Origin of the sequence: Sphingomicrobium sp. XHP0239, from assembly GCF_039555325.1 — a bacterium.
In the GTDB taxonomy this organism is placed as follows: Bacteria; Pseudomonadota; Alphaproteobacteria; order Sphingomonadales; family Sphingomonadaceae; genus Sphingomicrobium; species Sphingomicrobium maritimum.
In genome coordinates, this window is record NZ_CP154608.1 from 1454846 (window position 1) to 1510584 (window position 55739).

Sequence of the window (55739 nt, forward strand, 5' to 3'; positions counted from 1 at the left end):
TCGCCGACGTCTCCGCCTCGTCGATTTCGGATGCCCCCTTTTCGGGCGGCGGGGGGACCGGCTCCTCGCAGGCCGCCAAAACGAGCGGAAGGGTCAGAACAATCGCGCGCATCGCCGCATCTCCTCGATCGAGTTCGCGGCCTTGATAGCATGAATCGAAAGGGCGTCACCGCGCATCCGCGGCAACGCCCTTTCGACTAGCTTCTTGTCGGATCAGCCGCGCAGCTTGGCGAGGACGCCCTGGAGCTGCATGGCATTGGACATGTCGCCCTCGACCTTCAGCTTGCCCGTCATGAAGGCGGTCATGCCGTCGAGCTGCCCGTCGGCCATGGCCTGCCAATCTTCCCACTTTACCTTGATCGTGGTGTCGGCTTCGCCGTCCTCTTCGGTCACCTTGTGGTCGACGCCGTCGAGCATGATCACGCCCTTGTCGTCATAATCGATCTTGACCTTCTTGCCTTCGACCCAGGCTTCGTTTTCCTGCATCTTGGCGGCGAGTTCGGCTTTATCCATGTGCTGGCTCCTGACATTGTTGTTCGTTCAACGTCTGACCTAGGGCCAGGCTCCGACCCTTTCAACCGCGAAACGGTCGGCCTATGAGCGAGCCCATGACCTATCAAACCGATCTCAAGCTCTTCATCGACGGTGCGTGGAAGGCTGGCGAAGGCCGCGACGTCATGCCCGTCACCAACCCCGCAACCGGCGAAACGCTCGCGGAGGTGCCGCTCGCCAGCAAAGACGATCTCGACGCTGCATTGCTGGCTGCCGACCGCGCCTTTCCCGTCTGGCGCGCAACGCCGGTCGAGAAGCGCGCTGCCATCCTTCACAAGGCGGCGCGCTATCTGAAGGACAATGCGAAGGACATCGGCGCCTCGATGACGCAGGAGCAGGGCAAACCACTCGCCGAGGCGGTCGGCGAAGTCCACGGCGCGGCGAGCATGTTCGAATGGTATGCGGAGGAAGCCAAGCGCGACTATGGCCGTACACTCGTGCGCCCCGTCGGGCAGCGCAGCATCGTGCAGCGTCAGCCGGTGGGCGTGGTCGCGACCTTCACCCCGTGGAACTTCCCCATCTACCTTCTCTCCAAGAAAGTCGCCGCAGCGTTGGCGGCGGGGTGCAGCGTCATTTCGAAGCCGCCCGAAGAAACTCCCGCCTGCGTCAACGCGGTCGCGAAGGCGCTCGATCACGCAGGCTTGCCGCAAGGCGTGTTCCAGCTAGTGCACGGCGAGCCCGACATGGTGAGCCGCCACCTGATGGCCTCGCCGATCGTGCGGAAGGTCAGCTTCACCGGCTCGGTCGCGATCGGGAGACATTTGATGAGCCTCGCCGCCGATGGGCTGAAGCGTCTCACGCTCGAACTGGGCGGTCACGCCCCGGTGCTGGTTTTCGACGATGTCGATCTCGACGCGACGCTCGACAAGCTGGTCCCCCAGAAATTCCGCAACGCCGGGCAGGTGTGCGTCTCCCCCACCCGCTTCTACGTGCAGGAAGGCATCTACGATCGCTTCGTCGAAGGGTTCGCCGAGCGGACGCAGCGAGTGAAGGTCGGCAACGGGATGGACGACGGTGTCCAGATGGGTCCCCTCGCCCACGAACGACGCCTCCCTGCCGTCGGGGATCTGGTCGCCGACGCCAAGGCAAAGGGAGCGCGCGTGCTCGCGGGAGGCGAGCCGACGGGTAATGCCAACTTCTTCGCCCCAACCCTGCTTGCCGATGTCCCGCTCGAAGCGAATATCATGAACGACGAGCCGTTCGGCCCGGTCGCCGTGACCCGGCCCTTCAAGGATCTCGACGAAGCGCTGCATCAGGCCAATCGCCTCCCGTACGGCCTCGCGGCCTTCGCCTTCACCAACGATCTGCACCGCGCCAACGTGCTCGGCGACATGATCGAGGCGGGAATGGTCGGCATCAACAGTTTCGCCATTTCCAGCGCGGACGCCCCCTTCGGTGGAGTGAAGGATTCGGGCTTCGGCAGCGAGGGCGGCAAGGAGGGTCTGGAGACCTATCAGGTCGTGAAGGCGATCCACATGGCGTGACCCGGGACGGGACGTTGTGGAACCGTCACGACCGGTCGGCATTGATGATCATAATTCTCTCAAGGAGCCTTCCATATGGCCGATATGAACGACCCCAATCCGAACAACCCCGACCCCAATCTCAATAACCCCAATACCGCCGAGACCAATCCGCCCCGCTCCACCGGCGGTGGTGGCGGATCGACCGCCATCATCGCGCTGGTCGCGATCGTCGCGGTGATCGCGATCCTCTTCTTCACCGGTGTCATCGGCGGCGGCGCGGAAGCGGTCGGCGACGAGACCAGCGTCGATGTCGACGTCGAAGCGCCGGAAATCCCGGACGTCGACGTCGATGTTCCCGAAATCGACACCAGCGACCTGGAAGTCGGCGACGGCGAGTAGGCTTTCCGTCCGGCATCGTCGGATGAATGATAGAGGCGGCGTCCCGGGAACGGGGCGCCGCTTTTTCTTTGGGACGAGCTACCCCGGTTCGGAGTGCTTTCGGCTCAGCCTCCGCGACCCCGCTCTTCACTCGACGAGACGCGAATTCGAGTGACCTCGGCGGCAGAATGGCCGAATGGTGTCCTCTATCGACGGGAACACCGCGCAGCGTCGTTCCGTTGGTGGAATATCTGGGGATAAAAAGGAACATCCATGGCTGAAAAATCGGGCAACAAGACCCTCATCATCATCGTCGTGATCGTCGTCATTCTGGCGATTCTGGCGTACGCGCTCGACCTGTTCGGTCTTCGCGTTTCCGGCGGCGACGCCCCCGAGGTCCAGGTCGAGGGCGGCGAACTGCCGGACGTCGATGCCGAGGCCGCGGATATCGACGTCGGTACCGAGGAGGTCACCGTCGAGACGCCGACGATCGAAGTGGACGGCGTCGAGGACGGCGAAGCCGACACTGCCGAATAAGCCGAAAGATCGGGTCGGGAGGCGGCGAACCTCCCGGCCCCTTTTTGGCCTTCTCCGGCACATCGCCGGGCGATAGGAGCGCGTCATGACCCAACGTCCGACGCCGCGCACCGGCGGCCGCATTCTCGTCGATCAATTGCTCGCACAGGGCGTCGACCGCCTCTTCACCGTTCCGGGCGAGAGCTTTCTCGCCGTGCTCGACGCACTCCACGACAGCCCCCAAATCGATGTGGTCGTCTGCCGCCAGGAAGGCGGCGTCGCCTACATGGCGGATGCCGATGGCAAGATGACCGGGCGCCCCGGCATCGCGTTCGTCACGCGCGGTCCAGGTGCGACCAACGCCAGCGCGGGCGTCCACGTTGCGATGCAGGATTCGACTCCGATGATCCTGTTCATCGGCGATCTCGACCGCGGCGATCGCGACCGCGAGGGTTTTCAGGAAATCGACTTTCCTGCCTTCTTCGCGCCGATCGCGAAGTGGGCTGCGCGGATCGACGATGCGCGGCGGATCCCCGAATATGTGGCGCGCGCCTTTCGCGTCGCGACTGCCGGTCGGCCCGGTCCGGTCGTGCTGGCGCTGCCCGAAGACATGCTGCGCGACGAGGTCGAGGCGCTCGACCGCCCCGCCATCACCCCCGCCGCCATCGCCCCCGACCCGGGCGCGATCGGTGCTTTGCACGACCTGCTGAAAGATGCCGCCAGCCCGATCGCGATCGTTGGCGGCGCCAACTGGGACCCATGCGCCGCGCATTATTTCGCGAGTTGGGCCGAGCGTGTGGGGATTCCCGTCGCCGCGGCCTTCCGGCGGCAGGACGCGGTAGCGAACGATTGCACCGTCTACGCCGGACAACTTGGTTACGGCCCCAATCCGAAGTTGCAGCAGCGGGTGCGCGAGGCGGATCTCGTCCTCGCCGTCGGCGCGCGGTTGGGCGAAGCGACCACCGACGGCTATACTCTTCTTACCCCCGATCACCCCGAGCAGACCCTGGTTCACGTTCACCCTGATCCGAACGAGTTGAGCCGTGTCTATCGCACCGATCTCCCGATCGTCGCCGACATGGCCGAATTCGCCGAGACGCTCGACGCGTGGCATGACGATGATCTCGCGCGTTTCGGTGCGGGCGAGGAAGCGCACCGCGAATGGCTCGACTGGTCGACCGTCCGACCCCGCGAAGGCGTACGGCTGGACCTCGGCCCGTGCGTCGCGGCGATGCGCGAAAAGCTCCCCGCCGACACGATCATCTGCAACGGAGCAGGCAACTTCTCGGGCTGGTGGCATCGGTATTGGCATTACGCCGCTACCTCGTCCCAACTTGCGCCGACCAGCGGAACTATGGGTTATGGCCTGCCCGCAAGCGTCGCTGCGAGCCGTAGGTTCGCCGACCGCACTGTCGTGTGCGTGGCGGGAGACGGCGATTTCCTTATGAACGGGCAGGAACTGGCGACAGCCGCGGCGCTCGATCTCGACCTTCTGATCCTCGTCGTCGACAATGGATCCTATGGCACGATCCGCATGCATCAGGAGCGGGAGTATCCTGGGCGGGTCAGCGCGACCGGCCTAGCAGCGGGGAATCCCGATTTCGTCGCGCTTGTACAGGCGTTCGGTGGCTGGGGCGAGCGGGTGGAGGCCACCGCAGACTTCGCCCCTGCGCTCGATCGGGCGATGGAACGCGGCGGGATTCGCCTGCTTCACCTCGTCACCGACGTGGACGTGATTTCGACCGCCGCCACGCTGGGAGAGATGCGTGGTCGCGCGGAAGGCCGTTCGACCTAGCAGCACGTCCGTCCCAAGCGTGGCCTCGGACGACGAACGTACGGCTGGAAACGATTACCGTTGAAGGCTTGGGGCGCTCGTCATGACCGAATCGAACGCCAGCTCCTCGCACCGTTCGAGATCGAACATTTGCGACCATCGCCGCGTGCCGCGAGCATCTGGATCGATGAACAACGACGGAAGGGCCTCGGTCGCGTCGCTCCGCCGTTGAAAATGGGCATTCTTGCGGGATGGGCCATACGCGGATCGATCTCGCACGGGTGCAACATGATCGATGTCCATCGGCATTTCCTCCCAGTCGATACGGACATCCTCGCGGGACTATCCCTTTGCGAACAGTAAAATGCGATCGGTCCGGATCGCTCAGGTTCGCCTCTCGCGAAGATGGCGCCCGAAGGTAAAGGAATTGCAAAGCAACGCAGCGCCGCGCACGACGAGGCATCTTACCGTCCAAGACGGCAACCGGATCCTCTAGCGGACACGCAAAAAGGGCCGGTCCGCAAGGACCAGCCCTTCTACCGGGGATAAACCCCGTTCAAGCGCTGAACGCTTAAATATCGTTGCCAAGCTTGCCCTTGACTTCGCCCTTGGCCTGCTGGGCTTTACCCTTCACTTCTTGATTGCGGCCTTCAGCGCGGGTCTCGGGGTTATTCGATTCCTGCTTGATTTCGCCAGCGGCTTCGTTGGCATTGCCTTTGATTTTGTCGGTCAGTTCACCCATCGGATTTACTCCTTCTTTTTCCGTATGTTACCTGACCAACGAGTGGTGACACCGTTGGTGCCTCCATACGGCGCAAGAAGCCATCGCTTGGGCGGAGAGTGTCGGATGGGCAGCTCTTCTACCCGGTCGCAAACACCAGTAAGGTCCGCCCTATGACCGACCTAGTTCCAGCTCGACGTCAATCCGGCCTACGATGGCGCGTGGCACTGTGTGCGTTCGGGGGTCTGATGATCGCATACGTGATCGCTTTCGCAGCAACAGGTCAGTACGAGGCCGGACGCACGATCGAGGCAGCCTTTCGCAATAGCCTTCCCGCAGTCCTGTTGGGAATGCTCGCGGACATAGTTCTGCGTCCGTTATGGAATGGTGGGCGAGCGTGGCGGCTGATCCTGTTGGTGCCGGGGGCTCTCCTCTACACCTTCGGCTGGTACGCTGCGGTTGTCGTGTTCATCGCTGCGCGCGAAGGGGGGTGGTTTGCAGGCGGCTTCACCGTCGAACCCTTCACACAGCCGGTCAATTCCTGGTTTCTTTTCCAGGGGATCAGCTATTTCGCCGTCGCCGCCGCCCTGAGCTACGCAGGTCACCTGCATCGGATGCTGGTCACCGCGCTGGCCGAGCGGGGCGCCACACCTTCCGCCGGGAACGCCCCTATCCTCGTTCGGGTCGATGGCGATCTGCGCGCGTTCGATCCTTCCGACATCCTGATCGCTTCGGGCGCCGGCGACTATGTCGAGTTGGTCACTCGCAACGAACGGCTGCTGACGGGCGGGTCGCTGGGCGAATATGAGCGGCGCCTGCCGGAGCAGGAGTTCGTTCGGCTTCATCGGTCGCACCTCGTCGCCCTGGCCGCGATCGCGCGAGCCGAACCGGCGGGCAATGGTCGAACCACCGTCCACCTCGTCAACGGCGATAGCATCATCTCCTCGCGCGCCGGCAGCGCCCGCTTGCGCGAACGAAGCTTCTGAACTCGATGTCGATTGACCGATAGCAGGTGTCGGTTGGCGGATAAATGAGCGGTAGGGGATGTGCGCTCCCTAGGTCAGATCGAACCACGCGCTATCGCAAAGGACCCCGACATGTTCCGAACCGCTCTCGCTTACATCGCGCTCTTCGTCGGCGCGCCCGCTGCAGCGCAGGAGGCGCGACTCTTTACCGACGTTCGCATCCTGACGATGGACGAGGATGTCGGGGTGATCGAGCGCGGCTGGGTTCACGTCGAAAACGGGCGCATCGCGGCCATGGGCAGCGGCACGCCGTCCCCTGATCAAGCCGCGGGTATACAGCGGATCGAAGGCAGTGGCACAACGCTGATGCCAGGACTTCATGACATGCATGTCCATTACTGGCGCGGGAGCCAAGGGTTGAGCTACCTCCTCAACGGCATCACCAGCGTACGCAATATGACCGGTAGCACCAGCGATGCGTTACTCTCCCAAGGCGCGGCGGATGGAGCTATTCTCGGTCCGCGCGTCACCGGGCCGGGACCGCTCATGGACGGCGATCCACCGGTCCGCTCGGGGATCTCGCTGGTCCTGACAAGCCCCGAACAGGCCGTGGGCGCCGTCCGCGCCCAGGCCACCGCATATTTTCCCGCGATCAAGCTCTACGAACGGCTCGACGCCGAGACGTTCCGCGCCGCAGTTGCCGAAGCCAAACGCCTTGATCTGAAAATCTACGCTCACACGCCCGACAGCCTGACGGTCGAAGAAATGCTCGATCTCGGCATCGACAGCCTCGAACATCTCGACGGGCTCTCCGAGGTCCTCGTCGACAAGGAGCGGCTCGGAGATCGATCGGGGTCGGTCGCCGAGTGGGCAGAGGCAGAGCCGGCGCGATTTCCGGAATGGGTCGGTCGGGTGAAGGATTCGGGCGTCACCGGTGTCCCTACACTGGCTCTGTCGTACGGTCGCCGCGATGCGCGCGATGAGGGCGATGCCTGGTACGACCGACCCGAATTGGCGATCTTCAGCGAAAATGACGTCGCATGGTGGCGCTCGAGCATCGCCGAGGGGGGCTTTGTCTCCAGGAGTTTTCCCGATCTCGACGCAGCTATCGCCAACAAGGTCTCCTTTGTCAGCGCATTGCGCGAGGCAGGCGTGCCGTTGCTGATCGGCACCGATCCGCCCAACCCCTTCGTCCTGTCAGGCTATGCCATCCATGACGAGTTTCGCGGGTTTCTCGACGCCGGATACACCGCGGAAGAGGTGATGCGAATCGCGACGCGCGACGCGGCTTTGTTCTCGGGGCGCGAGGATCTGGGAATCGTGAGGAGCGAGGCGCGCGCCGACCTCCTTTTGGTCGACGGCGATCCGCGCTCGGATATCACTGTCCTGCGCCGACCGCGCGGCGTCATGGTCGCGGGTCATTGGTACGATCGCACGGCCCTCGATACAGCCTTCGCGGACCGCGCTGCGCAAATCGCCTCACCGGCGACGGCGATCGCGTCGGACGACTAGATCAGCCCCGACAGCGGGCTCGATGGGTCGGCGTAGCGGCGCTGGCCCATCCGCCCGGCCAGATAGGCATCGCGACCCGCCTCGACCGCCAGCCGCATGGCACGGGCCATGCGCACCGGGTCCTTCGCCTCGGCAATCGCAGTGTTCATCAGGACGCCGTCACAGCCCAGTTCCATCGCCACCGCGGCATCGCTAGCCGTGCCGACGCCTGCATCGACCAGCACCGGAACGCTCGCACCCTCGACGATCAGCCGGATCGTGACACGGTTCTGGATGCCGAGGCCCGATCCGATCGGCGCACCCAGCGGCATGATCGCCACCGCGCCCGCGTCCTCGAGTTGTTTCGCGGCGATCGGATCGTCGACGCAATAGACCATCGGATGAAAACCTTCGTTCGCCAGTATTTCGGTCGCCTTCAGCGTCTCACGCATATCGGGATAAAGCGTCTTCGCCTCGCCCAGCACTTCCAGTTTCACGAGGTCCCAGCCCCCCGCCTCGCGCGCCAGTCGCAGGGTGCGGATCGCCTCGTCGGCGGTAAAACAGCCGGCGGTATTGGGAAGGTAGGTGATCTTCTTCGGGTCGATATGATCCTGCAGCGTCGGCTGTCCCGGATCGCTGACGTTCACGCGCCGTACCGCGACCGTGACGATTTCCGCCCCGGAAGCCTCCACGGCGGCGGCATTCTCCGCGAAATCCTTGTACTTGCCCGTGCCGACGATCAACCGCGAGGTGAAGGTCCGGCCCGCGACCGACCACGTATCATTCTGTTTTTCCGTCATGCCGGCGTCCCTAGCGATCAACCGCCGCCGACGAAATGGACGATCTCATATTCGTCCCCATCCTCGACGCAGACTTCGTCCAGCGTGCCCCGGGGCACGACTTCCAGATTGCGTTCGACCGCGACACGATGCGGATCGAGGCCGATGTCGCGGACCAGTTGGGCGATGCTGGTCTCGGGTTTGACGCGACGGTGATCGCCGTTGACGCGGACCGCGAGGGTGGGATCGAGAGACATGCTGCTGATTGCCGCCCGTGCGGACGGCCCTTCCGTTACGTTGCTGTGGCTCATATAGGGACGATCCATGACTTCGCCAGCACAGATCCTCGTCCTCAACGGGCCGAACCTCAACATGCTCGGGCAGCGCCAGACGCAGCTCTACGGCCCCGACACGCTCGACGACATCACCGTCGCGATGCAGGAACGCGCCAAGCCCGCCGGGATGCAGGTGACGGTCAAGCAATCCAATCACGAAGGTCAGCTGATCGACTGGCTGCACGAAGCCCACGAGCAGAAGGTCGCGGCGGTCATCCTGAATGCGGGCGCTCTCAGCCATACGTCGGTCTCGCTGCGCGATGCGGTCGAGGCGATCGACCCGCCCGTTCTCGAAGTGCACATTACCAATATCTACGCGCGCGAAGGCTTCCGTCGCCAGAGCCTGATCAGTCATGTCGCGCGCGGCGGGCTGCAGGGGTTCGGCGCTCACGGTTATCTCATGGCGCTGGACGCCGCGCATCGCATCGTCCTAGGAAAAGGCCGGAAAAGCGGGAGCAAGAAGACGCCCGCGCAACAACAGCAGGGAATATCGGATGAGCAAAAGCAACGGCACTGAGCCGATGCGCGTCGACAGCGCCTTGGTCCGCGAACTGGCGGAATTGTTGAGCGACAATTCGCTGACCGAAATCGAGGTCGAGGACGGTGATCGCAAGATCAAGGTACGCCGCGAGGCCGCGCCGGTGCACGCCGCGCCTGCCTACGCGCCGCAGCCCGCCGCTCCGCAGCCGGCGGCTTCCCCCGCGGCCGACAACGCGCCCGTCGAGAATGCGACGGAGGCTCCTTCCGGAACGCCCGTCAAGGCGCCGATGGTCGGCACCGCCTATCTTTCGCCCGAACCCGGCTCCGACCCGTTCGTCCGCGAGGGCGACACGGTGAAGGAAGGCGACACGTTGCTGATCGTCGAGGCGATGAAGGTCATGAACCCCATCACCGCGCCCGTGTCCGGCACCGTCAAGGCGATTAACGTCGCCGACGCCCAACCGGTCGAGTTCGACCAGCCGCTCGTGATCATCGACTAGGCACGACATGGCCCAGATTCAGAAATTGTTGATCGCCAACCGCGGCGAAATCGCGCTGCGCATCCACCGCGCCTGCCACGAAATGGGGATCAAGACGGTCGCGGTTCATTCGACCGCCGATGCCGACGCGATGCACGTTCGCCTCGCCGACGAGACCGTCTGCATCGGCCCGCCGCCCAGTCCCGACAGCTATCTCAATATCGCCAACATCATTTCCGCCGCCGAGGTAACGCACGCCGATGCGATCCATCCCGGCTACGGTTTCCTGTCGGAAAATGCCAAGTTCGCCGAGATCGTCGAATCGCACGGGCTGACCTGGGTCGGTCCCAAGCCCGAGCACATCCGCGTCATGGGCGACAAGGTCGCAGCGAAGAAGACTGCTGGCGAGCTCGGGCTTCCTCTCGTTCCCGGCAGCGAAGGCGCGCTGGAAAGCGTCGAACAAGCGAAGGAACTCGCCGACCAGGTGGGCTATCCCGTCCTGATCAAAGCGGCGTCCGGCGGCGGCGGTCGCGGCATGAAGGTCGTGCCCGAAGCCGACCAGCTCGAAAGCCTCATGAAGCAGGCGTCGAGCGAGGCGAAGAACGCCTTCGGCGACGCAACCGTCTACATGGAAAAATATCTCGGCAATCCTCGCCACATCGAATTTCAGGTGTTCGGCGACGGCGAGGGCCAGGCGATCCATCTGGGCGAACGCGACTGCTCGATCCAGCGCCGCCACCAGAAGGTTATCGAGGAAGCCCCCTCTCCCGTCATCAGCGCCGAGGAACGCGCCCGCATGGGCAAACGCTGCGCCGACGCGATGGCCGAAATGGGCTATCGCGGCGCCGGCACGATCGAGTTCCTCTACGAGAACGGCGAATTCTACTTCATCGAGATGAATACCCGGCTGCAGGTCGAGCATCCGGTGACCGAAATGATTTCGGGCATCGACTTGGTCCGCGAACAGATCCGCATCGCCCAGGGCGACGGGCTTTCGGTCCGCCAGGAGCAGGTCCATCTTCACGGACATGCCATCGAATGCCGCATCAATGCCGAGGATCCGCGCACCTTCGCCCCCAGCCCCGGCCGGGTGGAGAATTACGTCGCGCCGGGCGGAATGCACGTGCGCGTCGATAGCGGTCTCTACGCCGGCTATACCGTGCCGCCCTATTACGACAGCATGATCGGCAAGCTGATCGTTTATGGCACCGACCGCGAACGGTGCATCATGCGCCTGCGCCGGGCGCTCGAGGAATTCGTGCTCGGCGGCATGAAGACGACGGTGCCCTTGCATCAGCGGATCATCGACACCGAGGAATTTGCGAGCGGCGATTATACGATCAAGTGGCTGGAGGAGTGGCTCGCGGGCCAGGACGACTGATGGTCGGGGTTCGACCGCTCCTCGACGAGCGGGCCTACGGGTTCGCAACCGTCCATCCGCGCGACCCTTGGCCCGATGCGCTGCGGCCGCTCGCCACCTTCGAGGAGGCAGAAGGCACCAGCGTCATCGCGCCGCTCGAAGAACTGGAGGCGCTCGGCCTCGACCCCGCGGGAAGCTGGGCACTGGTCACGCTGGGGTTCGAAAGCCGCCTGGACGGTATCGGGCTGACCGCCAAGGTGTCGCGCGCGCTGGCCGATGCCAGCATTCCCTGCAACGTGGTCGCCGCTTTCCATCACGACCATCTGTTCGTGCCATGGAATCGGCGCGCGAAGGCGCTGTCGATCCTCAAGGAGACACAGGCCCCATGAGCAAGTCGGCACGCATGACTTTTACGCCCCGCTGCGGCACCGCACGAAAGACGAAGGCGATCCTGGAGGACGGGGGCTACGAGGTCACCACCATCGATTATCTCGCGGGCGACCTGTCGCGAGAGGAACTCGAACGGCTGTTCGACCGCGCCGGCATGACGCCGCGCGACGGTCTGCGCGCCAAGGAACCGATCGCCCGCGATCTCGGCCTGCTCGACGATGAAGTGAGCGATGAGGCGATCCTCGATGCGATGATGGAGCATCCGATCCTGATCGAACGCCCGTTGGTGGAGACCGACAAGGGCGTCGTCCTCGCACGGCCGCAGGACAAGGTACGCGACATCCTGTAAATTCGGGTCCGATGACCGAATCGCTCGACCCTCGCATGCTTCTTCGTGGCTATGCCGCGGGCATCTTTCCGATGGCCGACAGCGCGACCGCGCCCGATATCTTCTGGGTCGAACCGCGTCAGCGCGCGATCCTGCCGCTGGACGGCTTTCACCTCTCCCGAAGCCTTGCCAAGCGGGTCCGCTCCGACCGGTTCTCCGTCACGCGCGACCGCGCGTTCGAGGCGGTGCTGGCAGGGTGCGCGGACCGCGAGGAAACGTGGATCAACCCGACCATCGAACGGGCGGTCTTGGGCCTCCACGCCGCGGGGCACGCCCACTCGATCGAAACGTGGCAGGATGGCGAACTGGTCGGCGGGCTCTATGGCGTGCAGCTCGGCGGCGCCTTCTTCGGCGAAAGTATGTTCAGCCGCCGCACCGACGCCTCCAAGGTCGCGCTCGCCTGGCTGGTCGCGCGGCTATGGGCCGGCGGGTTCCGGCTGCTCGACTGTCAGTTCATTACCGATCATCTGAAAAGTTTGGGCGCGATCATCGTGCCGCGCCCGCGCTATCTGCAGCTGCTGTCAGACGCGCTGGCCGTCGATGGAGGCGCGGTCGATCGACCTCGTCCAATCCGGGCACAGCGCGACGCGCCCGACTTCTATGCGCTCGATTCGCTTGGCAGCGGTTCCGTTTCCGGCGGTGATACCGGGCCTTCGGGGAAGCTCATCGCGCAGCTTTTGACCCAGACGTCATAGACGGGGTGCTCGACCACGTTGAGCGACGGGCTTTCGCGATAGACCCAGCCTGAGAAGACGCGCTCGACCTGTTCAGATCCGCGCACGCGCACGTCGAGCTGGACGAAGGCGCCGGTCCAGGGCTGGTCCTCCCACGGAGCCGTCGTTTCGCAAGCGCGAAGTCGCACCCGTGCATCGCCGATGCGCACTTCCTGACCGGGACTGAGTTCGAGGTCGCGGGTCAGCCCGTTGCGCTTGTTGAGAAAACCGATCGTTGCGACCCGCTCCGCCATCGGCGTGACTCCGGGCAGCGCCGAATTGTCGACGACGACGTCGCTCTCCTCGATCTCCAGCTCGGGCTCCTCCTGCGCCTCGGGAGGCGCCCGGCCTTCGCACGCCGCAAGGCCGAGGGTCGCCGCGGCAAGGAGCGTGATCTTATTCAGGGGTCCAGGCTTCATAGTCGCCCGTGGCTGCCGCGCGCTGACCCGGTCGCCCAAGCGACCCGCCCGGACGATACGCCTCGGCAGTACCGGTAAGATTGGGGGTGGCATCGCGCTCGAACGATCGACGAGGCGGCAGGCTCTCGTCAGGCAGATCGTCGATGGTGCCTCGCAGCCAGGCGTTCCAGCCGGGCGGCGTGCGGCTCGCGTCGTTCGAGCCCTCATAGATCACCCAGCGACGCGCCGGATCCTTCTTGTGCCGGTAGTAGGCATTGCCGAGCGCGTCGGTGCCGACCTTTTCGCCGTGCCGAGATGTGAACAGCCCGGTGCCGAAGCTGGCACCGTTCCACCAGGTGAACATTTGCTGGAGCATACCCATGACCGCAGCGCTTACGGGATGAGGGGCATCGAGCGCAAGCGGCTAGAGCTGCACCTTGTCACCCTCGGAAATGCCCAGCTCCGCCGCACGACCGCCGGCGATCTCAAGTACATTCTGCACCGGTTCGAGACTGGAATAGGGCGCTTCCGATAGCGGCAGCGTGTTCGCGTGAATGGTCGCGATCGTGCCGTCGGCGCGGATGTAGATGATGTCCAAGGGAATATACGTGTTGCGCATCCAGAAGCCGCGCACCGCCTCGTCGTCATAGAGGAAGATCATGCCGCGGTCGGGGGCCAGCGTCTCGCGGAACATGAGGCCCCGATTTTGCTGCTCGCGCGTTTCCGCGACCTCGACAGTGAAAGGATGGGTCTGCCCGTCCGACGTGGTGACCGCGATTTCCCGTTCCGCGAGACCGGAGGGAGCGGTCACCACTTCCTCGGCGGCGGGCTGGCAAGCGGCGAGCGGCGTGGCCACCATCGCGGCGAGCAGCGCCGCAAGCGCGGTCCTCATTCCTGTCGCAGACTGACGGCGGTGAGACCCTTCTTGCCCTGCGCGATCCGTGCGTCCATCCGGTCGCCCGGTTCCAGGTCGAGGATCTGCCCCTCGCGGACCGTTTCCATATGAATGAAGATGTCCGGCTCGCTCTCCCCGACGCGGTTGACGAACCCATAGCCCTTGACGCGATTGAACCATTTGACCTCCACCGGTTCGAACGGATCGGCGGCCTCGATCAAGGCTTCCCGGTCCGCCCGTTCGGCAGAAGAAATGGACGAGCGCGGGCCCTGAGGCAAGGCCGTCGTGTCATCGATCGAGACGATCTTGCTCGCCTGCCAACCGCGCTCATGTTCGTGCGCCTCGACCTCGAGCGTCGCGCCCTCGGGCAAGGTGCGGCGATCGTGCGGCTCGAGAAGCGAGAAGTGAAGGAGAACGTCGCCGTCGACGTCGTCGCTGACGAGGAACCCGAACCCGCGCGTCGCGTCGAACCATTTGACGATGCCACTGATCTCGACACACGGCGGCGCGCCGATCTCGCCGTCCTGTTCGGTAGCGCCATCATTTCGATACACGTCACAAATTCCTACTTTACGGAGTCCGTTCTACCAGAAATTTTAGTGTCGTGGAACCGACATACGTATTCCGGTGCTACGGCAAAAGGGCGGTGGCATCAGGGTTCCGACAGTGCGTCCGGATCGACGTCCGCCCCCGGTTCGAGATCGAGGATCCTCGCGGCCAACGCGAAATCATGCCCGGCGCGGGCGAAGGCGGCCAGCGCGCGCTGGCGGTCGCGCGGATCGAGGATGGCGCCACTGTCATCACCGACCGCAAAGGGCCCCAGGCGCCGTCGCCGGGCGAACTGGAGTGCCGCCGCGACGCTCTCGGATTGCGCCGCATCGAGCGCCGCGCTCCTGTCTTCCTCTTCGATCCCGGCGGCATAGAGTGCCTGCCCGACGCGCCGTGGGCCATAGCCTCGGGAAGTCAGGTCGCGCCCTTTCATCGCCGCAAAAGCTGCGTCATCGACATAGCCTCGATCCGCGAAACGCGCGACCAGCGCCGTCACGTCGGGATCTGACTCGTCGTCCCACCCACGCTCGCGCAGCTTGCGGTTCAGGTAGGTCGCCAACTTGGCCCGGCTGGTCGCGAACCGACCCACATAATGCAGCGCCAATTCCTCCAGGCGTTGCGAATCGAGAGGTTTGCCGGGGCGTTTCATCGGGGCGAACCTGTCACATTCCGCCATGTTTGTGCCATAGTCGCGCAGCAATGGGGAACGCTCGGGACATCCGAAGGGGGTCTCGCGCGTCGGCACCGCCCGCGCATCGCGAGGAAACAGACAGGACATTTCCATTGCTCGACACTGCCACCCGTACCCAAGACGATCTCGCGCCCGAAGGCACCACGCCGACGCGCGACGATCTGCCGCGGCGGATTGCCGACTTCGCCACGTTGGGCGAGGCGCTGGACTATGCCGCCGGGGGACGGCGCGGCATGAACTTCCACGATGCGCGTGGAACGCTGACACGCTCGTATCCTTATGCGGAACTGCGCCAGGACGCGCTCGATCATGCCCGGCGCTTCATGGCGCTCGGCCTTCAGCCGGGTGATCGCGTCGCGCTGGTCGCCGAAACCAATCCGGATTTCGCCGCCGCTTTCTTCGGCGCGGTCTATGCGGGGTTGTGGCCGGTGCCGCTGCCGCTTCCGACCAGTTTCGGCGGGCGGGATGCCTACACCGAACAATTGACCGTGATGCTGACCAGCAGCGATCCGCAGCTCTTTCTGTACCCGGAGGAAATGGCAAGCTTTACGACTGACGCCGCCGACGGTCGCGGCGTACCGCATCGTAGCTGGGAATCGCTCCAGCAGGTCGAGGCCGGCGACGACGCGTTGCCGGCGGCCGACCCCGACGCCATCGCCTATCTCCAGTACAGTTCGGGCTCGACCCGTTTCCCGCACGGCGTCGCGGTCACCCATCGCCAATTGCTCGAAAATCTTCGGGCGCATGGGCTCGGCCTCAACGTCGAGGAGATCGACACCGACCGCTGTGTCAGCTGGTTGCCGTGGTATCATGACATGGGGCTGGTCGGCTGCATGCTGTCGCCGATGGCGAACCAATTGTCCGCCGACTACATGAAGACCGAGGACTTCGCGCGTCGCCCGCTGACCTGGCTCGATCTTATCAGCCGCAATCCCGGCACGACCCTCTCCTATTCGCCGACCTTCGGCTACGACATCTGCGCGCGGCGTATCTCGTCCAAGACCAAGGCCGAGGATCGTTTCGACCTCACCCGCTGGCGCATCGCAGGCAACGGCGCCGACATGATCCGCCCCGACGTGATGCAGAGTTTCGTCGACGCCTACGCCGACGCGGGCTTCGACCCGAAGGCGTTCTGCCCCAGCTATGGCCTCGCCGAAGCCACGCTCGCGGTCAGTCTGATGCCGCCGGGCGAAGGCATTCGCATGGAACTGGTCGAGGAAGAAAAGCTTGCCGGCAGCGCCCCTGCCCCGGGTGGCGAGGATCGTCCCCAGCGTTACCGCGCCATCGTCAATTGCGGCAAGGCGGTCGAGGGCATGGAGATCGCCATCCGCGATGCCGACGATCGCATTCTTGCCGATCGCCAGGTGGGTCGCGTGCTGGTTCGCGGCGGCAGCGTCATGACCGGCTATTTCCGGGACGAGGAGTCGACCAAAGCCTGTCTCTCTGAAGACGGCTGGCTCGACACCGGCGATATGGGATACCTGTCCGACGACTATATCTTCATCGTCGGGCGCGCGAAGGACATGATCATCATCAACGGGCGCAACCATTGGCCGCAGGACATCGAATGGGCGGTCGAACAGCTTCCCGGCTTCAAGTCGGGCGACATCGCCGCTTTCGCGCTGACCACCGAAACGGGCGAGGAACTGCCCGCGGTACTGGTTCATTGCCGCGTGTCCGACGTCGATGAACGCGGCAAGCTGAAGGACGACATCAAGGAACGGGTTCGATCGATTACCGGCATATCGCCGATCGTCGAACTGGTCCCGCCGCGCAGCCTGCCCCGCACCAGTTCGGGCAAGCTCAGCCGCGTGAAGGCCCGCAACATGTATGTGTCGGGCGAAATCCAGCCGGTCGACATGGCGGCCTGACAGGCTAAAACGGTTGCGCTCGCAGCGGGTTCGCCGTTAAGAGCGCCATCGGCCTTAGGGGTATAGCTCAGTTGGTAGAGCATCGGTCTCCAAAACCGAGGGTCGCGGGTTCAAGTCCTGCTGCCCCTGCCAGGCCGTCCGGGGGGACACATGACCACGACGACGCGCGCCGCGACTGACCGACGCCGCGACGCGATCGCGATGATCGGTATCGCCATCGTCGTTCTGGTTCTTCGCCTCCCCCTGCATTCCATCGCCGTCTTGAGCGTCGACGAGAGCGCCTACATGCTCGTCGCACGCGATCTGCTCGATGGCGTCTGGCCCTTTGCCGGCAATTTCGATCACAAGCCCGTCGGCATCTACTATCATTACGCTGTCGCGATGGGATTGGGAGGCGAGGACCCGTCCAGTATCCGCTGGCTCACCACGATCGCCGCGCTCGTCAGCGCACTCGTGCTTTTCTGGATGGCGAGGGCTCTGGCGCAATTGCCGCTGTTTTTCGCGGTCACGGTGGCGATTGTGTGGAGCTTCGCAAGTTTCGGGCTCGAAGGCTTCTCTGCCAATACCGAAATGATCATCGCGCCTTACCTTATCGGCTGGATCGCGACTTTTCTCGCCTTCGCCAGAGGGCACGCCGGTTTCGTGAATAGCGTGCTGTTGTCAGGCGCGTTCGCCGGCGTTGCAGTGCAGATCAACTACTTGGGAGGTCCGCTACTCGCCTGCCTCTACGTGGCAGCGTTGGTCGGCGCGCCGCGCGCCGGACTAAAGTGGGCGCTCGCGTCGGGAAGCGTGTCGATCCTCGTCGCGCTGTTGCAATGGCTCCCGCTGATCGTGGCGGGGACGCTACCGAACTACCTTCTGCTGCAAGCCGAATTCCTGTTCAATTATCAGGGCACTGCCGACCGGGTCGCGTGGGATGCCGTTCTTCCCCCGCTTCTGGGGCAGCTGCTCCCGCTGCTCGTCATCGTCCTTGTCGCCCTTGTCCTGCTTAGACCCGGCCGCGATCAACGCGACTTCGTCGTCATCGGGTCAGGAGCGACGATCGGTGGACTGGGTGCCGCACTGACATCCTTCCACCTCTACGCCCATTATTTCTATCTCGTGCTGCCCGGTCTCTTCATCCTCGCCATCGCGCTGCTCGCGGCCGCCGAAGGGACTCACCGCCGCCTCTTCGCCTATGCCTTGATCGCCGCGGGCATTCCCGGCCTTCTCATCGTACTGGGCGAGCTCGACCGCGGATACACCATGCCGACGCCAGAGCAGCTGACCGCCGATCCTGGGATCGACCGCAACCGCGCCGTCGCCGCGCATTACCGACCCGTCATTCCAGCGGGCAGCACCGGATACGTCGTTTGCGACCAGCCCGCGCTCTACCTCCTCCTCGACTTGGAGGACGTCACTGACACGCCCTTCTGGATCCTCCACCTCTATCCCTTCCTCGAGCGCATCGATGCCGCCGAGGAAGTCGCGTTCATCCGCGCGGAACAACCCGAATTCCTCCTCATCGGCACCAGCTGCACGCCCGCTGCCGAAGCCCTCGTGCGCAGCGCCTTTGCCGATTACCGAAGGGCGGACGAATATCTCAATGTGGAATTGTGGACCGCTCCCCAAGCCCGCTTGAACTGAATCGAACTTGCCGCTACATCGCCTTTCCATGCGACATGGGTAGTCAGATGCCCCGCACCGGCACCCGGCCGGCGGCGGGGGAAGCCTCCTACCCGGAACGCGCCGATAAGGAAGAGACGCAACGTGGCCAAGACCAACCCCGGACAGTTCATCCGCGAAGTGCGCAGCGAGACGCGCAAGGTCGTCTGGCCGACGCGCAAGGAAACGGTCCAAACCGCCATCATGGTGATGATCATGACCACCATCCTCGCGATCTTCTTCCTCGGCATCGACACGGTGTTTTCGAGCATCGTGGAATTTCTCATCGGCCTTCTCGGCTGACACGGGCACACAGGATCATTCACGCATGGCACGCTGGTACATCATCCACGCTTATTCGGGTTTCGAAGGCAAGGTTAAGGAAGCCGTCCTCTCCGAGGCGAAGCGCCTGAACCTCGAGGAAGCGGTCGAGCGCGTCGAAGTGCCGACCGAAACCATCACCGAGATCAAGCGCGGCAAGAAGGTCCAGTCGGAGCGCAAGTTCATGCCGGGCTACGTGCTCGCCAAGCTGACCATGACCGACGATGTCTTCCACCTCGTCAAGAACACGCCCAAGGTCACGGGCTTTCTCGGGTTGAACGGCAAGCCGCAGCCGATCCCCGACGCCCAGGCCAATCGCATGCTCGACACCAAGGAAGAAACTGCCGACGCGCCCAAGCAGAAGATCTCGGTCGACTACGAGATCGGCGACAACGTCAAGGTGCTGGACGGCCCGTTCGCCAGCTTCACCGGCATCGTCGAGGAACTCAACTTCGAGCGCAATGTGGTCAAGGTTTCGGTCTCGATCTTCGGTCGCGCTACGCCGGTCGAACTGGAATTCGACCAGGTCGAACTGGTCAAGTAACCACGAGATTTGCGGGCGGTCCTGCGGATCGCGCTTTACTTGACCCTCGTGCGGGAGCATCAGCCCGCGAATGGCCGCGCTGCGCGATCCCATTCGCCTGATTCCTGTCCTGTTCCTGACGCTGATCTTGATCGGCACGCTACTGCTCAGCCTGCCGCTTGCCTCGGCGAGCGGCGACCGCGCGCCGCTGCTTGCAGCCTTCTTCACCGCCACCTCCGCCGTCTCGGTCACCGGGCTGATCACCGTCGATACCGCCACCTACTGGTCGCCGTTCGGACAGGGAGTTGTCCTTCTCCTGTTCCAGATCGGCGGGTTCGGCATCATGACCGCCGCGACATTGTTCGGACTGATGGCGGGCCGCGGTGTCGGTCTGCGCGAGCGTATGGCCACGCAGATCGAACGCAACCGCCTTGTCGACGCCAGCACCGCCTCGGTGCTCAAGCTCGTCTTTCTGGTCACGATACTCGTAGAATGCAGCGTGGCGCTCGTCCTAGCGGCGCGCTTCGCCGGTGCCCACGACCTGTCGGCAGGCGCGGCGGTCTGGCACGGACTCTTCCATTCGGTCAGCGCGTTCAACAACGCCGGATTTTCCAGCTTCACCGATAGCGTGATGAGTTTCCAGAACGACGCCCTCATTCTCGGTCCGATCATGGTCGCGGTCGTCATCACCGCCTTGGGCTTTCCTGTGATGTACGACCTGCGCCGCCACCGCACCCGTTGGCGCCGCTGGTCGCTGCACAGCAAGATCACCGTTGCCGGTACCGTCGCACTGCTTGTCTACGGTTTCGCTTCGACGCTGGCGGGCGAATGGACCAATCCCGATACGCTCGGCCCGATGGGGTGGGGCGCCAAGGCGCTCAACGCTGCCTTCCATTCGGTGATGCCCCGCACCGCCGGGTTCAACAGCCTCGACGTTTCCGCCTTCCGCGACGAGACGCTGATGGCGAACTATCTTCTGATGTTCATCGGCGGGGGCAGTGCCGGGACCGCGGGCGGGATCAAGATCACGACCTTCGTCGTCCTCTTCTCCATCGTCCTGTCGGAAATTCTCGGGCGGCGCGATGCGGGCATCTTCGAGCGCCGCTTCGGTCGCGAGATCGAACGGCAGGCACTATCGGTCGCGGTGCTCGCCGCCGCGCTCATCTTCATCAGCGCCATCTACATCTCCTCGATCACCCGCCTCGATCTGGCCGACATCCTGTTCGAATGCATTTCCGCCTTCTCGACCGTCGGTCTGTCGACGGGCATCACCGCGGCGCTTCCCCCCAGTGCGTTGGTGGTGTTGTGCGTCCTGATGTTCGTCGGCCGGGTGGGAACCATCACCGTGGCGACCGCGCTTGCTCTCGGCACGCGCGAGCGGCCTTATCGTTATCCGGAAGAGAACCCCATTGTCGGCTAGAAACAAGCATCAGAAACCCGTTCTCGTCATCGGTCTCGGCCGCTTCGGAGGCGCCGTCGCGCTGACGCTCGAGCGCATGGGGCAGGAAGTGATGGGGGTCGACATCGACCCGGGCCCGGTCGCCGCCTTCTCGCGCGAATTGACGCAGACGGTCGAGGCCGACTGCACCACTCTTTCAACGCTCGAACGCCTCGGTGCCGCCGACTTCGAAGTCGCGGTCGTCGCCATCGGCAGCAGTATCGAAGCCAGCGTGCTGACCGTGCTCGCTTTGTCCGATCTGGGACTGACGAATATCTGGGCCAAGGCGACCAACGACAATCATGCCCGCATTCTCGAACGCACGGGCGCACAGCATGTCGTTTTTCCCGAACAGTCGATGGGCAAGCGCGTCGCGCACCTGCTCAACGAACGGCTCCTCGATTTCATTGCCTTCGACGACGAATTCGCCATCGCCCGACTGCGCGCGCCCGAACCCCTTGTCGGCCGCGCCCTCGAAGCCTCCGCTTGTCGCCAGCGCTTCTCCGTGACGGTCGTGGGAGTGAAGCGCGAAGCGGAGAATTTTATCCACGCGGTGCCCGAGACCATCATCGACGCCGACGACGAGCTCGTCGTGTCGGGTCGGATCGCGGACATCGAGGGCTTCGCCGCGATCTGACCTGCGGGCCGGAACTTGCAAAAGACGGCGTACGCCGCTATCTCGCCGCCCGTTCCATCGAAAGATGAAGCTTCGCGCGGCAGGGCTCGCCTCGGCAACCCGCTATGACCGCTTAACATGAGCGTCCCGCCTCGATGCGGTACGCGACAGTGTGAAAGGAGGCCATCATGGCCAAGAAGATCAGCGGCTATATCAAGCTGCAGGTGCCAGCCGGCGTCGCCAACCCCTCCCCGCCCATCGGGCCGGCGCTGGGTCAGCGCGGTGTCAACATCATGGAATTCTGCAAGGCCTTCAACGCCGCCACGCAGGATCTGGAAAAGAACATGCCGATCCCCACGACCATCACGGTCTATGCGGATCGCAGCTTCTCGTTCACGACTAAGACCCCGCCCGCCAGCTTCCTCTTGAAGCGTGCCGCCAAGCTGAAGAAGGGTGCGAGCGCGCCCGGTACCGACATTGCCGGCACCATCAAGCGTTCGAAAGTTCGCGAGATCGCCGAGCAGAAGATGGCCGATCTCAATGCCAACGATCTCGATCAGGCGACCAAGATCATCGAGGGCAGCGCGCGCTCGATGGGTCTCGAAGTGGTGGAGGGCTAAGGACATGGCGAAGAAACTCACCAAGAAGCAGCAGGCGCAGTACAAGCTCGTCGACAACGAGGAAATCTATGGCGTCGATCAGGCGATCAAGCTGTTGAAGGAATGCGCCACCGCCAAGTTCGACGAGACCGTCGAAGTCTCGATGAACCTGGGCGTCGATCCGCGCCACTCGGACCAGATGGTCCGCGGCGTCGTCGCCATGCCCAACGGCACCGGCAAGACGCTGAAGGTCGCGGTGTTTGCCAAGGGCGACAAGGCTGCCGAAGCCGAAGCCGCCGGCGCGGACAAGGTCGGCGCCGAAGATCTCATGGAAGACATGCAGAACGGCAACCTCGATTATGACCGCGTCATCGCAACGCCGGACATGATGGGTGTCGTCGGTCGCCTCGGTAAGGTGCTGGGTCCCAAGGGCCTGATGCCGAACCCGAAGCTCGGCACGGTCACGCCGAACCCGGCCGAAGCCGTCAAGAACGCCAAGGCCGGCGAAGTCCAGTATCGCGCCGAGAAGAACGGTATCGTTCACGCGGGCATCGGCAAGGCCAGCTTCGAGGAAGCCAAGCTGCGCGAGAATTTCGACGCCTTCGTCGGCGCGATCATGAAGGCCAAGCCTTCGGGTGCCAAGGGCCGCTACGTGCAGAAGGTCGCGATCACCTCGACCATGGGTCCGGGCCTCAAGCTCGACCTCGCAGACATCGAAGGCACGCAGGCGGCCAAGGAAGCAAGCTAGACTTCCTTCCGACACAAAGCGGACCACAAGAAAAAGGGGCCGGCGGGACAAAATCCCGTCGGCCCCTTTTCGTGGTGGGGTCGGAAAGAGGGCCGGAGCCCTTATTCGCTCCCCCCCATCGTACCGATCGCGCCGAGGTCGAGATCGGCCGCAGCAATGACTTCGACATCGTCGCGGATGGCGCGAAGGTCGTCGAGGAACAGGTCGGCATCGCCGACGATGATGATCGACACGGTGTTGGGCGTGAGGAAGCTGCCGATCTGTGCCGTGTCGGCCGCTGCGACCGCATCGAGGCGCTCCGGATAAGCGAGCACTTCGGCGGGCGTCTTGCCTTCCAGAAGTCCGCTCGCCACCGCGCCGCCGATCCCCGCGCTGCGCTCGATCCCACGCTGGAAACTGCCCTTGAGCAACGTCCGACGCTGTTCGACCACGTCGTCAACCAGCGGTTCTCTGCCGATCCGTGCAATTTCGGCCAACAGGATCTGTGCGACTTCGGCGGCGCTTTCGTTCTTGGTCTGCGCGCTGGCGGTGAACAGCCCGCTCTCGGCATAGTCCGACAGCCCCGAATAGGAGCCGTAGGAGAGCGCCCGCTTCACGCGGATTTCCTCGAACAGCCGCGCGGTGGACGACCCGCCGAGCTCCGCATTGGCAAGGATGCTCGGATAATAAGCGGGATCCTCGTCGGTCACGCCACGCGCGACCGCATAGACCGCCGCCTGTCCGGTCCCGGGCAGATCGACGACGAGCGTGCGCGCGGGCATGGGATCGCCCGCCAGGCTCGTCGGCAACGTCACCGTGCCGCTATCCTGCCAATCGCCGAACGCCGCTTCCGCGACACGCTTGGCTTCGGCGGTATCGACCCCGCCCGACACGACGATGCTCGACAAGGATGGCTGCCAGTAGGTCCGGGCGTATTGCGCAACGTCGGCGCGGGTCAGCGCGGCCACCGTCGTCGGCGTTCCGCCCGACACGTTGCCATAGGCCGCTTCGCCGAACAGCACGGGGCGAATCAGAAGCCCTGCGATATTCCCCGGGTCGTTGAATGCCACCTTGAGCCCGTCCAGCGTCTGGCTCTGAAGCAGATCGAATTCGTCCTGCGGGAAACTCGCGTCGCGCACGATCCGCGCCAGGATCGCACTCGCCTCGGCGAACGACCCGGCGGGCGCGGTGACCGAGAAGCGCGTGCCCTCGAGGCCCGCGTTGGCGGAGAAGTTGGCGCCCAGTCGCTCGAGCGAGGCCGCAACCTGGTCCGCGCTGGCATTGCTTGTCCCCTTCTCGGCCAGCGCGGTCGCCATGTCCGCCAGACCTGCCTTGTCCCGGCTGTCGACGATCGAACCGGTGCGCACGACCAGCGTCATCGTCGCGATCGGCGTGTCGCCGGTGTCGATGGTGACGAGGTCCATGCCGTTCGACAGCTCGTCCTCGACGATGTCGGGCAGCGCATAATCGGGCGCTTCGCCGGGCGCCGGCCATTCCATCCGCTCGCCTTCGGGCAGCACCGCGTCGTACTGCTGCCGGCTTGCGGTCGGAAGAGCCCGAAATTCGGGCATTGGAGCGGGATTGGTCCAGGTCGACGGATCGCCCTCGCCATTAACGTAGCGAAGCCGCAATTCACCCGATGGCGCCAGATAGGTCCGTGCGGCGGCCAGCAGGTCCGCGGTCGTCGCCGCCTTGATCCGATCGAGATAGACATCGGGGAAGGACGGATCGCCCGTCTGGACCAAGGCCTCGCCGATCGTGAAGGCGCGGCTCGAGAACAGTTCGCGCTGCGACAGCGCGGAGGCGAGAATTTCGTTCTTCGCCTCGAACAATTCTTCTTCGGTCACGCCGTCCGCGATCAGCCGCGCGATCTCGCGGTCCATCGCGGCGGTCAGTTCGGGCTCGGTCGCATCGCTCGCCTGTGTGGCGGAGATGTAGAAGGCGCCGCGTTCCTCGCTGTCGGCGGCATAGGCCGACGCACCAACCGACAGGCCGGTCTTCACCAGCGCCTTGTCGAGCCGGTTGTTCTCCCCCCGCGACAGGATCGCGGCGATCAGGTCCATGTGCGCCACCGTCGGATCGGTCACCGGCGGCAGCAGATAGGCGCGCCCGAACACCGGCAGCGGCACATTGGGCCCCGACCCCGTCACCGTGCGGGGAACGATCGGGGCCTCCTCGGCAGTGATCTCCAGCGGAATGGGGTTGGGCCGCGCGGGAATCTCGGCAAAATATTTATCGACCAGTTGCCGAAGTTCGGCCGGATCGTAATTGCCCGCCACGATCAGCGTCGCGGTATCCGGCCCATAATAGGCCGCATGGAAATTGTGCGCGTCCTCGAGGGTCGCGGAATCGAGATCCTCGATCGACCCGATGCCCGGGCGCCGCTGGGGCAGATTGGTGTAGACGTTTTCCGGCAGTACGAAGCGCTGGAAGCGACCGTAGGGCGGGGCCAGAACGCGTTGGCGCAGCTCCTCCTTCACGACGTCGCGCTCGATGTCGAACACGTCCTGGTCGATCACCGGACGGTCCATCCGTTCCGCATGCGTCCACAACAGCCGTTCTAGATATTCGGCCGGAACGATCTCGTAATAGTTGGTCCGGTCCGCCCCGTTCGACGCGTTGCGCGTGCCGCCGATGTTGGCGACCATCTTGCTGATCTCGTTGTAGGGAATATTGAGCGTCTTACGGCTGAGGAGATGCTCGAACAGATGGGCGAACCCGCTGCGCCCTTCGGGATCGAGCTTCGAACCGATGTCGTACCACATGCTCGTCATCACGTTGGGCGTGCTCTCGTCGTGCACCGCGATCACGCGCAGTCCATTGTCGAGCGTCCATTCTTCGTAATCGATGCGCGGCACGTCGAGATCGACCTGCGCGTCCTGTGCGACGGCAGTGACGGGCATGGCAACGGCCATCGTGGCGGCGGATACGGCGGCAAGCAGCGATTTCATCGGATCATTCCCCTGGGTCTTGGACAGAGGATCAGCCTAGGCGGCCTACCAGGGATGGCAACCGCTCGTTCGACGAATGACGATTTGTCCGTTGCTTCGAAGGCGACCACGTAGAAAACATGGCCGCTCTCAACGTCAGCGCAGCTGGCTGTCCTTGGAGCCCCGGCGGTTGATGGCGCTGTGCCGAATGCTCGCGTCGCGTCCGGACTGGCATTCGACACAGGTGCGTACGCCCGGCAACGCCTCGCGGCGGCGCGGCGGGATGTCCTCGCCGCATACCTCGCACTCCTTGAGGCTCTCGCCTTTCGCCAGACGCGCGCGGGCGGCGGCGACGGCATCGCTCACCGTATCGTCGATCTGATCCTGCACTGCGCCATCGCGCGTCCAGCCGCCCGCCATGCGCCTACTCCTTGTCGATCTGTTCGAGCACGCCGAGTTGCTGCGCGATGCCCAGTTCGTCGGTCGAGCCCCACCGTTCGGTGCAGCGGCCCTGATCATCGAACTTCGCCAGCTGCAAAGCGGCAACCTCGAAGCTCTTGCCGGTCGGCGCCGCGCCCTTCCATTCGCCCTTGTGCGTTCCCGACAACGTATAGCGCATGGTGACGTAGTCGTCGGTGGCGACCAGTTCCTTTCCCTCGCCCTTCAGGTTGGGGAAGCTCTCGTGCATCGAACGGAAAAAATCCTTCAGTCCCTCGATGCCGGGTCCCTGGTCGGGCGCGGGATCATGATCGACGAACGAGGGGGCGAGCAATTCGTCGAGCACCTCGTACTTCTGGTTGGTGGCGACTTCCTCGCCCCAGCGTTCGACGCACTTGCGGTTGGCTTCCTGGCCCATAATTTTTCTTCCTTTTCGATGACTTATCTTGGTCTCTCAATGGATGGGACGCGGGTTTGCTCCCTATGGTGAAGGGTTGACACCCCGAACGATATGGGTAGGAAGCGAGCCGAAGCCGCCTCCGGGCGGTTTTCTCGTCCGAGACAGTCGCTGGGCTTCGCCCTTAATTCGCGACCTAGACGGGGAAGATGAAAGACTTTTCGGCCCGCCGCTCCGATGCGTGCATCCGCCGAACCGGTCGATCCCCTCCCCCTTGGACCTTTGCCTCGTCGGCCTGGCCGCCGGGGCGACGCTCGTTCGCAATGGTGCGGACGGGCGAACGCAATGGGAGTTAAGGCATGGATCGTCAGCAGAAAGCTGATCTGGTCGCCGAGCTCAAGACCGTCTTTGCGGAGACGGGCGTTGTCGTCGTGACCCGGAACAACGGGCTCACGGTCGCGCAGTCGTCCGACCTTCGCAATCAGATGCGCGACGCCGGTGCCCAGTTCAAGGTTGCGAAGAACCGCCTCGCGCTCATCGCGCTCGAAGACTCGACGTACCAGCCGATCAGCGACCTTCTCAAGGGTCCGACCGCGCTGGCAACGTCGTCCGATCCCGTCGCGGCGGCCAAGGTGGCCGTCAATTTCGCCAAGGATAACGAACAGTTCGAGATCCTCGGCGGCGCGATGGGCGACACCGTCCTCGACGTGAACGGCATCAAGGCACTGGCCGAACTGCCCTCGCTCGACGAACTGCGCGGTACGCTGGTCGGCCTCATTCAGGCCCCGGCGACGAAGATCGCACGGATCACGAAGGAACCCGCGGGTATGCTCGCGCGCGTTCTGAGCGCGAAGGCTGCGGCCTGATCATCAGGTTTGGTTGAACACATCAATTAATTCAGGGCCGCATGAGCCCACATGGAGATACAAATGGCTGATCTGGATAAAATCGTAAAAGACCTCTCGGAACTCACCGTCATGGAAGCGGCCGAGCTCGCGAAGAAGCTGGAAGAAGAGTGGGGCGTTAGCGCCTCGGCTGCCGTCGCCGTTGCCGGCCCGGCCGCTGGTGGCGGTGGCGAAGCCGCTGCTGAAGAAAAGGACGAATTCGACGTGATCCTCACCGGCGACGGTGGCAAGAAGATCAACGTCATCAAGGAAGTCCGTGCCATCACCGGCCTGGGTCTCGGCGAAGCCAAGGCGCTGGTCGAAGGTGCGCCCAAGCCGATCAAGGAAGGCGCGTCGAAGGACGAAGCCAACGAGATCAAGGAAAAGATCGAAGCGGCCGGCGGTACCGTTGAGCTCAAGTAGTCTTTTCTTCGCATCTTGCGAAACGAGGAAGGCGGCTCCCGGCAACGGGGGCCGCCTTTTTCGTTCCAGTACTACGAACTTTTGGCGGTAAAGTGCGATTTTTGTGCGATAAAGCGTTCCTTCGGCAGGCATGAACCGCGGACCGTGACCACATGATCGACCATTGTTTCGGTGTATCCCGCGTCAACCTAAATCACCGGAGACACTGATGACCATGTTGAAGACCGCTGCCGCCGCCCTCGCCATCGCTACGATGGGGGCACCCGCTCTCGCCGCCGACACCGATCACGACCATGACCAGAACGCACAGATGAGCAACCAGACGATCGTCGAGGTCGCTGCGGGGAATGAGGACTTCTCCACGCTCGTCGCCGCCGTGCAGGCTGCCGAACTGGCCGGCGCGCTTTCGGGAGAGGGTCCCTATACGGTCTTCGCTCCCACCGACGCCGCGTTCAATGCACTTCCTGCCGGGACCGTCGATACCTTGCTGCAGCCGGCCAACCGCGAGATGTTGAGCAACATCCTGCTCTATCATGTCGTCGAGGGCGATCTGAAGGCGAGCGACATCGTCGCGACGCTTCGCCAGAACGGCGGCACCGCCAGCCTCCCCACGCTCGCCGAGAATGCCTCCATCACCGCAGCTCTCTATGACGGCAAGGTCTATCTGTCCGACTACAAGGGCCAGTCGATCGGCGTGATCGCGACCGATGTCGATGCGTCGAACGGCACCATCCACGTGCTCGACAAGGTATTGATGCCGTCGTCCTAGATCTCGAAAGCCCGAACGGCTCCAAGGGCGGCTCCCGATAAAGGGGCCGCCCTTTGTCATTCGTGGTCCGGCCGCGGGCGACGAGGCGAAGGCGGCGGGACGCGACCGTGTGGTCAGCGCCCGCGGCCCTCCGGACCTCCCCTACCGCGAGCCCGGGCGCGCGGCGTAGCTCCCTATTCCGCGGCCGCTACCACCGTCGCAGCAGGCACGAAGGGCCGGATGCCGAAGGCGGGATAGATGTCGGCCGGGAAATACACCCGCCCGTCCTTCGCCACCATGCTGATGTTCTTCAGCTGCGTCAGGTCGGCCGTCGGATCGCCCGCGACCAGGAAAAAGTCGGCGAGTTTCCCGCGCTCGATCGATCCCAGGTCCTGATCCTGTCCCATGTAGCGCGCCATATCGATGGTCGCGCGGGCCAGCACGTCCTCGCGGCTCATGCCGAGCCCTTCGAACAACTGCAGTTCGCGGTGATAGTTGAACCCGCCGCCCATATCGGTGCCGGGAACGAGCATGATCCCACGCTCGTGCATCTGCGTCAGCACGTCGACGATGAACGCGTAGGCCGCGACATATTCGGCGCGCTCTTCGGGGCCGTCGGTGCCGAACAGTTCCTGCCGCATCGAACGTTGCGTCGCGGCCGGCATATTGTCGTAGATATCGACGTAGCCCGGAGCGACCTTCCCGTTCTCGGCCGTCAGCCCGAGTTCGTGAATGACCAGCGTGGGGTCGTGCGCCACGCCCTTCGCGACCATTTCGTCTAGCGTCGCCTGCACCGCCGGCGCATCGGCCCCGAGTTCGGGAAACCGCTTCATCGCTAGGAAGCGGAACAGCGTGCGCGTATCCTCGTCCTTCTCGATGACCCAGCCCAGCATCGCCTGGTTGGCATGGGTAATCTCGTCGTATCCCATCGCGATCATCTCGTCCGCGGTCGCAAAGGCGGGAACGTGGCCATGGACTTTCAAGCCCAGCTTCTTGGCCTCGGCGATCGCGGCGCGGTTCCACTCGGGACGCATGGAATTATAGAGCTTCACGCCCCAGAATCCCATTGCGGCATAGTCGCGAACCGCCTGCACCGCGGCATCGGCACTGTCGACGAGGATGCCGGTTCGCGAGGAAAATTCGCTTTCCCCCTCGATGAAGCCGGAACGGGTGATGCGGGGCCCGGCAATCTCGCCCGCCTCGATCCGTTCGATCAGGGTGGCGAGAACCTCGTTGCGGTTGCCGACGTCGCGGATCGAGGTGATGCCGGCGAGGATGTTGGTGAGCGCGCTTTCCTGTCCGACATGGCCGTGCATCTCGTACATGCCCGGAACCAGCGTGCCGCCCGCTCCGTCGATGACCGTCTCGCCCTTCGTGGTCGGCGATCCCGCCGCCTCGATCAGCGCGATGCGGTCGCCCGCCATGACGACGTCCATCGGCCCGGTGCGACGCTTGTTGACGCTGTCGAACACATGGACATTGCGGATCCGCACCGGCCCGTCGAACGTCATCGCATGCTCGGTCTGCAAGCCCGACAGCCGCTCTGCCGACAGTTCCGCCGCGCGCTCCCGCAGGCGCGTGTCCGCTGCCTCATAACCCTTGCGTACCAGCGCGAACCCGGGGGATGCAGTCGCGAACAATTCGCCGTCGGTATCGAGTGTCACGTAGGACGGCGTCTGGTCGAGGCCCGTCAGTTCGTAGGTGATCGTCTCCAGCGCCCCGTCCGCGCCATCGTAGGTGTGCCGCTCCAGTTCGCGCAGACGCGCCGTTCCGCCGGGAAGCACCGGCAGACTCATGTCGGGCGCGTTGACGAGCAGTTCGACGAGCCCCGTCGAGCTGCCGGACTGCGACACGTAGAAAGCGAGCGCCTCGGCCTCTCCCCCGCCTGCCGCGTCCTGCCACACTGCGCGACCGTCGGTGAAGGTGAAGCGCTCGTCGATCGGGCTGCCGAAGGTCGTCGTCCCCTCGACCGTCCAGCTGACGGGGAGGCCGTCCTCGTTCAGCCGCACGACCTCGCTCGTCGTCGGACCGCGTCCGTTCTGCTTGATGTCTGTCTCGATCTCGACGGTATTCCCGTCGCGGTCGACCTTCACGTATCCGATGTCCGCGTCGTTCGTGAGAGCGCGATATTCGGTCTGCTGCGCCATCGCGGCGGCGGGCAGGACGAAGGCGGTTGCGGCAAGCAAGGCGGTCTTGAACATGGCGGGATCCCCTGTTGATCAGGGGGCGAAGAGTTGCGCCAAACCCGGGGGGATGACAAGTCAGTCCGCTCGCGCCTCTTTGGATTGGGCGATTTCGGCTCCGAACAGCAGTGCATAAGCTGCTAGATACAGCCAAAGTTGCAGCACCACGACGGCGCCCAGCGCGCCATAGGTCGCATTGTAACTTCCGAAATTGCGGACGTAGATGGCGAAACCGATCGTGCCGATGCCGAGCAGGATCGAAGCGACGACCGCCCCGGCGAAGCTGGGCTTGCGCGGCGGTCGGCCTGCTGCAGGCCCGTAGTGATAGATGATGGACAGGCTCACCGTCGCGATCACGGCGAAGGTCAGCCAGCCGACCCACTTGATCGCTCCCGTCGCCCAGCCGGGCAGCGACGGCAGGACCGTCTCGACTAGGCTCAGCGCCGCAACCGCGCCGAACCCCGCCAGCAAGGTCGCCAGCAACAACAGGATGATCAGCACCGACGCGCGTGTCTGGCCGATGAAACCTCGCTTCTGGTCGACGTTGTTCACGATGTTGAGCGCCACGATCACCGCCTTGGCACCCTTCGTCGCGCCGAAGATGGCGGTGCCGAGCGCGATCACCAGACCGAGCGCGGTCTTCCCCGTGTCGCCCGCAGCGAGCCCGCGCATCTGGTCGATGACGATCTCGGCAGCACTCTGTGGCAAGGTCCGCGCCACCGCCGCGGCCTGTTCGACCACGTCGGCAGGATCGGCGACGAGCCCATAGGTCAACACCATGGCCGCCAGCAGCGGCACCATCGCGAGAAAGGCGTAGAAAGCGACGCCGGCGGCGAGCAGTCCGAGATTGTCGGCATCGGCCCGCGCCCAGCTGTCCTTGGCAGTATCGAGAATTCGCATGGTCCACGAACGGATGGAATCACCGATGGATGCGCGAATTATCATTACGCAGGCGTATTCGTTTTTCGGGTGCTTTTAGGACCGTTCTGGCTACTCGATCTGCGGGTGCCCTGCGATCCAGGAACCGGTTTGTACCACTTGCAATCGGCGATGCGGACGTTAAATAGGAGCTATCCAACTTCATGTGGCTTCGCCGCAGCAGCCGCTGCGCCCGGGGCCCTCCTGCCTTTCCGGGCCACTTTCCAATTTGCGCATGGAAAGAACGAATGGAAAGGATTTCCAGGATCAAGCGCCGGACTTGAACAGTGGGCCCGCGAGGGATGACGCGCGCCCGTAAGCCCGAGGAACACCATGGCTACCCAATCGAAAGACGTGCCGACCACCCAGGGTCGCTCGCTGAAGTCGCGCCGAATTCGCAAGATTTTCGGTAACATTCACGAAGTATCGGAAATGCCGAACCTTATCGAGGTTCAGCGCGAATCCTACGAGGATTTCCTCCGTTCCGACAAGCAGCGCGACTATGTCTCGGGTCTCGAGAAAACGCTGCGCAGCGTCTTCCCGATCCAAGATTTCGCCGGCACGGCGCATCTCGATTTCGACGGCTATGAACTCGAAAAGCCCAAGTACGACACCGAAGAGTGCCGCCAGCGCGGGCTGACCTACGCTGCGCCGATGCGCGTCACCCTGCGCCTCACCTCGTTCGAGATCGATCCCGACACCGAAGCCAAGTCGGTCATCGATATCAAGGAACAGGATGTCTACATGGGCGACATGCCGCTCATGACCGAGAACGGCACCTTCATCATCAACGGCACCGAGCGCGTCATCGTCTCCCAGATGCACCGTTCGCCCGGCGTGCTGTTCGACCATGATCGCGGCAAGACCCATGCGTCCGGCAAGTATCTTTTCGCCGCGCGCGTCATTCCCTATCGCGGGTCGTGGCTCGATTTCGAATTCGACGCCAAGGACATCGTCAACGTCCGCATCGACCGCAAGCGCAAGCTTCCGGTCACGACGCTGCTCTATGCGCTGGGCCTCAACCACGAGGAAATCTTCGAGCATTTCTACGATCGCGTGACGTGGAAGCGCGGCAAGCAGGGTTGGGAATTGCCCTTCCGCAGCGAAGCGTGGCGCGGCCTCAAGCCGACCTACGATCTCGTCGATGCCAACACCGGTGAAGTCGTCTTCCCCGCCGGCGAGAAGATCACGCCGCGCAAGGCCAAGAAGGCCGAGAGCGACGGGCTGGAAACGCTTGTCATTCCGACCGAGGAAATCTTCGGCAAGTTCGCCGCCTACGACCTCGTCAACAGCAAGACCGGCGAGATCTACATCGAGGCGGGCGATGAGGTTTCGGAAGAAAACCTCGAGAAGCTCGACAAGGCAAAGATCAAGGAAATCGAACTCCTCGACATCGATTACGTCAACACCGGCCCCTGGATGCGCAACACGCTGCAGGCGGACAAGGCCGAGGATACGGATCAGGCGCTGGCCGACATCTATCGGGTCATGCGTCCGGGCGAACCGCCCACCCGCGAAACCGCGGACGCGCTGTTCTACGGCCTGTTCTTTGACCCCGAGCGCTACGACCTGTCGGCCGTCGGCCGCGTGAAGCTCAACATGCGTCTCGACCTCGATGCCGAGGATACGGTCACGACGCTGCGCCGCGAAGACATTCTCGCGGTCGTGAAGCAGCTCGTCGACCTCAAGGACGGCAAGGGCGAGATCGACGATATCGACAACCTCGCCAACCGCCGCGTTCGGTCGGTCGGCGAACTGCTGGAAAACCAGTATCGCGTCGGCCTTCTGCGCATGGAGCGCGCGGTCAAGGAGCGCATGAGCTCGGTCGACGTCTCGACCGTCATGCCCAACGATCTCATCAACGCGAAGCCTTCGGTGGCCGCGGTGCGCGAATTCTTCGGCTCCTCGCAGCTGTCGCAGTTCATGGATCAGACCAACCCGCTTTCCGAAGTCACGCACAAGCGTCGTGTCTCGGCGCTCGGGCCGGGCGGTCTGACGCGCGAGCGCGCGGGCTTCGAAGTTCGCGACGTTCACCCGACCCACTACGGCCGTATCTGCCCGATCGAGACGCCCGAAGGCCCGAACATCGGCCTCATCAACTCGCTCGCCAGCTTCAGCCGCGTGAACAAGTACGGCTTCATCGAGACGCCGTATCGCAAGGTCGTCGACAACAAGGTCACCGACGAGGTGGTCTATCTGTCCGCGATGGAAGAGCAGAAGCACACCATCGCACAGGCGAACGCCGACTTGAACGACGATGGCAGCTTCGTCGAGGAAATCGTCTCCAGCCGTCAGGCGGGCGAATTCCTGATGGCGCAGCGCGATCAGATCACGCTGATGGACGTCAGCCCCAAGCAGCTCGTGTCGGTCGCCGCCTCGCTTATCCCGTTCCTCGAGAACGATGACGCCAACCGCGCGCTGATGGGTTCGAACATGCAGCGTCAGGCCGTGCCGCTGGTCCAGGCCGACGCGCCGCTGGTCGGCACCGGCATGGAAGAAACCGTCGCGCGCGACAGTGGCGCCGCGATCGCGGCACGCCGTGCCGGCGTTATCGACCAGGTCGATGCTACGCGTATCGTCATCCGCGTCACCGACGACGTGAAGGCGGGCGAGAGCGGCGTCGATATCTACACGCTGCAGAAGTTCCAGCGGTCGAACCAGAACACCTGCATCAACCAGCGTCCGTTGGTGAAGGTGGGCGAGAAGATCGAGGCGGGCGAGATCATCGCCGACGGTCCCTCGACCCAGTTCGGCGAACTGGCGCTTGGCCGCAACGTGCTCGTCGCGTTCATGCCCTGGAACGGCTACAACTACGAGGATTCGATCCTCATCAGCGAACGCATCGTGAAGGACGACGTCTTTACCTCGATCCATATCGAGGAATTCGAAGTCGCCGCTCGCGATACCAAGCTGGGGCCGGAAGACATCACCCGCGACATTCCCAACGTCGGCGAGGAAGCACTCCGCAACCTCGACGAGGCGGGCATCGTCTACATCGGCGCCGAAGTGCACCCGGGCGACATCCTTTGCGGCAAGATCACGCCGAAGGGCGAAAGCCCGATGACGCCGGAAGAAAAGCTTCTCCGCGCCATCTTCGGTGAAAAGGCCAGCGACGTGCGCGACACCTCGCTGCGCCTGCCGCCGGGCGTTGCGGGCACCGTCGTCGACGTGCGCACCTTCAACCGCCACGGCATCGACATCGACGATCGTACCCGCGCCATCCAGGCCGAGGAGAAGGAGCGGCTGAAGAAGGACGCGCACGACGAGAAGACCATTCTCAACCGCGCGACCTACAACCGTCTTGCCGAACTGCTCGTCGGGCAGACGGCTACCGCGGTCCCCAAGGGCATCAAGAAGGGCGCCAAGCTCGATCCGCAGATGCTCGAGGGCGTCGAGCGCAAGCTGTGGTGGAAGATCGCCGTGAAGGACGATGCCGCCCAGGCCGATCTCGAAGCCATGAAGGGCCAGTATGACGAGGCGGTCGGTCGCATCGACGCCAAGCTCGACGACCGTGTCCAGAAGCTGGAAGCGGGCGACGAACTGCCGCCGGGCGTGCTCAAGATGGTCAAAGTCTTCGTCGCGGTGAAGCGCAAGCTGCAGCCGGGCGACAAGATGGCCGGCCGTCACGGCAACAAGGGTGTCATCAGCCGGATCCTTCCGGTCGAGGACATGCCGTTCCTCGAGGACGGGACCCACGCCGACATCGTGCTGAACCCGCTCGGCGTGCCGTCGCGGATGAACGTCGGGCAAATCTTCGAAACGCACCTCGGCTGGGCCGCTCGCGGCCTCGGCCAGCAGATCGGCAGCCTGCTCGAGGACATCCATGCCAAGGGCAAGGACATCGCCAAGAAGGACCTCGACGGCGTCAAGTCGCATCTGAAGGGCGTCTACGGCGAGAAGTATCACGCCGAGATCGACGGGCGCGACGAAGAGCGGACGATGGAGCTGGCACAGAACCTCGTCTACGGCGTCCCGATGGGCACCCCGGTCTTCGACGGTGCCCGCCAGGCCGATGTCGCCGACATGCTGGAGAAAGCCGGGCTCGACCGTTCGGGTCAGGTCACGCTGTATGACGGCCGCACCGGTGAAGCCTTCGACCGCAAGGTCACCGTCGGCTACATCTACATGCTCAAGCTGCACCACCTCGTGGACGACAAGATCCACGCGCGTTCGATCGGGCCGTACAGCCTCGTCACGCAGCAGCCGCTGGGCGGCAAGGCCCAGTTCGGCGGCCAGCGCTTCGGCGAAATGGAGGTCTGGGCACTCCAGGCCTACGGTGCCGCCTATACGCTGCAGGAAATGCTGACGGTGAAGTCGGACGACGTGGTCGGCCGCACCAAGGTCTACGAGGCGATCGTCAAGGGCGACGACACGTTCGAGGCCGGTATCCCCGAAAGCTTCAACGTGCTGGTCAAGGAAATGCGCTCGCTCGGCATGAGCGTCGATCTCAACTCCGTCGCGGACGGTGACGACGATGACGATGGCGACACCCCCGCCATCGCCGCCGAGTAAGCGAACAAGGAAAAGACAAGATGAACGAACTGACCAACTTCGCGAACCCGGCCGCCAAGCCGGAAACGTTCGACACCATCAAGATCGGCATTGCCTCGCCCGACCGCATCCGCTCGTGGAGCTTCGGCGAGATCAAGAAGCCCGAGACGATCAACTACCGCACGTTCAAGCCCGAGCGTGACGGCCTGTTCTGCGCGCGCATCTTCGGTCCGATCAAGGATTACGAATGCCTGTGCGGCAAGTACAAGCGCATGAAATACAAGGGCATCGTTTGCGAGAAGTGCGGCGTCGAGGTCACCGTCTCGAAGGTTCGCCGCGAGCGCATGGGCCATATCGAATTGGCCGCGCCGGTCGCTCACATCTGGTACCTGAAGTCGCTGCCCTCGCGCATCGGCCTCCTGATGGACATGCAGCTCAAGCAGCTCGAGCGCGTGCTGTATTTCGAGTCCTATGTCGTCATCGAACCGGGCCTGACGCCGCTGGAGAAGTTCCAGCTGCTGACCGAGGACGAACTGCTCGAAGCGCAGGACGAATATGGCGAGGACGCCTTCAGCGCCGGGATCGGTGCCGAGGCGGTCAAGCAAATGATGATGGACCTCGATCTCGAGCAGGAACTCGAGGATCTCAAGACCGAGCTGGCCGAGACCAAGTCGACGCTCAAGCCCAAGAAGATCATCAAGCGCATGAAGATCGTCGAGAGCTTCATCGAGAGCGGGAACCGCCCCGAATGGATGATCCTCGACGTCGTGCCGGTCATTCCGCCCGACCTTCGCCCGCTCGTTCCGCTGGACGGCGGCCGCTTCGCGACGTCCGATCTCAACGATCTCTATCGCCGCGTCATCAACCGCAACAACCGCCTGAAGCGCCTCATGGAGCTCCGCGCGCCCGACATCATCGTGCGGAACGAAAAGCGCATGCTGCAGGAATCGGTCGACGCCTTGTTCGACAACGGTCGCCGCGGTCGTACGATCACGGGTGCCAACAAGCGCCCGCTGAAGTCGCTGTCCGACATGCTCAAGGGCAAGCAGGGCCGCTTCCGTCAGAACCTGCTCGGCAAGCGCGTCGACTATTCGGGCCGTTCGGTCATCGTGACCGGGCCGGAACTCAAGCTGCACCAGTGCGGCCTGCCCAAGAAGATGGCGCTCGAGCTCTTCAAGCCGTTCATCTACTCGCGCCTCGACGCCAAGGGCCTCAGCATGACGCTGAAGCAGGCCAAGAAGTGGGTGGAAAAGGAGCGCAAGGAAGTCTGGGACATCCTCGACGAGGTGATCCGCGAACATCCCGTGCTCTTGAACCGCGCGCCGACGCTTCACCGTCTCGGCATCCAGGCGTTCGAACCGGTCTTGATCGAGGGCAAGGCGATCCAGCTTCACCCGCTGGTCTGTGCCGCCTTCAACGCCGACTTCGACGGTGACCAGATGGCCGTCCATGTCCCGCTGAGCCTCGAGGCGCAGCTGGAAGCGCGCGTGCTGATGATGTCGACCAACAACATCCTCTCGCCCGCCAACGGCAAGCCGATCATCGTGCCGTCGCAGGACATGATCCTCGGTCTCTACTACATCACGATGGAGAAAGAGGGCGAGCCCGGCGAAGGGTCGATCTTCACCGACATGACCGAAGTGCACCAGGCACTGAACGTCGGCGCGGTGACGCTCCACACCAAGATCACGGCGCGCATTCCGCAGACCAACGAAAAGGGCGAGACCGAGATGGTCCGCGTGGAAACCACGCCGGGCCGGATGCTGCTGGGCGAAAAACTGCCCGCCAGCCACAAGGTCCCGTTCGAGACCGTCAACCGCCTTCTCACCAAGAAGGAAATCGGCGACGTCATCGACACCGTCTATCGTCACACCGGTCAGAAGGCGACGGTCATCTTCGCCGACCAGATCATGACGCTGGGCTTCCAGAACGCTTTCAAGGCGGGGATCAGCTTCGGGATGGATGACATGATCATCCCCGACGCCAAGGAGAAGCTCGTCGACGACACGCGCGCGATGGTCGCCGATTACGAGCAGCAGTATCAGGACGGCCTGATCACCCAGCAGGAAAAGTACAACAAGGTCATCGATGCCTGGAGCCGTTGCGGCGACCAGGTCGCGAGCGCCATGATGGACGAAATCCAGGCGGTGAAGAAGAACGAGGACGGTCGTACCAGCGACGTCAACTCGATCTACATGATGGCCCATTCGGGCGCGCGTGGTAGCCCCGCGCAGATCAAGCAGCTCGCCGGGATGCGCGGACTGATGGCCAAGCCGTCGGGCGAGATCATCGAGACCCCGATCATCTCGAACTTCAAGGAAGGCCTGACCGTCCTCGAATATTTCAACTCGACCCACGGTGCCCGCAAGGGTCTCGCGGACACGGCGTTGAAGACCGCCAACTCGGGCTATCTCACGCGTCGTCTCGTCGACGTGTCGCAGGATTGCACGATCGTCGATCTCGACTGCAAGACCGACAACGTCCTTGAAATGCGCGCCATCGTGCAGGGCGGCAGCGTCATCGCGTCGCTGTCCGAACGCGTCCTTGGCCGCACCACGGGCGAAGACATCGTCGATTCCGAGACCGACAAGGTCGCGATCAAGTCCGGCACGCTCATCGACGAGGCGCTGGCGCGCCAGATCGAGGACCTGGGCGTGCAGGCGCTCAAGATCCGTTCGCCGCTGCTGTGCGAAAGCAAGCAGGGCGTCTGCGGCAAGTGCTACGGGCGCGATCTCGCTCGCGGTACGCCGGTGAACATCGGCGAAGCGGTCGGCGTCATTGCCGCCCAGTCGATCGGTGAGCCCGGCACCCAGCTGACGATGCGGACCTTCCACATCGGCGGCGCGGCGCAGCTCAACGAGCAGTCGAACCTCGAAGCGCCGGTCGACGGCAAGATCGAGTATCGCGACATGCCGACGATCGTCGATACGAAGGGCCGCACCCTGTCGCTGTCGCGCGGTGGCGAAATCGCCATCCTCGACATCGACGGGCGCGAACTGTCGACCCACAAGATTCCGTACGGCGCGACGCTGATCTACGACAACGGCCACACGGTCGAACGTGGAGACAAGCTCGCCGAATGGGATCCCTCGTTCAGCCCGGTCATCACCGAGCATGGCGGCAAGGTGAAGTACCAGGACATCATCGATCAGCGCACCCTCGAGGAGCAGACCGACGAAAGCACCGGCATTTCGCAGCGCGTCATCACCGAGGATCAGGGCAAGTCGAAGAAGGAGGATCTTCGTCCGCGTCTGACCATGACGGGCGACAAGGACGAAGAAGCGGGCGTCTACCGTCTCGTGACGGGCGCGATCATCGCGGTCGAGGACGGTGCGAGCGTCGAGGCCGGCACGGTCATCGCGCGTCTGCCGCGGGAAGCCGCCAAGACCCGCGACATCACCGGTGGTCTGCCGCGCGTCGCCGAACTGTTCGAGGCGCGCAAGCCCAAGGACAATTCGGTCATTGCCAAGATCTCGGGCAAGTTCACCTTCGTCCGCGACTATAAGGCGAAGCGCAAGGTCGCCATCGTTCCGGAGGAAGGGGATACGGTCGAGTATCTGATCCCCAAGACCAAGGTGATCGACGTCCAGGAAGGCGATTACGTCAAGAAGGGCGACAATCTCGTCGCCGGGTCGCCCGATCCGCACGACATCCTCGAGGTGATGGGCGTCGAAGCGCTGTCCGAATATCTCGTCAACGAGATCCAGGAAGTCTATCGACTTCAGGGCGTGAAGATCAACGACAAGCACATCGAGGTGATCGTTCGCCAGATGCTGCAGAAGGTCGAGATCACCGAGAGCGGCGACACTACGCTACTGGTTGGCGAACAGGTCGATCGCGACGAGATGGACGAAGCCAATGCCAAGCTGCCCCCGCGCAAGAAGAAGGCGCAGGGCAAGCCGATCCTTCTCGGAATCACCAAGGCGTCGCTGCAGACCCGCAGCTTCATCTCGGCGGCTTCGTTCCAGGAAACGACCCGCGTTCTCACCGAAGCCTCGGTGCAGGGCAAGGTCGACACGCTGAACGGGCTCAAGGAGAACGTCATCGTGGGTCGTCTCATCCCCGCCGGTACTGGCGCGGGCATGAACCGCGTCCGCATCGCCGCCAATTCGCGCGATGTGGCGCTGCGTGCTCAGCAGAAGAAGCTGGCCGACAGCATTGCTGCGGCGGCGGAAGCCGAGGAACTGCGGAAGGCCGAAGCGGCCGAGCGTGACGCCAATCCGGAGGTCGTTGCCGAGGCCACCGAGGATCCGCTCGCCGAGGTCACGCCTTCGGGCGACGGTTCGGACGCGGCCGCAGGCGATTACGCCGATGCCCCGACCGATGCCGACGCCGAAGCCGAAGCCGGTGCCGAAGCAGACGCCGACACGAGCGGCGAGGAAGAGTAAGGGCTTCAGTCCCGACTTCGCCGGCAAAATAGAAAAGGGCCCCGGAGAGACGATCTCCGGGGCCCTTTCTTCGTTCCGACTTGGCGGACGGACTAGCAATCCTGTCCGTTGATGACCTCTTCACCGCACTCGCCGGCCGACTTGATGTCCTCGCCCAGCCCCTGCACCGCGTTGCAGGCGGCCAGGGCCAGCGCGGCGACGGTAAGAGCCGAAAGTCTCGCGATCGTTCGTTTCATTGCTTCCTCGCTACTCGGTGAAACTTGTGATCGCGACGCTGCGGGGAACCGCCTTGCGCCAAGCTGAACCCGAAACGAAAAAGGCCTCGCCGCGAAGGCAAGCCCTTTCCGCTCCCGAACGAACGGGAAAGCGAGACTAGCAGTCGCGCCCGTCCAGCACGTCCTCGCCGCACTCGCCGGCCGAGGAAATATCTTCGCCGACACCCTTCACGGTGTTGCAGCCCGAAATCGCGAACGCACCGCCGAGAAGCGCGGCCAACATCATCTTGCGAAACATCACTCATTCTCCTTTTTGATGCGCGAAGAACGATACGGTGGCGTAATTGGTTTCCGCGGCGCGATAAAATGACGTCAGACCGCGACCGGCGCCTTGATGTGCGGATGCGGGTCGTAGCCTTCGAACGAGAAGTCGGCGGGCTCGTAATCGAACAGGCCCTGCCCACGGTCCTCGATCCGTAGCCGTGGCAGGTCGCGCGGTTCGCGCGTCAGCTGTTCGCGCGCCTGGTCGAGATGATTGGAGTAGAGATGCACGTCCCCCCCCGTCCACACGAAGTCGCCCACCTCCAGCCCGGTCTCGCGTGCCAGGATGTGCGTCAGCAGCGCGTAACTGGCGATGTTGAACGGGACACCGAGGAACAGGTCGGCGCTGCGTTGATAGAGCTGCAGGCTCAACTTCCCGTTCGCCACGTGCGTCTGGAACAGGCAATGGCACGGAGCCAGCGCCATCTGCGACAACTCCCCCGGGTTCCATGCGCTGACGATCTGGCGGCGGCTCGCCGGGTTCTGGCGGATCTGCTCGACCAGCCCCTCGATCTGGTCGATCGCACCGCCGACGGGTGTTTCCCAGCGTCGCCATTGCTTGCCATAGACAGGGCCGAGGTCGCCGTTCTCGTCGGCCCATTCGTCCCAGATGCTGACCTTGCGATCCTGCAGCCAGCGGACATTGGTGTCCCCGTTCAGGAACCACAGCAGCTCGACGATGATCGAACGAAGATGAAGTTTCTTGGTCGTCAGGAGCGGAAAGCCTGCGCCGAGGTCGAACCGCATCTGCGCTCCGAAAACACTCAGCGTCCCGACCCCCGTGCGGTCGTCCTGCTCGGCCCCGTCGTCGAGCACCCGTTGCATGAGATCGAGATATGCGCGCATCAGTTACACGGCTCGATCGAGCGAGGTTCGGGCAGGTCGCCGTCGATCCGGAAAGTCGCGAAATAGGCGTTGCCGCCTTCGAGCTGCGTCATGTCGACCCGTGACAGGCCGAGCGCTCCGAATTCGCAGTCGAGCAAGTCGGGCGGCATCCCGTGCCGCTTCACCGGACGGTCCGCGTCCACCACCACGATCAGCCCGTCGTCGTTCAGCGATTGGCGAAGGTTCCAGAGGAACTGATAGGGCTCGGTCACTTCGTGATACATGTGGACGAGGAAGATGCGGTCGAAACTCTTGCGCGGCAAGCGCGGATCGTCGCCCTCGCCCAATCCGACCAGCACGTTCGCTAGCCCCTCGCGCTGAACCCGCTGGGCTAGCGCGTCGCGCACCGAAGGCTGGATATCCTGCGCGACGACCCTTCCCGACGCTCCGACGCGCGGGCTCAGCCGGACGGTATAATATCCCTCGCCCGCACCGATGTCGGCGACGTTCATGCCTTCCTCGATGCCGGCCAGCTCCATGACCTGTTCCGCCTCGCCCATCCGGTCGCGTGCATCTTCGGTCGAAAAGCGATCCGACACGATCGAGGCGACGGGACGGTTCAGCGTCGGAAACCCGTCCTCGTCCACTCGCGGTCCGCGGTCGCAGGCGACGAGCGCGAGTAGCGGCAGCATCGCCGCGATCGCTCTAGGCATCGTCGTCATCCTCGACCTCGACCGTCTCGCCCGTGACGCGCTGCGACAGCGCTGCGGCCATGAACTTGTCGAGATCGCCGTCGAGAACGTCGCCCGGCGCGGTCGACACGACACCGGTACGAAGATCCTTCACCTGCTGATACGGCTGGAGAACGTAGCTGCGGATCTGATGCCCCCATCCGATGTCCGTCTTGGTCGCGTTGGCCGCGTTCGCCTCTTCCTCGCGGCGCTGCAACTCGGCTTCGTACAGGCGCGCCTTCAGCTGCTTCATCGCCTCGGCCTTGTTCTTGTGCTGCGAGCGCTGCGACTGCGATGCGACGACGATGTTGGTGGGGACGTGCGTGATCCGCACCGCGCTGTCGGTCGTATTGATATGCTGCCCGCCCGCACCCGACGCGCGATAGGTATCGATGCGCAGATCGCTTTCCACGATCTCGATGTCGATGTCGTCGTCGACCTCGGGATAGACCCAGACGCTGGAGAAACTCGTGTGGCGCCGCGCGCTGCTGTCGTAGGGACTGATGCGCACCAGCCGATGCACGCCGCTTTCCGTCTTGGCGTAGCCATAGGCATTCTCGCCCTTGAGAAGCAGCGTCGCGGACTTGATCCCCGCCTGTTCGCCGGCATGGTGATCGACCAGTTCGACCTTCATGCCGCGCCGCTCGGCCCAGCGGGTGTACATGCGCTGGAGCATCTCGGCCCAATCCTGACTCTCGGTCCCGCCAGCGCCCGCATTGACTTCGACATAGGCATTGTTGCCGTCGGCTTCGCCTGCGAGCAGCGCCTCGACCTTGTCCTTCTCGGCCCGCTCGGCAAGTTGTCCGAGAGAGGTCAGCGCCTCGCTCACCATGCCATCGTCGCCCTCGGCCTCCGCCATCTCGATCAGTTCGAGCGTGTCGCTGAGTTCGGTTTCGATCCGCCGCGTCGCGCCGATCGCGCCGTCGAGGCGCGTGCGCTCACGCATCAGCTCCTGCGCCTTTTTGGGGTCCGCCCACAGGTCAGGGTCCTCGGCGGCGGCGTTCAGTTCGTCGAGACGCTTCTGTGCCTTGTCCCAGTCGATGAATCGACGAAGGAGTTCGGTAGCGGCGTTGATCTGGTCGGCGTGGGCTTGCGCTTCGGCGCGCATGGGAAATTCCTGGAATGGGGTGCTGGGATGCAGCCCTAGTAAATCCCGCCCTCCCTTTGCAAGAAATCGCTCTCGTCGGGGGGCGGCGGTGCGGCGGGTTCGGGGGCCTGGCGAACGACCCGCGGACGGGGGGCGGGCGCCGGTGCTTCGTCTTCTTCCTGCTGCGGACGTCGCGCGCGGAACGAACGACGCGGCTCGGTCTGCGGCTGGAACGCTTCCCATATAACCGCGCTGTTCTTGACCTCTTCGGTCGGGAAGGCACCGTAGACGCGCTCGCCCGAACGACGATCAATACGAACCATACGGATGCCCTCGGGCGCAACGAACGGGGTCTTGGGCGCATCTGCGAGCGCCTTTTCCGCGAACATGCGGAATACCGGTCCGGCGATCGAACCGCCCTGCACCCAGCTTCCGCCCATTTCGCGGTTGTCGTCATAACCGATATAGGTTCCGGTCACGACGTCGGGGGTTCCGCCGACGAACCAGACGTTGGTCGGCCCGGTGGTGGTCCCGGTCTTGCCGAACAACGGGCGATCGAGACTTGCAAGGCTCTGCGCCGTCCCGCGAGTCACCACGCCTTCAAGGATATGCACCATCTGGTAGGCGGCCATCGGATCGACCAGCTGGCGCCCGCGCCGCGGCGGACGCGGCATCGGCCCGCCGTCCCAGTCGGCCGCGTTCAGGCCTTCCATCGCCTCACCGCGATTGTCCTCGCGATAGATCACTTCGCCTTCGCGGTTCTGGACATAGTCGATCAGGCTGGGACGAAGCTCGCGCCCGTGATTGGCCATGATCGAATAGGCATTGGTCAGGCCCAGGACCGTCACTTCGCTCGCACCGAGCGCGGTAGAGAGGAACGGTTCGGGCTCGCCGAGGCCGAGTTTCTTCGCGTTGGCGACGACCTTGCCGATGCCCGTGTCGCTGGCGACGCGGACGGTCATCAGGTTGCGCGACTGCTCGACCCCCCAGCGCATCGTCTTGGGCCCCGAATAACGGCCGTCGAAATTGCGGAAACACTTCTCGCCCAGGTTCGCGCCCTGCCAGACGCAGAACGGCCCGTCGACGATGGTCGAAGCGGGGGTGTAGCCGTTTTCCAGTGCGGTCAGGTAGACGATCGGCTTGAACGACGAACCAGGCTGGCGCTGCGCCTGCGTGGCACGGTTGAAGCTGGACCCGCTGACGTCGAACCCGCCCTGCATCGCCAGGACGCGGCCGGTGTCCACTTCCTGCGCGACGAAGGCGCCGCCGACCAACGGGATCGACCGCAGCGCGTACCGGTTGTTGCCCTCTTCCTTGACGGTGATGATCATGCCCGGCGCGAACTGGTCGAAGGCGATGCCGCCGCCGCCGCGCACCGGCATGTTGGCCTCTCCGCGCGAAATGGTGGCGGTCTCGCCGCCCACGAACCCGATCGTCGCGCTCGACCCGCCCTTCTCGAGCACCACGGCCTTTTTCCAGTCCCCGAACCCGGTGCCGACCTGCGCGATGCGCAACTGGCTTTCCCAGTCCTGGTCCATGTCCACCGTCAGCCCGAGGTCGCGCCAGCCGCGCGGCCCGTCGAACCGGGCCAGCGCTTCGCGCAACGCCTCGGCCGCGGCGTCCTGCATCACCGGTTTCATCGAGGTCCGCACCCACAGGCCGCCCGAATAGATTCCGTTCTCGCTGTCCTCGGCGTCCTCGCCGAACCGCTCCAGCAGGTCGCGGCGCACTTCCTCCAGGAAATAGCCGCCGCGTTCCACGAACGCCTGGCTGGATCCTTGTGGGATCGCGCTCAACTCGACCCCAGCGGCACGTGCACGCTCGCCCTCGGAGATATAGTCGTTCGCCGCCATCTGGTTGAGCACGTAATTGCGCCGCGCGGTCGCGCGTGCCTTGTGGCGAACGGGATGATAGTTGCTCGGGCCCTTGGGGATTGCGGCAAGGTAGGAAACCTCGTGCAGGTCCAGATCGGCGACGTCCTTGTCGAAATAGGCGCGGCTGGCCGCCTGCACGCCATAGGCGTTCCGCCCGAGAAAGATCTCGTTGAGATAGAGTGCGAGGATCTCTTCCTTGGTCAGCGTGTCTTCGATCCGAAAGGCGAGCACCGCCTCGCGAATCTTGCGCAGGATCGAATAATCGTCATCGCCCGACAGGTTTTTGGCGACTTGCTGGGTGATGGTGGACGACCCGCGCGATCGCCCGCCGCCCGTTACCGTCTTTACCGTGAATTCGCCGATCGCCGCTACCAGGCCCGGATAATCGATCCCGCCATGCTGGAAGAACGTCTTGTCCTCGGCCGAAATGAACGCCTCGACTACTTGGTCGGGATAATCGTCGTAGGACAGTTCGACGCGCCGCTGCCGGGCATAGGTGCCGATCGGCTCGCCGTCGTAACCGCGAACGATGGTCGGCAGATCGGGGCGATAGGCAAGGATTTCCTCACGGCTCATCGTATTGGCCGCCGCCACCACGAACAACGCGATCAGCACTGCAAATCCCGCGAACATCGCGATGACGGCCCATCGCACCCAGCGCTTCTCGCGCCACGGGTCCAGACGGCTGTGCACCGCATTGTTGAACGGCACGAGGTTCGGGAGCCGGTCGGCGAGCGCGGCAAAGTCGGGTTGGCGAAACATCGGCGACGTTCTAGCGCGCGCAGTTTGACCGCACAATGAACCGTTTGGTCGATATGGATCAGGACGAACGGCGGGCAAGGTCCGCTTCGATCGCCGAGGCCAGCGCCTCGGCCAGCGGTGCGCGGCCTTCCTTGCTGCGAAGGCGAGCCTCGTCCTCGCGGTTCGAAAGATAACCAGCCTCGACCAGAACGCCGGGCACCTGCCCGAAACGAAGCACGTAGAAATTGGCGAACTGGTGCGGCGTGGGACGCAGCGGCACGCCGCTCCCCTCCCCCGCCCGCCGCAGGATGGCGCGAGCGAAGGCCGCGCTCATCGCCATCTGGTCGCGTAGTGCCAGGTCGGTCAGCAGGAATTCGACCGGCGCGTTGGCATCGGACAGCACGCGGCCGACGCGCTCCGCCTCCGCGGCGGCAAGTTCGGCCGCCTCGGTCGTGGATGCGATGTCGGCCAGCGAATAGACGGTCACCCCCGTCGCCCCCGCATTGGGCGCAGCATCCATATGGATCGACAGGAACAGGTCGGGCGAAAGCCGCCGCGTCAGGTCGGCGCGCTGATCGAGGCTCAACGTCGTATCGCCCTCGCGGGTCAGCGCGCTGCGAACGCGCCCGCGTTCCTCCAGAATGGCCTGGACCTCGCGCGCCAGTGCCAGCGTCAGCGCTTTCTCGCTCGCCCCGCCCACGCCCTGCGCACCCCCGTCGCGCCCACCATGTCCCGGATCGATAAGCACGAGCGGCGCATCGGGCGAACGCGCCTCGTGGATCGTTATGTCGTCGAGCGGCACCTGCAAGTCGACGCGCAGACCCCCGCGCCGCGCTTCGCCGATGACGGCCGACGATGCTTCCGTCCGATCATCGCCCGGCGTCTCCGTCGCGGTGGACAGCCACCACAACAGCCCCGCCACGACGACGAGCGCAACGGCGAGAAGGAAAACGAAACGGCGCGGCATGAACGCGGGTTTAGCATGACGCGGAAAAGCATGGCGATGCTTATTGTCACTGTTTGGCATGGATGCTACGCCTCGGTTTCCTGCAACGGCTCCACACGGGCGCTGTTTCGGGAACGAGGAACGGCCATTCCGGCCCGACCCGAACCCAACGAGGTTGACGCTACATGAGCCCGACGACAGCCCTCAGCGCGATTGCCCACCGGCCGCGCGGCGCGTCGCTCATGCACGCAGCAGCAATTTTTCACACATCTGCGCCCGCCGACCGCACGGTCCCGGGCGCTTTTTCAATGCCACCGCGATGCGTAGCGACGCCGCCCGGTGGCCGGAGAACGTCCAATGTCCACGCGCATGCTCATCGATGCGCGCCACCCGGAAGAAACCCGGGTCGCCGTAGCCGATGGAAACCGAATCCAGGAATTTGATTTCGAAAGTGCCGAGCACAAGCAGCTCAAGGGGAATATCTATCTAGCCAAGGTCACGAGGGTCGAACCCTCGTTGCAGGCCGCGTTCGTCGATTATGGCGGCAACCGGCACGGCTTCCTCGCCTTTTCGGAAATTCACCCCGACTATTACCAGATCCCGAAGGAAGATCGCGACTCCCTGCTTGCCGAAGAGGCCGAGCATGCGGCGGAGGAACAGCGGCTGCGCGAGGACGAGGACGACGATGTCGGCGAAGAGCCCGATGTCGAGGAAGAAGGCCTCGCCTCCGACGCCTCGCCCGTCGACGAGACCGCGGTCGAACAGGTCCGCAATAAGCGCCGCGCCCTGCGCCGTCGGTACAAGATCCAGGACGTCATCCAGCGCCGTCAGGTGCTGCTCGTCCAAGTCGTGAAGGAAGAACGCGGCAACAAGGGCGCCGCGCTCACCACCTATCTGAGCCTTGCGGGCCGCTATTGCGTCCTCATGCCCAATACCACGCACGGTGGAGGCATCAGCCGCAAGATCTCGAACGGCGCGGACCGCAAGCGGTTGAAGCAGATCATGTCCGACCTGAAGCTGCCCAGCAGCATGGGTCTGATCGTGCGGACCGCGGGGCTGTCGCGCACCAAGACCGAGATCAAGCGCGACTTCGACTATCTCGCGCGCCTGTGGGACGAAATCCGCGAAAAGACGCTGAAATCGGCCGCGCCCGCGCTCGTCTATCGCGACAGCGACCTCGTCAAGCGCGCGATCCGCGACCTTTATAGTCGCGAAATCGACGAGGTGCTGGTGGAAGGCGAGGACGGCTACAAGGCCGCTCGCCGCTTCATGAAGCTTCTGATGCCCAGCCACGTGCGACGGGTGAAGAATTACGAGGACCCCACGCCCATCTTCCAGCGCTACGGGATCGAGGACAGCCTGACAGGCATGTACCAGCCGCTCGTGCAGCTCAAATCGGGCGGATATCTGGTCATCAACCCGACCGAAGCACTGGTGTCGATCGACATCAACTCGGGTCGCTCCACCAAGGAGCACAACATCGAGAACACGGCCTTCCAGACCAACCTGGAAGCGGCCAAGGAAATCGCCCGTCAGCTGCGTCTTCGCGACATGGCCGGCCTCATCGTCATCGACTTCATCGACATGGAACAGAACGGCCATGTGCGCAAAGTCGAGAAAGCGATGAAGGATGCGCTCAAGAACGATCGCGCGCGGATCCAGGTCGGGCGCATCTCGTCGTTCGGCCTTCTGGAAATGAGCCGCCAGCGCCTGCGCACCGGCGTGCTCGAAGCATCGACGCACAGCTGCCCACATTGCGACGGCACCGGCCTGATGCGCACCGCATCCAGTTCGGGTCTCAGCGCGCTGCGCATGATCGAGGACGAAGCCGCGCGCGGCAAGGGATCGACGATCATCCTGTGCGCCGGTCGCGACACGGCCATCTTCCTCTTGAACAAGAAGCGCGCCGAACTGGCGGAGGTCGAGGAACGCTACGGCGTGACGGTCGAGGTCGAGATCGACGAGGAATATGAAGGCGCGAAGATGCGCGTCGAATCCAAAGGCCCCAAACCCGATCGTCGCTTCGAGAACAAGCCGATCGTCGACACCCCCTCCCCCCGCGACGAGGACGAAGATCTCGACGACGAGATGGACGAGGACGACGAAGACGAGGACGTTCAGAAGGACGACCGCTCCGACGCCGAGGAAGAGGATGGCGACGGGGACGGTGATGATCGTCCCAAGCGTCGCCGTCGTCGCCGAGGAGGCCGCGGTCGACGTCGCGGCGGGCGCGGTCGCGGCGAACAGCGCGATCAACAGGGCGATGGCGATTCCGATGCTTCGGACGACACCGACGATTCCGGATCCGACGATCGCAAACGCGGCAAGGATGCCGACGATGATCGCGACGAGAAACCGAAACGCGCGCGCCGTCGTCGAAAGGCGGACGACGAGGCGTCGGCCAAAGGCGACGATGATCGTGGCAGCGACGGAAAGGACGAGGGCGACAGCGACGAAAAGCCCATGACCCGTCGGCGTCCGCGCGCCAAGGCGAAGGACGAGGATACGGATGTCTCGGCCGACAAGCCCAAGCCGAAGCGGAGCCGCGCCAAGAAACCAGACGCCGACACGGACACGGCGACCGACGACGGCGACGATGCCAAGCCCGCGCCAAAGCCTCGGCGTCCGCGCGCCAAGAAGGTCGAGGACGCTCCCAAGCCCAAGACGAAGCCGAAATCGTCGAAGGGCCCCAAGGAGCCCGCACTCGGCAGCGCCACCAAGGCGGCCGGGAACGAACCGGAAGCCGCTCCCCCTCCGGCCGACGACTCCTCGAAAGCCAAGAGTCCCTCGAGGAGCGCCAAGTCCGCATCGGACGCTTCCGACACGACGAACAGCGAACCCGCCAAGGACGAAGCGCCCCGCCGCGGTTGGTGGCAGCGGACCTTTGGCTGAGTCTGATCGGACGCCGCGGACTTCGGTTCGCGGCGTCTTTCAGCACCCGTTCATGCCCCGACGGGCACGCCACCCGGCATGACGCGCGCTTCCCGACCGATCGCCACCGTGCTGGCGATGCTGTTCCTCAGCCTTTCGCTTCTCGCCCGCCCTGCTGCGGCTCAGACCTTCCTTCGCGACGCCGAGACCGAGGCGATGTTCAACGCCGCGTCCGACCCGCTGGTCGAGGCGGCGGGCATGCGTCCCGGCAATGTCGAATTCGTGTTGCTCGACGATCCGTCGATCAACGCCTTCGTCGCGGGCGGCCAGCGCGTCTACGTTCACTCCGGACTGATCATGGAAGCCGACCATGTCGGTCAGTTGCAGGCAGTGCTCGCGCACGAACTCGGCCATGTCGAGGGCGGACATATCCTTCGTGCCAAGGGCGGGGTCCAGGACGCGACCGCCGTCTCGATCGTCTCGCTGATCCTCGGCGGGCTGGCCGTCGCGGCGGGCAACGGTGAAGCCGGCCTCGGCGCGATCGCGCTGGGTCAGCAGGTCGCGATGAGCCGCTTTCTCGCCTTCAGCCGCACGCAGGAAAGCTCCGCCGACCAGGCGGGCGCACGCTATCTCATGGACGCGGGCGTGTCCGGTCAGGGCTATATCGAATTCTTCAAGAAGCTCCAGAATCAGGAGTATCGCCTCAATATTCCGCAGGAAGACAGCTACGCGCGCACGCATCCGCTGACCCGCGAACGCATCCAGGTCCTGCGCGAGGCGCTCGAGGACGATCAGGCGTGGGACCGGCCCCCCGATCCCGAGCTCGACGCCCGGTTCCAGCGCGTGAAGGCCAAGCTCATCGGCTATCTCGACCCGCAGCGTGCGCTTCGCGACTATCCGCATGGCGACACCAGCATCGCGGGCCGCACCGCGCGGGCCTACGCCTATCATCAGGGCGGCTATCCCGACGAGGCGGCGGTGGAAACCAGCGCGCTTCTCGAAGCCCGGCCCGACGATCCCTTCCTGCTCGAACTGCATGGTCAGATCCTGCTGGAGAACGGCGCGGCCGCCGATGCGCTCGGACCGCTGCGTCGCGCCGTCGAACGCGCCCCTGACCAGCCGCTCATTGCCACCACGCTCGGCCACGCGCTCGTCTCGCTGGAAGACCGCGAACTCCTCCCCGAGGCCGAGCAGGTATTGCGCGGCGCGGTGGCGCGCGACCGCACCAACGGCTTCGCCTGGTACAACCTCGGTGTCATCTACGATCGCAACGGGGACGATGCGCGTGCCGCGCTCGCGTCCGCCGAACGCTTCCAGATCCTCGGCCAACACAAACTCGCGCTGGCGTCCGCGCGCCGCGCAATGGGCGGGATCGAGCAACAGGGACCCGATTGGATTCGCGCGCAGGACATCGCCCTGACCAGCGAACATGAACTGAAACGAGCAGGCATCGAAACCGACCGATGAACAAATCGACCCTTCTTGCCGGCCTCGGCGGCGGTATCGTCGGCGCCGGCCTTACCGCAGCCGTCATCATCACCGCCGCGCCCTCGCTCATGGGCGAACGGCTCGTGCGCCAGAGCCTCGTCGAAAATCCCGAAATCCTGATCGAGGCCAGCGACGCGCTTCGCCTTGCGGAGATGCGCCCCGTTCTCGATGGCAACCGCGACGCCCTCGAGACCGCCTTCGCCTCCAGCGCGATCGGCGCGTCGGCCGAGGATGCCGATGTCGTTATGGTCGAGTTTTTCGATTACGCCTGCGGTTACTGCCGCCAGGCGAAGCCTGAGATCGAACGACTGGTCTCCGAGGATCCCGGCCTTCGCGTCGTCTATCGCGAACTTCCCGTGCTGGGCGAGAACAGCGTCGTCGCTGCCCGCGCCTCGCTTGCTGCCAGCAAGGCGGGCAAGTTCAAGGCGTTCCATGATGCCATGTACGCGGCCGGTCGCCCCGGCGAGGAGAGCATCGACGAAGCGCTCGCCGCCGTCGGTCTGACGCGCGAAGGCCTATCCGATCCCGCGATCGAGGCCGAACTCAACCAGAATTTCGAACTCGCCAATGCGCTGGGCGCCAGCGGAACCCCCACCTTCGTCATCGGCGACACGATCATTCCGTCGGCCGAAGGCTACGACGCCTACAAGGCCGCCATCGCCAAGGCTCGCGACGAGGCCTAAGCCTCGGCGTCGACGGACGGTCCGCGGAACCCTTTCGCCACCACATACCACTCGCTCGACCCCTTGCGGCTGGCCGGCGGCTTGGCATGCTTCACGCTGTCGAAGTTCTTGTTGAGCAGGTCGACCAGCGCCTTGTCGGCACCACCCGCCAGCACTTTCGCCACGAACGCTCCGCCGGGACGCAGGACGTCGAGCGCGAAGTCCAGCCCCGCTTCGACCAGCCCCATCGTCCGCAGATGGTCGGTCTGCTTGTGCCCGATCGTGTTGGCCGCCATGTCGGACAGCACCAGGTCGGCCGGTCCGCCCAGTTCGTCCTTCAACCGGTCGGGCGCTGCATCGTCCATGAAATCCATCTCCAGCAGCACGGCACCCTCGATCGGGTCGGTCGGCAGGATATCGATCCCCACGACCTTCGCGTGCGGCACCTGCTGGCGCACCACCTGTGTCCAGCCGCCCGGTGCATGGCCGAGATCGATCACGTTCTTCACGCCCTTCAGCAGCGCGAACCGTTCGTCGAGTTCGATCAGCTTGTAGGCGGCGCGGCTGCGATAGCCGTCGGCCTTCGCCTTTTTGACGTAAGGATCGTCGAGCTGCCGCTGCAACCAGCGGGTCGATCCCGCCGTACGCCGCCGCGCGGTCCGCACCCGCTCCTTGCCGCCACCGCGTCCGCGTCCCCTGCTCATAGCGAATAGCCGTCGCGCGCCATCAGGCTGCGCAAGATGCCCTCGCGGATCCCGCGATCGGCAATGCCCAGCTTCACCGCGGGCCAGATATCGAGGATCGCCTCGAGGATCGCGCATCCCGCCACCACCAGGTCGGCACGCTCCGACCCAATGCAGGGCAGTGCCGCACGGCCCGAAAAATCGGCCTGCGCGATGTGCTGGGTGATGTCGCGCATCGAGGATACGGGAACGTGCAACCCGTCGACCGCCCGCCGGTCGTAGGCGGGCAATTCCAGATAGACGCTCGCCAACGTCGTGACGGTACCGCTGGTGCCGAGCAAACGGATGTCGTCGCGATCCTTCGGAAGCCATTCGGCGAACCGCGCGAACCCCTCGCGCGCGCGCCGCCGCATGCGCTCGTAGGCTGCGACCCGATCGGGCCCTTCCAGATTCTCGCGCCCCTCGCTGTCGGTCAGGCTGACAACGCCCCACGGCGCCGACCACCAGGCGCGGATCTTGGGCAGGTCGTCCTGCGGCTCGACCAGAACCAGTTCGGTCGATCCGCCGCCAATGTCGAAGATCACCGCCGGACCCTTGCCCGGCCCCAACAGCTTGTGACAGCCCAGCACCGCCAGCCGCGCTTCTTCCTGCGGCGCGATGATGTCGAGACAGATGCCCGTCTCGCGCTTTACCCGTTCGACGAAATGACGTCCGTTCGCGGCGCGGCGACATGCCTCGGTCGCGACCGACCGCGACAGCGTGACGTTGCGGCGACGCAGCTTTTGCGAACAGACCGACAATGCGCTCACTGCCCGGTCCATCGATTCCTGGCTCAACCGCCCGCTGGCGGACAGCCCCTCGCCCAGCCGCACGATCCGACTGAAGGCGTCAATGACGGTAAAGCCCTCGCGCTCGTCGGGCCGCGCGATGAGCAAGCGACAATTGTTGGTGCCGAGATCGAGCGCGCCATAGCTGGCGTTGGCCGCGCGGCGCGCGGGACGTGGGGGGGAGCCTCGGGACCGCGCATCGCGGCGCGGGGGAGACGGTTTGGCGGCATCCTGCGCCATAATATTAAACTACTTTCAATACGACACCGCGCATCCAAATATCGCGCGCGGCTGACCTGTCCCCTTTCTAGCGCCAATCGGGCGAAAAGTGCAATGGAGCACAATCGCTTGGCCTCATCGGCATGTTGACAGGCCGCGTGCGCGCCCCTAATTGCCGCGGCCACGCACTCGCACCGGCTCACCGCCGGCCGCCGCGATTGCCCCATCGTCTAATGGTAAGACTACGGACTCTGAATCCGTCAATCGTGGTTCGAATCCACGTGGGGCATCCACTTCTTAGTCATTTTCCCAATACTCCCTATGGGTTAGCCCTCTTAGCTGTCTAACTTTTCGACGGGGTTAGACACTTCACTCCCGTATGCCTTCTCCATCGCGCTATCAGCGCGCTCGGCATTTCCATCGTCCCCGGCGTATCGGCGATACTCGCGAACAGTCTTATGGCCGGTGATCGCCATTCCTTCTTCATCGCTACAGCCCGCCATCCTGAGGCGTCGTGCCGCGGCCTTCCGCAATCCATGCGCTGAACAGTGTGGTAGGTCGGCGGCGATGCAGGCGCGCTTCACGAGATTGTAGAAGCCCTTGGCAGTGAACGCACCGCCGCCTTTATTCTCTAGCACCAGCGTTTCGCCTAGCGGTCCCGCGTCCAGCGCCTCGCGCAATGGCTTAACGATAGGCACGTCCACGGCGTTAGCCGTCTTGCTTTGGCGAAGTCGGATGCGGCCATCGGCAATTCCCTTCCGGCTCAGGAATCGCACGTCTCCGCTTCGCTGAGCACCATACAGCAGCAAGGCGAAGGCAAGCCGTGATTTTGTGCCTACAGGATGCTTATTCTCGAACTGGGTAAGCTCAGCTTCCGTCCAGCGATGATAGCCCTCGCTATCGGTCTTTGGTGCACGAGTGTCTTTTACGGGGTCGAATGTCCCAGGCACCAGCCGCTCGCGCCGCGCTATGATAAAGAGCTGAGTGAGCAACTTCCTTAGGCGTGCAGCCGCATGTGGCTTGTGCCGCATTCCATTCATTACGCGCTGGATGCGCTGAGCGTCGAAGACTCGTATTGCATCGTCGCCGAAGCGAGCACGGAACCGCTCTAGGACGCCCCGATAGACGCCTTGCGTTGCGGGTCGAAGGTCTTGAAAGGCGGTGTCCGAATAGTAGCGCGCAATGGCATCGGAAACGCTTCCGGGCTTGATCCGACCGACACCCACTTGCAGCGTCTCTTGCTCCAGGCAGGCGGCATATTCGCGCTCGAATGCCTTCGTGCCAAAAGGTGCTTTGAAATAGTGCGCGGGATAGCCCTTGCGGCGGAAGCGATATCGAACCTTGCCGTGTCGGTCGGGAAAGCTCGTCACATAGGGCGGCTTCCTAATCA

At 64.1% G+C, this 55739-nt stretch carries 55 protein-coding genes and 2 tRNA genes (2 of these 57 running past the window's edge); 30 read left to right on the plus strand and 27 right to left on the minus strand.

Annotated elements, in window-relative coordinates; all coding sequences use genetic code 11:
- Both WJT74_RS07390 and WJT74_RS07395 read right to left on the minus strand, forming a co-directional pair.
- Positions 1–112: the beginning of a hypothetical protein gene (locus WJT74_RS07390; protein ID WP_343343272.1), read on the minus strand. 470 nt of this gene lie to the left of the window's left edge; only the first 112 of its 582 coding nucleotides appear in the window; the start codon lies at positions 110–112; its stop codon lies off the left edge, out of view.
- A gap of 101 nt (positions 113–213) precedes the next feature.
- On the minus strand, positions 214–513 hold the full coding sequence (locus tag WJT74_RS07395) for an SCP2 sterol-binding domain-containing protein (RefSeq protein ID WP_343343274.1): 300 nt from the start codon (positions 511–513) through the stop codon (positions 214–216).
- Positions 514–608: 95 nt separating this feature from the next.
- Here WJT74_RS07395 and WJT74_RS07400 point away from each other — a divergent pair, with 95 nt between their 5' ends.
- From WJT74_RS07400 to WJT74_RS07415, 4 genes are all read left to right on the plus strand, one after another.
- Positions 609–2036: an NAD-dependent succinate-semialdehyde dehydrogenase gene (locus WJT74_RS07400; protein WP_343343276.1), complete on the plus strand. Its 1428-nt coding sequence runs from the start codon at positions 609–611 to the stop codon at positions 2034–2036.
- 75 nt (positions 2037–2111) lie between these two features.
- A complete protein-coding gene (locus WJT74_RS07405; RefSeq protein ID WP_343343278.1) occupies positions 2112–2417 on the plus strand; it encodes a hypothetical protein in 306 nt (101 codons plus the stop codon).
- 252 nt (positions 2418–2669) lie between these two features.
- The gene (locus WJT74_RS07410) at positions 2670–2933 is read left to right on the plus strand and encodes a hypothetical protein (RefSeq protein ID WP_343343279.1); all 264 of its coding nucleotides are present in this window, start codon (positions 2670–2672) and stop codon (positions 2931–2933) included.
- Positions 2934–3018: 85 nt separating this feature from the next.
- Complete coding sequence (locus WJT74_RS07415) at positions 3019–4707, plus strand: thiamine pyrophosphate-binding protein (protein ID WP_343343281.1); 1689 nt, start codon at positions 3019–3021, stop codon at positions 4705–4707.
- 54 nt (positions 4708–4761) lie between these two features.
- On the opposite strand, the gene WJT74_RS07420 is transcribed toward WJT74_RS07415, so the two are convergent.
- Complete coding sequence (locus WJT74_RS07420) at positions 4762–4989, minus strand: hypothetical protein (RefSeq protein ID WP_343343283.1); 228 nt, start codon at positions 4987–4989, stop codon at positions 4762–4764.
- A 268-nt stretch (positions 4990–5257) separates the two neighbouring features.
- The gene (locus WJT74_RS07425; RefSeq protein WP_343343285.1) at positions 5258–5428 is read right to left on the minus strand and encodes a CsbD family protein; all 171 of its coding nucleotides are present in this window, start codon (positions 5426–5428) and stop codon (positions 5258–5260) included.
- 227 nt (positions 5429–5655) lie between these two features.
- Between WJT74_RS07425 and WJT74_RS07430 the strand changes: the two genes are divergently transcribed.
- Complete coding sequence (locus WJT74_RS07430; RefSeq protein WP_343343287.1) at positions 5656–6393, plus strand: LytR/AlgR family response regulator transcription factor; 738 nt, start codon at positions 5656–5658, stop codon at positions 6391–6393.
- A 111-nt stretch (positions 6394–6504) separates the two neighbouring features.
- Positions 6505–7884, plus strand: coding sequence for an amidohydrolase family protein (locus WJT74_RS07435; protein ID WP_343343289.1), 1380 nt, complete (start codon positions 6505–6507; stop codon positions 7882–7884).
- Here the strand turns inward: WJT74_RS07435 and WJT74_RS07440 are convergent.
- Both WJT74_RS07440 and thiS read right to left on the minus strand, forming a co-directional pair.
- Positions 7881–8663, minus strand: coding sequence for a bifunctional sulfur carrier protein/thiazole synthase protein (locus tag WJT74_RS07440; protein WP_343343291.1), 783 nt, complete (start codon positions 8661–8663; stop codon positions 7881–7883). The genes WJT74_RS07435 and WJT74_RS07440 overlap by 4 nt on opposite strands.
- 17 nt (positions 8664–8680) lie before the next feature.
- Entirely contained in the window at positions 8681–8953 is a 273-nt protein-coding gene (gene thiS, locus WJT74_RS07445; protein ID WP_343343293.1) for a sulfur carrier protein ThiS, read from the minus strand.
- A 13-nt stretch (positions 8954–8966) separates the two neighbouring features.
- On the opposite strand from thiS, the gene aroQ reads away from it, so the two are divergent.
- From aroQ to aat, 6 genes are read left to right on the plus strand one after another with little or no spacing between them, the layout of a single operon-like run.
- Positions 8967–9494 (plus strand): type II 3-dehydroquinate dehydratase, encoded by a 528-nt coding sequence (gene aroQ, locus WJT74_RS07450; RefSeq protein WP_343343295.1) that lies wholly within the window; start codon positions 8967–8969, stop codon positions 9492–9494.
- Positions 9472–9957: an acetyl-CoA carboxylase biotin carboxyl carrier protein gene (accB, locus tag WJT74_RS07455; RefSeq protein ID WP_343343297.1), complete on the plus strand. Its 486-nt coding sequence runs from the start codon at positions 9472–9474 to the stop codon at positions 9955–9957. The genes aroQ and accB overlap by 23 nt, the downstream gene beginning before the upstream one ends.
- A 7-nt stretch (positions 9958–9964) precedes the next feature.
- The gene (gene accC / locus WJT74_RS07460; RefSeq protein ID WP_343343299.1) at positions 9965–11317 is read left to right on the plus strand and encodes an acetyl-CoA carboxylase biotin carboxylase subunit; all 1353 of its coding nucleotides are present in this window, start codon (positions 9965–9967) and stop codon (positions 11315–11317) included.
- Positions 11317–11685, plus strand: a complete 369-nt coding sequence (locus WJT74_RS07465; RefSeq protein WP_343343300.1) for an ACT domain-containing protein — start codon at positions 11317–11319, stop codon at positions 11683–11685. Before accC ends, WJT74_RS07465 begins: the two co-directional genes overlap by 1 nt.
- Entirely contained in the window at positions 11682–12035 is a 354-nt protein-coding gene (locus WJT74_RS07470) for an arsenate reductase family protein (RefSeq protein WP_343343302.1), read from the plus strand. Before WJT74_RS07465 ends, WJT74_RS07470 begins: the two co-directional genes overlap by 4 nt.
- 11 nt (positions 12036–12046) lie before the next feature.
- Positions 12047–12769 (plus strand): leucyl/phenylalanyl-tRNA--protein transferase, encoded by a 723-nt coding sequence (gene aat / locus WJT74_RS07475; protein ID WP_343343303.1) that lies wholly within the window; start codon positions 12047–12049, stop codon positions 12767–12769.
- Here the strand turns inward: aat and WJT74_RS07480 are convergent.
- The 5 genes from WJT74_RS07480 to WJT74_RS07500 form a co-directional block, all read right to left on the minus strand.
- Positions 12673–13206, minus strand: coding sequence for a DUF2155 domain-containing protein (locus tag WJT74_RS07480; RefSeq protein WP_343343304.1), 534 nt, complete (start codon positions 13204–13206; stop codon positions 12673–12675). The two genes, aat and WJT74_RS07480, sit on opposite strands and share 97 nt — an antisense overlap.
- Entirely contained in the window at positions 13184–13567 is a 384-nt protein-coding gene (locus WJT74_RS07485; protein WP_343343306.1) for an NADH:ubiquinone oxidoreductase subunit NDUFA12, read from the minus strand. The genes WJT74_RS07480 and WJT74_RS07485 overlap by 23 nt, the downstream gene beginning before the upstream one ends.
- A 42-nt stretch (positions 13568–13609) precedes the next feature.
- Positions 13610–14077, minus strand: a complete 468-nt coding sequence (locus WJT74_RS07490) for a DUF192 domain-containing protein (protein ID WP_343343308.1) — start codon at positions 14075–14077, stop codon at positions 13610–13612.
- Positions 14074–14634 carry a cold-shock protein gene (locus WJT74_RS07495; protein ID WP_343343310.1) on the minus strand — a complete coding sequence of 187 codons (561 nt, stop codon included), beginning with the start codon at positions 14632–14634 and terminating at the stop codon, positions 14074–14076. Before WJT74_RS07495 ends, WJT74_RS07490 begins: the two co-directional genes overlap by 4 nt.
- 98 nt (positions 14635–14732) lie before the next feature.
- On the minus strand, positions 14733–15278 hold the full coding sequence (locus WJT74_RS07500; protein WP_343343312.1) for a regulatory protein RecX: 546 nt from the start codon (positions 15276–15278) through the stop codon (positions 14733–14735).
- A 134-nt stretch (positions 15279–15412) separates the two neighbouring features.
- Between WJT74_RS07500 and WJT74_RS07505 the strand changes: the two genes are divergently transcribed.
- The 9 genes from WJT74_RS07505 to rplA all read left to right on the plus strand — a co-directional run bounded on the left by WJT74_RS07505 (position 15413) and on the right by rplA (position 23080).
- Positions 15413–17191: a fatty acyl-AMP ligase gene (locus WJT74_RS07505; RefSeq protein ID WP_343343314.1), complete on the plus strand. Its 1779-nt coding sequence runs from the start codon at positions 15413–15415 to the stop codon at positions 17189–17191.
- A 56-nt stretch (positions 17192–17247) separates the two neighbouring features.
- Positions 17248–17323: transfer RNA gene (locus WJT74_RS07510), tRNA-Trp, on the plus strand.
- A gap of 18 nt (positions 17324–17341) precedes the next feature.
- Positions 17342–18817, plus strand: coding sequence for an ArnT family glycosyltransferase (locus WJT74_RS07515; RefSeq protein WP_343343315.1), 1476 nt, complete (start codon positions 17342–17344; stop codon positions 18815–18817).
- A gap of 123 nt (positions 18818–18940) precedes the next feature.
- Positions 18941–19138: a preprotein translocase subunit SecE gene (gene secE / locus WJT74_RS07520; protein WP_343343317.1), complete on the plus strand. Its 198-nt coding sequence runs from the start codon at positions 18941–18943 to the stop codon at positions 19136–19138.
- A 25-nt stretch (positions 19139–19163) separates the two neighbouring features.
- Positions 19164–19700, plus strand: coding sequence for a transcription termination/antitermination protein NusG (nusG, locus tag WJT74_RS07525; protein ID WP_343343319.1), 537 nt, complete (start codon positions 19164–19166; stop codon positions 19698–19700).
- 70 nt (positions 19701–19770) lie between these two features.
- Positions 19771–21099 (plus strand): TrkH family potassium uptake protein, encoded by a 1329-nt coding sequence (locus WJT74_RS07530; RefSeq protein WP_343343321.1) that lies wholly within the window; start codon positions 19771–19773, stop codon positions 21097–21099.
- Positions 21089–21754 carry a potassium channel family protein gene (locus WJT74_RS07535; RefSeq protein ID WP_343343323.1) on the plus strand — a complete coding sequence of 222 codons (666 nt, stop codon included), beginning with the start codon at positions 21089–21091 and terminating at the stop codon, positions 21752–21754. Before WJT74_RS07530 ends, WJT74_RS07535 begins: the two co-directional genes overlap by 11 nt.
- A 167-nt stretch (positions 21755–21921) precedes the next feature.
- Positions 21922–22353 (plus strand): 50S ribosomal protein L11, encoded by a 432-nt coding sequence (rplK, locus tag WJT74_RS07540; protein WP_343343325.1) that lies wholly within the window; start codon positions 21922–21924, stop codon positions 22351–22353.
- 4 nt (positions 22354–22357) lie between these two features.
- Complete coding sequence (gene rplA / locus WJT74_RS07545; RefSeq protein ID WP_343343327.1) at positions 22358–23080, plus strand: 50S ribosomal protein L1; 723 nt, start codon at positions 22358–22360, stop codon at positions 23078–23080.
- A 101-nt stretch (positions 23081–23181) separates the two neighbouring features.
- Here the strand turns inward: rplA and WJT74_RS07550 are convergent, their stop codons facing one another.
- From WJT74_RS07550 to WJT74_RS07560, 3 genes are all read right to left on the minus strand, one after another.
- Positions 23182–26010 (minus strand): M16 family metallopeptidase, encoded by a 2829-nt coding sequence (locus tag WJT74_RS07550; RefSeq protein ID WP_343343329.1) that lies wholly within the window; start codon positions 26008–26010, stop codon positions 23182–23184.
- Positions 26011–26145: 135 nt separating this feature from the next.
- A complete protein-coding gene (locus WJT74_RS07555) occupies positions 26146–26409 on the minus strand; it encodes a DksA/TraR family C4-type zinc finger protein (protein ID WP_343343331.1) in 264 nt (87 codons plus the stop codon).
- A gap of 4 nt (positions 26410–26413) precedes the next feature.
- Positions 26414–26845 carry an ester cyclase gene (locus WJT74_RS07560; protein WP_343343333.1) on the minus strand — a complete coding sequence of 144 codons (432 nt, stop codon included), beginning with the start codon at positions 26843–26845 and terminating at the stop codon, positions 26414–26416.
- A 338-nt stretch (positions 26846–27183) separates the two neighbouring features.
- Between WJT74_RS07560 and rplJ the strand changes: the two genes are divergently transcribed.
- The 3 genes from rplJ to WJT74_RS07575 all read left to right on the plus strand — a co-directional run bounded on the left by rplJ (position 27184) and on the right by WJT74_RS07575 (position 28900).
- Positions 27184–27690 (plus strand): 50S ribosomal protein L10, encoded by a 507-nt coding sequence (rplJ, locus tag WJT74_RS07565; protein ID WP_343343335.1) that lies wholly within the window; start codon positions 27184–27186, stop codon positions 27688–27690.
- Between the two features lie 63 nt (positions 27691–27753).
- A complete protein-coding gene (gene rplL / locus WJT74_RS07570) occupies positions 27754–28131 on the plus strand; it encodes a 50S ribosomal protein L7/L12 (RefSeq protein ID WP_343343337.1) in 378 nt (125 codons plus the stop codon).
- 208 nt (positions 28132–28339) lie between these two features.
- Positions 28340–28900: a fasciclin domain-containing protein gene (locus WJT74_RS07575; protein WP_343343339.1), complete on the plus strand. Its 561-nt coding sequence runs from the start codon at positions 28340–28342 to the stop codon at positions 28898–28900.
- Between the two features lie 173 nt (positions 28901–29073).
- Here the strand turns inward: WJT74_RS07575 and WJT74_RS07580 are convergent, their stop codons facing one another.
- Together WJT74_RS07580 and WJT74_RS07585 are read right to left on the minus strand one after the other, a co-directional pair.
- Complete coding sequence (locus tag WJT74_RS07580; protein ID WP_343343341.1) at positions 29074–31080, minus strand: amidohydrolase family protein; 2007 nt, start codon at positions 31078–31080, stop codon at positions 29074–29076.
- 60 nt (positions 31081–31140) lie between these two features.
- Positions 31141–31962: a YihY/virulence factor BrkB family protein gene (locus tag WJT74_RS07585; RefSeq protein WP_343343343.1), complete on the minus strand. Its 822-nt coding sequence runs from the start codon at positions 31960–31962 to the stop codon at positions 31141–31143.
- A gap of 351 nt (positions 31963–32313) precedes the next feature.
- Here WJT74_RS07585 and rpoB point away from each other — a divergent pair, with 351 nt between their 5' ends.
- Positions 32314–36492, plus strand: a complete 4179-nt coding sequence (gene rpoB, locus WJT74_RS07590) for a DNA-directed RNA polymerase subunit beta (RefSeq protein ID WP_343343345.1) — start codon at positions 32314–32316, stop codon at positions 36490–36492.
- Between the two features lie 20 nt (positions 36493–36512).
- Entirely contained in the window at positions 36513–40859 is a 4347-nt protein-coding gene (gene rpoC, locus WJT74_RS07595; RefSeq protein ID WP_343343347.1) for a DNA-directed RNA polymerase subunit beta', read from the plus strand.
- Positions 40860–40951: 92 nt separating this feature from the next.
- Here the strand turns inward: rpoC and WJT74_RS07600 are convergent, their stop codons facing one another.
- From WJT74_RS07600 to WJT74_RS07630, 7 genes are all read right to left on the minus strand, one after another.
- Positions 40952–41095 (minus strand): hypothetical protein, encoded by a 144-nt coding sequence (locus tag WJT74_RS07600; protein ID WP_343343349.1) that lies wholly within the window; start codon positions 41093–41095, stop codon positions 40952–40954.
- 136 nt (positions 41096–41231) lie between these two features.
- Positions 41232–41372 carry an entericidin A/B family lipoprotein gene (locus WJT74_RS07605; protein WP_343343351.1) on the minus strand — a complete coding sequence of 47 codons (141 nt, stop codon included), beginning with the start codon at positions 41370–41372 and terminating at the stop codon, positions 41232–41234.
- 74 nt (positions 41373–41446) lie between these two features.
- Positions 41447–42241, minus strand: coding sequence for a thymidylate synthase (locus WJT74_RS07610; protein WP_343343352.1), 795 nt, complete (start codon positions 42239–42241; stop codon positions 41447–41449).
- Positions 42241–42933, minus strand: coding sequence for a class I SAM-dependent methyltransferase (locus WJT74_RS07615; protein WP_343343354.1), 693 nt, complete (start codon positions 42931–42933; stop codon positions 42241–42243). The genes WJT74_RS07610 and WJT74_RS07615 overlap by 1 nt, the downstream gene beginning before the upstream one ends.
- A complete protein-coding gene (gene prfB, locus WJT74_RS07620; protein ID WP_343343356.1) occupies positions 42926–44059 on the minus strand; it encodes a peptide chain release factor 2 in 1134 nt (377 codons plus the stop codon). Before prfB ends, WJT74_RS07615 begins: the two co-directional genes overlap by 8 nt.
- A 35-nt stretch (positions 44060–44094) precedes the next feature.
- On the minus strand, positions 44095–46674 hold the full coding sequence (locus WJT74_RS07625) for a penicillin-binding protein 1A (RefSeq protein WP_343343358.1): 2580 nt from the start codon (positions 46672–46674) through the stop codon (positions 44095–44097).
- 58 nt (positions 46675–46732) lie between these two features.
- A complete protein-coding gene (locus WJT74_RS07630) occupies positions 46733–47620 on the minus strand; it encodes an N-acetylmuramoyl-L-alanine amidase family protein (protein ID WP_343343360.1) in 888 nt (295 codons plus the stop codon).
- A 336-nt stretch (positions 47621–47956) separates the two neighbouring features.
- Here WJT74_RS07630 and WJT74_RS07635 point away from each other — a divergent pair, with 336 nt between their 5' ends.
- From WJT74_RS07635 to WJT74_RS07645, 3 genes are all read left to right on the plus strand, one after another.
- The gene (locus WJT74_RS07635) at positions 47957–50491 is read left to right on the plus strand and encodes an Rne/Rng family ribonuclease (RefSeq protein WP_343343362.1); all 2535 of its coding nucleotides are present in this window, start codon (positions 47957–47959) and stop codon (positions 50489–50491) included.
- 78 nt (positions 50492–50569) lie between these two features.
- Positions 50570–51937 (plus strand): M48 family metalloprotease, encoded by a 1368-nt coding sequence (locus WJT74_RS07640; RefSeq protein ID WP_343343364.1) that lies wholly within the window; start codon positions 50570–50572, stop codon positions 51935–51937.
- Positions 51934–52641: a DsbA family protein gene (locus tag WJT74_RS07645; RefSeq protein ID WP_343343366.1), complete on the plus strand. Its 708-nt coding sequence runs from the start codon at positions 51934–51936 to the stop codon at positions 52639–52641. Before WJT74_RS07640 ends, WJT74_RS07645 begins: the two co-directional genes overlap by 4 nt.
- Here WJT74_RS07645 and WJT74_RS07650 read toward each other — a convergent pair.
- A complete protein-coding gene (locus WJT74_RS07650; protein ID WP_343343368.1) occupies positions 52638–53324 on the minus strand; it encodes an RlmE family RNA methyltransferase in 687 nt (228 codons plus the stop codon). The genes WJT74_RS07645 and WJT74_RS07650 overlap by 4 nt on opposite strands.
- Positions 53321–54370 carry a Ppx/GppA phosphatase family protein gene (locus tag WJT74_RS07655; protein ID WP_343343370.1) on the minus strand — a complete coding sequence of 350 codons (1050 nt, stop codon included), beginning with the start codon at positions 54368–54370 and terminating at the stop codon, positions 53321–53323. The genes WJT74_RS07650 and WJT74_RS07655 overlap by 4 nt, the downstream gene beginning before the upstream one ends.
- 198 nt (positions 54371–54568) lie before the next feature.
- On the opposite strand from WJT74_RS07655, the gene WJT74_RS07660 reads away from it, so the two are divergent.
- A tRNA-Gln gene (locus WJT74_RS07660) sits at positions 54569–54642 on the plus strand.
- A 42-nt stretch (positions 54643–54684) separates the two neighbouring features.
- Here WJT74_RS07660 and WJT74_RS07665 read toward each other — a convergent pair.
- Both WJT74_RS07665 and WJT74_RS07670 read right to left on the minus strand, forming a co-directional pair.
- Positions 54685–55719 (minus strand): tyrosine-type recombinase/integrase, encoded by a 1035-nt coding sequence (locus WJT74_RS07665; RefSeq protein ID WP_343343372.1) that lies wholly within the window; start codon positions 55717–55719, stop codon positions 54685–54687.
- Positions 55720–55736: 17 nt separating this feature from the next.
- Positions 55737–55739 carry the 3' end of a hypothetical protein gene (locus WJT74_RS07670; RefSeq protein ID WP_343343374.1) on the minus strand. It continues 195 nt past the right edge of the window, so 3 of the gene's 198 nt are visible here — the last part of the coding sequence; the start codon falls outside the window, past its right edge; it ends in the stop codon at positions 55737–55739.

Bases quoted from the DNA above. Each gene is read 5' to 3' on its own strand.
- WJT74_RS07395 (WP_343343274.1), bottom strand. From the start codon at position 513: ATGGATAAAGCCGAACTCGCCGCCAAGATGCAGGAAAACGAAGCCTGG.
- WJT74_RS07400 (WP_343343276.1), top strand. From the start codon at position 609: ATGACCTATCAAACCGATCTCAAGCTCTTCATCGACGGTGCGTGGAAG.
- WJT74_RS07405 (WP_343343278.1), top strand. From the start codon at position 2,112: ATGGCCGATATGAACGACCCCAATCCGAACAACCCCGACCCCAATCTC.
- WJT74_RS07410 (WP_343343279.1), top strand. From the start codon at position 2,670: ATGGCTGAAAAATCGGGCAACAAGACCCTCATCATCATCGTCGTGATC.
- WJT74_RS07415 (WP_343343281.1), top strand. From the start codon at position 3,019: ATGACCCAACGTCCGACGCCGCGCACCGGCGGCCGCATTCTCGTCGAT.
- WJT74_RS07420 (WP_343343283.1), bottom strand. From the start codon at position 4,989: ATGGACATCGATCATGTTGCACCCGTGCGAGATCGATCCGCGTATGGC.
- WJT74_RS07425 (WP_343343285.1), bottom strand. From the start codon at position 5,428: ATGGGTGAACTGACCGACAAAATCAAAGGCAATGCCAACGAAGCCGCT.
- WJT74_RS07430 (WP_343343287.1), top strand. From the start codon at position 5,656: ATGATCGCATACGTGATCGCTTTCGCAGCAACAGGTCAGTACGAGGCC.
- WJT74_RS07435 (WP_343343289.1), top strand. From the start codon at position 6,505: ATGTTCCGAACCGCTCTCGCTTACATCGCGCTCTTCGTCGGCGCGCCC.
- WJT74_RS07440 (WP_343343291.1), bottom strand. From the start codon at position 8,663: ATGACGGAAAAACAGAATGATACGTGGTCGGTCGCGGGCCGGACCTTC.
- thiS (WP_343343293.1), bottom strand. From the start codon at position 8,953: ATGAGCCACAGCAACGTAACGGAAGGGCCGTCCGCACGGGCGGCAATC.
- aroQ (WP_343343295.1), top strand. From the start codon at position 8,967: ATGACTTCGCCAGCACAGATCCTCGTCCTCAACGGGCCGAACCTCAAC.
- accB (WP_343343297.1), top strand. From the start codon at position 9,472: ATGAGCAAAAGCAACGGCACTGAGCCGATGCGCGTCGACAGCGCCTTG.
- accC (WP_343343299.1), top strand. From the start codon at position 9,965: ATGGCCCAGATTCAGAAATTGTTGATCGCCAACCGCGGCGAAATCGCG.
- WJT74_RS07465 (WP_343343300.1), top strand. From the start codon at position 11,317: ATGGTCGGGGTTCGACCGCTCCTCGACGAGCGGGCCTACGGGTTCGCA.
- WJT74_RS07470 (WP_343343302.1), top strand. From the start codon at position 11,682: ATGAGCAAGTCGGCACGCATGACTTTTACGCCCCGCTGCGGCACCGCA.
- aat (WP_343343303.1), top strand. From the start codon at position 12,047: ATGACCGAATCGCTCGACCCTCGCATGCTTCTTCGTGGCTATGCCGCG.
- WJT74_RS07480 (WP_343343304.1), bottom strand. From the start codon at position 13,206: ATGAAGCCTGGACCCCTGAATAAGATCACGCTCCTTGCCGCGGCGACC.
- WJT74_RS07485 (WP_343343306.1), bottom strand. From the start codon at position 13,567: ATGGGTATGCTCCAGCAAATGTTCACCTGGTGGAACGGTGCCAGCTTC.
- WJT74_RS07490 (WP_343343308.1), bottom strand. From the start codon at position 14,077: ATGAGGACCGCGCTTGCGGCGCTGCTCGCCGCGATGGTGGCCACGCCG.
- WJT74_RS07500 (WP_343343312.1), bottom strand. From the start codon at position 15,278: ATGAAACGCCCCGGCAAACCTCTCGATTCGCAACGCCTGGAGGAATTG.
- WJT74_RS07515 (WP_343343315.1), top strand. From the start codon at position 17,342: ATGACCACGACGACGCGCGCCGCGACTGACCGACGCCGCGACGCGATC.
- nusG (WP_343343319.1), top strand. From the start codon at position 19,164: ATGGCACGCTGGTACATCATCCACGCTTATTCGGGTTTCGAAGGCAAG.
- WJT74_RS07530 (WP_343343321.1), top strand. From the start codon at position 19,771: ATGGCCGCGCTGCGCGATCCCATTCGCCTGATTCCTGTCCTGTTCCTG.
- rplK (WP_343343325.1), top strand. From the start codon at position 21,922: ATGGCCAAGAAGATCAGCGGCTATATCAAGCTGCAGGTGCCAGCCGGC.
- rplA (WP_343343327.1), top strand. From the start codon at position 22,358: ATGGCGAAGAAACTCACCAAGAAGCAGCAGGCGCAGTACAAGCTCGTC.
- WJT74_RS07550 (WP_343343329.1), bottom strand. From the start codon at position 26,010: ATGAAATCGCTGCTTGCCGCCGTATCCGCCGCCACGATGGCCGTTGCC.
- WJT74_RS07555 (WP_343343331.1), bottom strand. From the start codon at position 26,409: ATGGCGGGCGGCTGGACGCGCGATGGCGCAGTGCAGGATCAGATCGAC.
- WJT74_RS07560 (WP_343343333.1), bottom strand. From the start codon at position 26,845: ATGGGCCAGGAAGCCAACCGCAAGTGCGTCGAACGCTGGGGCGAGGAA.
- rplJ (WP_343343335.1), top strand. From the start codon at position 27,184: ATGGATCGTCAGCAGAAAGCTGATCTGGTCGCCGAGCTCAAGACCGTC.
- rplL (WP_343343337.1), top strand. From the start codon at position 27,754: ATGGCTGATCTGGATAAAATCGTAAAAGACCTCTCGGAACTCACCGTC.
- WJT74_RS07575 (WP_343343339.1), top strand. From the start codon at position 28,340: ATGACCATGTTGAAGACCGCTGCCGCCGCCCTCGCCATCGCTACGATG.
- WJT74_RS07580 (WP_343343341.1), bottom strand. From the start codon at position 31,080: ATGTTCAAGACCGCCTTGCTTGCCGCAACCGCCTTCGTCCTGCCCGCC.
- WJT74_RS07585 (WP_343343343.1), bottom strand. From the start codon at position 31,962: ATGCGAATTCTCGATACTGCCAAGGACAGCTGGGCGCGGGCCGATGCC.
- rpoB (WP_343343345.1), top strand. From the start codon at position 32,314: ATGGCTACCCAATCGAAAGACGTGCCGACCACCCAGGGTCGCTCGCTG.
- rpoC (WP_343343347.1), top strand. From the start codon at position 36,513: ATGAACGAACTGACCAACTTCGCGAACCCGGCCGCCAAGCCGGAAACG.
- WJT74_RS07600 (WP_343343349.1), bottom strand. From the start codon at position 41,095: ATGAAACGAACGATCGCGAGACTTTCGGCTCTTACCGTCGCCGCGCTG.
- WJT74_RS07605 (WP_343343351.1), bottom strand. From the start codon at position 41,372: ATGTTTCGCAAGATGATGTTGGCCGCGCTTCTCGGCGGTGCGTTCGCG.
- WJT74_RS07610 (WP_343343352.1), bottom strand. From the start codon at position 42,241: ATGCGCGCATATCTCGATCTCATGCAACGGGTGCTCGACGACGGGGCC.
- WJT74_RS07615 (WP_343343354.1), bottom strand. From the start codon at position 42,933: ATGCCTAGAGCGATCGCGGCGATGCTGCCGCTACTCGCGCTCGTCGCC.
- prfB (WP_343343356.1), bottom strand. From the start codon at position 44,059: ATGCGCGCCGAAGCGCAAGCCCACGCCGACCAGATCAACGCCGCTACC.
- WJT74_RS07625 (WP_343343358.1), bottom strand. From the start codon at position 46,674: ATGTTTCGCCAACCCGACTTTGCCGCGCTCGCCGACCGGCTCCCGAAC.
- WJT74_RS07630 (WP_343343360.1), bottom strand. From the start codon at position 47,620: ATGCCGCGCCGTTTCGTTTTCCTTCTCGCCGTTGCGCTCGTCGTCGTG.
- WJT74_RS07635 (WP_343343362.1), top strand. From the start codon at position 47,957: ATGTCCACGCGCATGCTCATCGATGCGCGCCACCCGGAAGAAACCCGG.
- WJT74_RS07640 (WP_343343364.1), top strand. From the start codon at position 50,570: ATGACGCGCGCTTCCCGACCGATCGCCACCGTGCTGGCGATGCTGTTC.
- WJT74_RS07645 (WP_343343366.1), top strand. From the start codon at position 51,934: ATGAACAAATCGACCCTTCTTGCCGGCCTCGGCGGCGGTATCGTCGGC.
- WJT74_RS07650 (WP_343343368.1), bottom strand. From the start codon at position 53,324: ATGAGCAGGGGACGCGGACGCGGTGGCGGCAAGGAGCGGGTGCGGACC.
- WJT74_RS07655 (WP_343343370.1), bottom strand. From the start codon at position 54,370: ATGGCGCAGGATGCCGCCAAACCGTCTCCCCCGCGCCGCGATGCGCGG.